The 57,671-nt window shown below is 43.3% G+C and carries 35 protein-coding genes, 2 pseudogenes and 1 CRISPR repeat array (2 of these 38 only partly in view); of the genes and pseudogenes, 31 read left to right on the plus strand and 6 right to left on the minus strand.

Going from position 1 to position 57,671, the window contains the following annotated elements; genetic code table 11:
- From CZ379_RS12765 to CZ379_RS12825, 13 genes and pseudogenes are all read left to right on the plus strand, one after another.
- Nucleotides 1–1,426 carry the 3' portion of a carbamoyltransferase N-terminal domain-containing protein gene (locus tag CZ379_RS12765; protein ID WP_110931967.1) on the plus strand. It extends 278 nt beyond the left edge of the window, so 1,426 of the gene's 1,704 nt are visible here — the last part of the coding sequence; its start codon lies beyond the left edge, outside the window; it ends in the stop codon at nt 1,424–1,426.
- Nucleotides 1,427–5,527 (plus strand): condensation domain-containing protein, encoded by a 4,101-nt coding sequence (locus CZ379_RS12770; RefSeq protein ID WP_110931968.1) that lies wholly within the window; start codon nt 1,427–1,429, stop codon nt 5,525–5,527.
- A gap of 54 nt (nt 5,528–5,581) precedes the next feature.
- Nucleotides 5,582–10,714: an aminotransferase class III-fold pyridoxal phosphate-dependent enzyme gene (locus CZ379_RS12775; protein WP_110931969.1), complete on the plus strand. Its 5,133-nt coding sequence runs from the start codon at nt 5,582–5,584 to the stop codon at nt 10,712–10,714.
- Between the two features lie 16 nt (nt 10,715–10,730).
- Nucleotides 10,731–10,985 carry a phosphopantetheine-binding protein gene (locus CZ379_RS12780; protein ID WP_199925594.1) on the plus strand — a complete coding sequence of 85 codons (255 nt, stop codon included), beginning with the start codon at nt 10,731–10,733 and terminating at the stop codon, nt 10,983–10,985.
- Nucleotides 10,986–10,996: 11 nt separating this feature from the next.
- Nucleotides 10,997–12,211, plus strand: coding sequence for an ACP S-malonyltransferase (locus CZ379_RS12785; protein ID WP_110931971.1), 1,215 nt, complete (start codon nt 10,997–10,999; stop codon nt 12,209–12,211).
- Between the two features lie 29 nt (nt 12,212–12,240).
- Complete coding sequence (locus CZ379_RS12790; protein ID WP_110931972.1) at nt 12,241–13,929, plus strand: glycosyltransferase family 4 protein; 1,689 nt, start codon at nt 12,241–12,243, stop codon at nt 13,927–13,929.
- A complete protein-coding gene (locus CZ379_RS12795; RefSeq protein WP_110931973.1) occupies nt 13,926–20,525 on the plus strand; it encodes a non-ribosomal peptide synthetase in 6,600 nt (2,199 codons plus the stop codon). Before CZ379_RS12790 ends, CZ379_RS12795 begins: the two co-directional genes overlap by 4 nt.
- A gap of 123 nt (nt 20,526–20,648) precedes the next feature.
- On the plus strand, nt 20,649–23,741 hold the full coding sequence (locus CZ379_RS12800; protein ID WP_199925595.1) for a cyclic peptide export ABC transporter: 3,093 nt from the start codon (nt 20,649–20,651) through the stop codon (nt 23,739–23,741).
- Nucleotides 23,742–23,790: 49 nt separating this feature from the next.
- Nucleotides 23,791–24,774 carry a hypothetical protein gene (locus CZ379_RS12805; RefSeq protein WP_110931975.1) on the plus strand — a complete coding sequence of 328 codons (984 nt, stop codon included), beginning with the start codon at nt 23,791–23,793 and terminating at the stop codon, nt 24,772–24,774.
- Between the two features lie 14 nt (nt 24,775–24,788).
- Nucleotides 24,789–25,817, plus strand: a complete 1,029-nt coding sequence (locus CZ379_RS12810; RefSeq protein WP_110931976.1) for a serine hydrolase domain-containing protein — start codon at nt 24,789–24,791, stop codon at nt 25,815–25,817.
- A gap of 47 nt (nt 25,818–25,864) precedes the next feature.
- Nucleotides 25,865–26,902, plus strand: coding sequence for a hypothetical protein (locus CZ379_RS12815; protein WP_199925596.1), 1,038 nt, complete (start codon nt 25,865–25,867; stop codon nt 26,900–26,902).
- 40 nt (nt 26,903–26,942) lie between these two features.
- Nucleotides 26,943–27,947, plus strand: coding sequence for a hypothetical protein (locus CZ379_RS12820; RefSeq protein WP_110931978.1), 1,005 nt, complete (start codon nt 26,943–26,945; stop codon nt 27,945–27,947).
- Between the two features lie 17 nt (nt 27,948–27,964).
- Nucleotides 27,965–28,149: pseudogene (locus CZ379_RS12825) on the plus strand (transposase); the annotation flags it as partial.
- Nucleotides 28,150–28,333: 184 nt separating this feature from the next.
- Here the strand turns inward: CZ379_RS12825 and CZ379_RS12830 are convergent.
- The gene (locus CZ379_RS12830) at nt 28,334–29,116 is read right to left on the minus strand and encodes a cobyric acid synthase (protein WP_110931979.1); all 783 of its coding nucleotides are present in this window, start codon (nt 29,114–29,116) and stop codon (nt 28,334–28,336) included.
- A 196-nt stretch (nt 29,117–29,312) separates the two neighbouring features.
- Here CZ379_RS12830 and CZ379_RS12835 point away from each other — a divergent pair, with 196 nt between their 5' ends.
- From CZ379_RS12835 to cas2, 8 genes are all read left to right on the plus strand, one after another.
- A complete protein-coding gene (locus CZ379_RS12835) occupies nt 29,313–30,794 on the plus strand; it encodes an N-acetylmuramoyl-L-alanine amidase family protein (protein ID WP_110931980.1) in 1,482 nt (493 codons plus the stop codon).
- 225 nt (nt 30,795–31,019) lie between these two features.
- Nucleotides 31,020–33,458, plus strand: coding sequence for a CRISPR-associated helicase Cas3' (cas3, locus tag CZ379_RS12840; protein WP_110931981.1), 2,439 nt, complete (start codon nt 31,020–31,022; stop codon nt 33,456–33,458).
- Between the two features lie 29 nt (nt 33,459–33,487).
- Nucleotides 33,488–34,207, plus strand: a complete 720-nt coding sequence (gene cas5c / locus CZ379_RS12845) for a type I-C CRISPR-associated protein Cas5c (protein ID WP_110931982.1) — start codon at nt 33,488–33,490, stop codon at nt 34,205–34,207.
- Complete coding sequence (gene cas8c, locus CZ379_RS12850; RefSeq protein ID WP_110931983.1) at nt 34,204–36,111, plus strand: type I-C CRISPR-associated protein Cas8c/Csd1; 1,908 nt, start codon at nt 34,204–34,206, stop codon at nt 36,109–36,111. Before cas5c ends, cas8c begins: the two co-directional genes overlap by 4 nt.
- Nucleotides 36,108–36,971 (plus strand): type I-C CRISPR-associated protein Cas7/Csd2, encoded by an 864-nt coding sequence (cas7c, locus tag CZ379_RS12855; RefSeq protein ID WP_110931984.1) that lies wholly within the window; start codon nt 36,108–36,110, stop codon nt 36,969–36,971. Before cas8c ends, cas7c begins: the two co-directional genes overlap by 4 nt.
- Nucleotides 36,961–37,620, plus strand: coding sequence for a CRISPR-associated protein Cas4 (cas4, locus tag CZ379_RS12860; RefSeq protein WP_110931985.1), 660 nt, complete (start codon nt 36,961–36,963; stop codon nt 37,618–37,620). The genes cas7c and cas4 overlap by 11 nt, the downstream gene beginning before the upstream one ends.
- The gene (gene cas1c, locus CZ379_RS12865; protein ID WP_110931986.1) at nt 37,617–38,648 is read left to right on the plus strand and encodes a type I-C CRISPR-associated endonuclease Cas1c; all 1,032 of its coding nucleotides are present in this window, start codon (nt 37,617–37,619) and stop codon (nt 38,646–38,648) included. Before cas4 ends, cas1c begins: the two co-directional genes overlap by 4 nt.
- Nucleotides 38,649–38,657: 9 nt before the next feature.
- Nucleotides 38,658–38,948 carry a CRISPR-associated endonuclease Cas2 gene (gene cas2, locus CZ379_RS12870; protein ID WP_110931987.1) on the plus strand — a complete coding sequence of 97 codons (291 nt, stop codon included), beginning with the start codon at nt 38,658–38,660 and terminating at the stop codon, nt 38,946–38,948.
- A 170-nt stretch (nt 38,949–39,118) separates the two neighbouring features.
- Nucleotides 39,119–40,083: direct repeats of the CRISPR family, unit length 32 nt; unit sequence GTCGCATCCCTCGCGGATGCGTGGATTGAAAT.
- 153 nt (nt 40,084–40,236) lie between these two features.
- On the opposite strand, the gene CZ379_RS26955 is transcribed toward cas2, so the two are convergent.
- Entirely contained in the window at nt 40,237–40,368 is a 132-nt protein-coding gene (locus CZ379_RS26955) for a hypothetical protein (RefSeq protein WP_267890490.1), read from the minus strand.
- A gap of 195 nt (nt 40,369–40,563) precedes the next feature.
- On the opposite strand from CZ379_RS26955, the gene CZ379_RS12875 reads away from it, so the two are divergent.
- Entirely contained in the window at nt 40,564–41,706 is a 1,143-nt protein-coding gene (locus tag CZ379_RS12875; RefSeq protein ID WP_199925597.1) for a hypothetical protein, read from the plus strand.
- Between the two features lie 76 nt (nt 41,707–41,782).
- Nucleotides 41,783–42,010: a hypothetical protein gene (locus CZ379_RS12880; RefSeq protein WP_110931989.1), complete on the plus strand. Its 228-nt coding sequence runs from the start codon at nt 41,783–41,785 to the stop codon at nt 42,008–42,010.
- Nucleotides 42,011–42,117: 107 nt separating this feature from the next.
- On the opposite strand, the gene CZ379_RS12885 is transcribed toward CZ379_RS12880, so the two are convergent.
- The 4 genes from CZ379_RS12885 to CZ379_RS12900 form a co-directional block, all read right to left on the minus strand.
- On the minus strand, nt 42,118–43,356 hold the full coding sequence (locus CZ379_RS12885) for a response regulator transcription factor (RefSeq protein WP_199925598.1): 1,239 nt from the start codon (nt 43,354–43,356) through the stop codon (nt 42,118–42,120).
- Nucleotides 43,353–45,266 (minus strand): cache domain-containing sensor histidine kinase, encoded by a 1,914-nt coding sequence (locus CZ379_RS12890; protein WP_110931990.1) that lies wholly within the window; start codon nt 45,264–45,266, stop codon nt 43,353–43,355. Before CZ379_RS12890 ends, CZ379_RS12885 begins: the two co-directional genes overlap by 4 nt.
- Nucleotides 45,256–46,260 carry a substrate-binding domain-containing protein gene (locus CZ379_RS12895; RefSeq protein WP_110931991.1) on the minus strand — a complete coding sequence of 335 codons (1,005 nt, stop codon included), beginning with the start codon at nt 46,258–46,260 and terminating at the stop codon, nt 45,256–45,258. Before CZ379_RS12895 ends, CZ379_RS12890 begins: the two co-directional genes overlap by 11 nt.
- A 206-nt stretch (nt 46,261–46,466) precedes the next feature.
- Nucleotides 46,467–47,456 (minus strand): ArsR/SmtB family transcription factor, encoded by a 990-nt coding sequence (locus CZ379_RS12900; protein WP_110931992.1) that lies wholly within the window; start codon nt 47,454–47,456, stop codon nt 46,467–46,469.
- Nucleotides 47,457–47,824: 368 nt separating this feature from the next.
- On the opposite strand from CZ379_RS12900, the gene CZ379_RS12905 reads away from it, so the two are divergent.
- The 8 genes and pseudogenes from CZ379_RS12905 to CZ379_RS12935 all read left to right on the plus strand — a co-directional run.
- The gene (locus CZ379_RS12905; protein WP_110931993.1) at nt 47,825–48,154 is read left to right on the plus strand and encodes a hypothetical protein; all 330 of its coding nucleotides are present in this window, start codon (nt 47,825–47,827) and stop codon (nt 48,152–48,154) included.
- A 148-nt stretch (nt 48,155–48,302) separates the two neighbouring features.
- The gene (locus CZ379_RS26200; protein WP_199925855.1) at nt 48,303–48,449 is read left to right on the plus strand and encodes a hypothetical protein; all 147 of its coding nucleotides are present in this window, start codon (nt 48,303–48,305) and stop codon (nt 48,447–48,449) included.
- 165 nt (nt 48,450–48,614) lie between these two features.
- A complete protein-coding gene (locus CZ379_RS12910) occupies nt 48,615–50,006 on the plus strand; it encodes an arabinan endo-1,5-alpha-L-arabinosidase AbnB (RefSeq protein ID WP_199925819.1) in 1,392 nt (463 codons plus the stop codon).
- A gap of 876 nt (nt 50,007–50,882) precedes the next feature.
- Nucleotides 50,883–52,066, plus strand: a pseudogene (locus CZ379_RS12915) (IS3 family transposase).
- Nucleotides 52,067–52,875: 809 nt separating this feature from the next.
- On the plus strand, nt 52,876–54,363 hold the full coding sequence (arfA, locus tag CZ379_RS12920; protein ID WP_110931994.1) for an arabinosylfuranosidase ArfA: 1,488 nt from the start codon (nt 52,876–52,878) through the stop codon (nt 54,361–54,363).
- A gap of 169 nt (nt 54,364–54,532) precedes the next feature.
- Nucleotides 54,533–55,864, plus strand: coding sequence for an ABC transporter substrate-binding protein (locus CZ379_RS12925; protein WP_110931995.1), 1,332 nt, complete (start codon nt 54,533–54,535; stop codon nt 55,862–55,864).
- 160 nt (nt 55,865–56,024) lie between these two features.
- Entirely contained in the window at nt 56,025–56,918 is an 894-nt protein-coding gene (locus tag CZ379_RS12930; RefSeq protein WP_110931996.1) for a carbohydrate ABC transporter permease, read from the plus strand.
- Between the two features lie 3 nt (nt 56,919–56,921).
- Nucleotides 56,922–57,671, plus strand: the 5' portion of a protein-coding gene (locus CZ379_RS12935; protein ID WP_110931997.1) for a carbohydrate ABC transporter permease. 84 nt of this gene lie beyond the right edge of the window; only the first 750 of its 834 coding nucleotides appear in the window; the start codon lies at nt 56,922–56,924; the stop codon falls past the right edge of the window.

Consider the following 57,671-nt stretch of genomic DNA (forward strand, 5'->3'; position numbering starts at 1 on the left):
AACTCATAAGGGGGAACAATATAAGCTTGGCGTCGGACAATATGAAGAACCCGATCTAAAGACGGATGTGCTGAGAATGTGGCAAATGGAGGGACTTCGTCTTGGCGGCCAAAGCAGGGAATATACGAGCTACCTGCATGTTGCCACACATATTCTAAGCACTTATTTTACCAGCCCGTTTGCCAAGGAAGGGCGAGACAGCTACGTACTGGTCTGGGACGGGGGGATGTATCCAAGACTATATTATGTTGATACTAGCGGAAAAATAGAAAATATGGGCCCTATTTTTTTACTTATCGGCAACATATATACGATTTTTGCACAGCATTTTGGACCTTACAAGGTTAATGGAAAATTTGCAAAAGACAATTTATCGGTTGCTGGAAAAGTGATGGCGTATATTGCGAAAGGGACAAACCGCGAAGAGCTGCATCCTATATTTGATAAGATATATCGCCAATGCTACAGCTATCCAATGGGGTTTGCTAATGTATTCGCTAATGAATTTAAGAAGAGCATTGAGGGTCGGGATATCTCGGATGAAGATATTTTATGCTCATTTCATTTCTACCTGGAAAATATGATTCTTCAGAAATTAAGGAAGAAAATTGAAAGATTTGACCGGGGCTGCCGCAATCTGTGCGTGGCTGGAGGCTGCGGATTAAACATTAAATGGAATTCAGCTTTACGCAATAGCGGCCTGTTTAATGCAGTATATGTCGCCCCGTTTCCAAATGATTCGGGTTCTGCCATCGGAGCAGCTTGTTGCGCACTATATCACCACTCCTCTCATCGCCATATTGAGTGGAATGTATATAGCGGGAATGAAGTTATCGAAAATATGCCACCCCATGGATGGGTTAAAAAGGAGTTCTCGGTCAAGCAGCTCGCTGACCTAATATATGAAACTAATGAACCGGTTGTTGTTTTAAAGGAACGGGCAGAATTGGGGCCTCGCGCGTTGGGCAACCGAAGTATTGTTGCTGCTCCTTTCCATCCTGATATGAAGGAGCTTTTGAATCAAATCAAGGATAGAGAGGATTACCGGCCGGTTTCACCCATTTGCATAGAAGAGAGAGCTCAGCAGTTTTTCTCGCCTGGTACTCCAACACCGTATATGTTATTTGATCATGTCATTAAGGAGGAATGGCGTGACAAGCTTCCGGCAGTTATGCATCTGGATGGTTCAGCAAGATTACAGACGATGAATGAAAGCGAGAATCCGGTATTTTACAAGTTGTTGGAGGAATTTGAGAAATTGAGCGGCTTTCCGATCTTATGCAATACTAGCGCAAATTACAATGGCAAAGGCTTTTTCCCGGATATATGCTCTGCGGCGGAGTGGGGGAAGGTGAATTACATTTGGAGCAATGGATACTTGTATGAAAAGGAATCAAAGATCAAATTTAGTGTGGTGAGCGGATAAATGGAGAAGGATATTGCAATTGTCGGTATGGCCCTGCGATGTGCTGATGCGGAGAACATATCCGAGCTTATGGAGAATATATACAACAAGGAAGATGCTGTACGGCCTCTATCCGAAGAGAGAATCAAAGATACTACGCTGGATGCTAGTAGACCACTGAGAAATTTAGGGGCGCTGAAAGACGTCGATAAATTTGACTATAAGTTTTTTAATATTTCCTACGCAGAAGCGGTCAATATGGATCCTAACCAGCGGTTGTTGCTGGAGGTTGTCTACGAAGCAATTGAAAATTCCGGTTATAGCGCAGATTATTTTGACGGAATGAATGCTGCTGTGTTTCTTTCCGATGTAAATCCTGAATATTATAAGCTGTCGGATTCCTTTGACGACACTATGATTGCAGGTAATTCTCCCGCCTTCGCTGCTGCAAGAATTGCGAGACAATTTAATCTTACCGGTAATGCTCTAGTTGTGGATACAGCATGTTCCTCTTCATTAGTGGCAGTACATTTAGCCTGCAATGAGTTAATTATGGGCGAATGCGATTATGCCTTTGTTGGAGGAAGCAACCTGAACTTTATGCCTTATGCAGATAAAGAAATGGAATACAGCATCTGGTCCTCGGATGGAAAATCCAGAGCTTTTTCAGAACAGGCGGACGGCATGTCTTGCGGAGAAATGGTTTGCTGCATCATTTTGAAGCCCCTTGGAAAGGCGCTAGAGGATGGGGATCATATTTCAGCGGTCATAAAAAGCACAGCAGTTAATAACAATGCGAACAGATCCTCTAGCCCCTCAGCGCCAGACAGTATTTCCCAGGCCAATGTGTTGAAACAAGCGTGGGAAAAAGCCAATATTGATCCAATAAATATGGGGTATATTGAGGCACACGGTTCCGGTACAAAATTGGGGGATTCACTTGAGGTTGAAGGTCTTACAGCAGCATTTCGAGAGTATACAGAGAAGAAAGGCTTTTGCTCTCTTTCAACGGTTAAATCCAATATTGGACATGGATATGGTGTTGCGGGGCTGGCAGGATTAGTAAAAGCAGCTCTCTCTTTACGGCATAAGTATCTCTATCCAACGATTCATGTGGATGAATTAAATTCAATGATCGATTTCTCCAATTCAGCCGTATATGTAGAGACGGAAGGCCGACCTTGGCAGGTTGGCTCATCTCAACCGAGAATTGCTGGAGTAACGTCGCTTGGAGCAAGCGGTACAAATTGTCATGTCGTTCTGGAAGAGGCGCCCGAATTGCCTTTCATAGAAAGTATCGATCTTGAACAGAGCCATATTATAACCATATCTTCAGCCACGCCCTCGGGTCTTGAGAACACTTTAAATAAATATTTGAAATTTCTCGACACAGCAGATGACAAGCAATTGGGCCATATCGCATTTACTCAAAATACAGGCCGGATGCATTACCAGTATCGAGTAGCTTTTATAATAAGCAGCCTCGAGGAATTTAGGAATTCATTGATAGAAAGACTGGAGGGCTCCTTTTCACCCTCAGACTTGAATAAAAACAAGAGGAAGCTCATTTATATTTTCTCGGATTATGCTTTTACAGAGAGCCAGGTTATGGCCGCTTGTAAACAGTCATATACCTTCCGTACTTATGTAGAAGCATGTACGGAAGCAGCAGAAGAACTAACAGGTTACGGATGGTGTTTCGCATTCGAGTATGCCATGTATCATCTCCTTCAGGAGCATGGTGTTCAGCCAGACCAATTTTTATGCGAAGGAATCGGTAAAATCGTAGCTCAAGTACTTCAACAGAAAATTTCCTTGCGGGAAGGATTGCTTCTTAGCCAGCAATATAAAAAGGAAGCATTCGCAAATATAGAGAGTCGGGTTAGCCAATTGTTGAATAGGTTCAGCCCGGAGGAGTATGCTTTTATATCTATGTCCTATCCGGAAGAAATTTCGGAGACCATCACAGCTCATAACGGGAAAGGTCTTACTCTCATACAACTGGAGCATGAGGAAAGTCGGGCATTCCAGCATTATCTAGCGAATATCTATTTGTTATTTGAAAGATTTGATTGGAACGCTTGGTATAAAGACAAAAAATATCATCGTGTGGAATTGCCGGGATATTCTTTTGAGAAGAATCGTCTATGGATCAGAGAAACTCCTTGGATTGAAAAAAGCGCAAAAGGAACGGAACTAACTGCCGATGATCAGGAATTTTTAAATAAACTGAATGTAATTGAGAAGAAAATTGTTGGAATTTGGGAGGAAATATTTGATAGGAAAATAACGAGCCTAGAGGATGACTTTTTTGATATTGGCGGAGATTCTTTAAAAGCTACGCAGGTTATTAATGAGCTTCAGCAGTTCGCTGGCGTAGATTTGGATTTTGAGGATATATTTGATTTTCCAACGATAGCGGAATTATCCAACTACGTAACTACTCAAATGAGCCTGGAGCGGCAAATTATGCTTATTTTTGCTGAGGTCTTGAAATCCGAGAACATTGACGTGACGGACAGCTTTTTCGATTTAGGGGGACACTCCCTGATGGCTAATCAACTTTTAGTGAGAATGAGAACACAGTTTGAGATAGCTCTAAATTTTGAAGACGTATACAATAATCCTTCGGCACATGAGTTAGCTGGATTTATACAAGCGAAGAAGGATAGTAGTGCCGCTAGGACTCCATGGGATGTTGTGCCTTTGCAGCCAGTGGCTCCCCAAGATCTGTACTATGCTTCAGACGCACAAAAGCAAATGTGGATTATGAGTCGTGTCGATAAGGCTAACACGGCATATAATTCTCCATTTAAGCTCACGCTTCAGGGAGAAGTAAAGCATGAAATCCTTATGAAGGCTATCCATGCATTGATGGAGCGACATGAGTCTCTTCGAACCGTTTTCATGCAAAGGGAAGGAGAACTCTATCAAATCATTCAAGATACATCACAACTCTCAGTGCCGATTCAACAGTACCAAGGAGTATCGGCTGATGACGCAGAGTCCATCATCGCACAAGACATTAACACTCCATTTGATTTGGAGAATGGATCGCTTTTCCGCGTGATTGTGTTCTACAACGGCGAACAGACACTATTGTATTTTAACATTCATCACATTATTCATGATGGCTGGTCCTCCAAGGTGTTTCTTAATGATTTTATTACGATATACAATGCGTTCTACCACAACAAAGAAAATCCACTAGTGCCTTTAGGCATTCAATATAAGGATTACGCTGAATGGCAAAGAAAAATACTGGCGGATTCTTCTATATCTGCGGTAGAGGAGTATTGGAAACGCCAGCTGCTCCCAGAAAATATACCTCTGGATTTAACGATTGCTATGCCGAGAAATGGAGCCAGGAAATTTTCCGGAGAACGAATTTCTGTCATTTATTCGCCAGAACAAATGCAGAAGATCGAATCCTTTTGTCAAGAAAAGAAGATAACAATGTATATGTTCTACCTCACTGCATTAAATATACTGCTTTATAAATACAGTGGAGCAACTGATCTATGTGTAGGTTCGCCGGTTGCAGGCCGAAACCTGGAGTTATTGGAAGATCAAATTGGTTACTATGCCAATACAGTTGTCCTGCGTACGAAGAATCTTCATAAAATGACGATTCATGAATGTATTCAAAATGTTACGGATACAACGCTGGGGGCATTTTCGAATCAAATGTATCCATTCGACAAACTGATTCAATTATTAAATATTGCTAGAAGTGTAGATCGAAATCCGTTGTTTGATGTCATGCTTGTTCTCCAAAATACTTCCATGATAAGCAACCATGAACTTCACTTGAGCGGTGCAAAGCTATGCGGAATAGACGATTTAGGTGTTACAAGCTTATTTGATTTACATTTCGAAATTGCGGATGCAGAGAATGGGACTCGCTTTTCGATCACCTACAATATTGAATTATTTGAACAACAGGATATCCGGGGAATGATGAAGGATTTTCAATGTGTAATGGAGCTGATCTGCGACAACCAATCGGTACCCATCCACGATATTCAATTGCAGCATGCGGATCAACATCTCAGCGGAATGTCGAAATGGGAAATGGATGATTTCCTGAATCAGCTTGAAAATCATGAAGGTAACAGCTAAAGAAAGAACACAACAGGGTTACCGATGTTAATTAACAAGGAAAGTTGGTAACGTATGGCTGGATTACAGAATGCTATTGATAGAATGCTGCAAAAGAATGGAACAACTGTTCATGAAGAGAATGTCGATATTGCCATTGTCGGCGTTGATTTTAAGCTGCCTGGTGCCAGTAATTTTGATGAATTGGATGACGTATTGAGATCGGGAAAAGATCAAATAAACGAGCCCTCAGAGGCGCGTAAAAAATTAATGAGCCCTTTTCTAGAAGAGGATAAATTCTATCAATATGTTCCGGGTGCCTATTTGGAAGATATTGATAAGTTTGATTTTCCTTTCTTTAAGATGACAAGAAAAGAAGCCCAGCTCATGGATCCATATCAAAGATTGTTTCTGGAAACTGCCTGGAGTGCATTTGAGGATGCAGGACTGACAGAACAGATGCTGCTGGGATCAAAAACAGGTGTTTTCGTGGGGTGTCCTCAACCCCATCCGTATTTTGAGTGTGTCAGGGAACAGTTTCCAGAGGATCAGTTGATGGCGGGGCCTGGCAACATACAATCCGTTATTGCCAGCAGAATTTCCTACTTAATGGATTTTCATGGCCCTGCAATGATGATTGATACAGCTTGCTCCTCTTCTTTGGTGGCATTAAATGAAGCTTGTCTTAGTATTCAGAGCAAGCAATGTGATATTGCCTTGGTCGGTGCGCTGAATTTGCTGCTCCCTTCCGTTATGGAAGAGGACGAAGTTCTTCCGGATATCATCTCATCCACATTCCGGGCGAGAACTTTCAGTGATGATACGGATGGTACGGGCATTGGAGAATGTGTGGCTGCCATCGTATTAAAACCGATGAAGGACGCTCTGAGAGACAAGGATTGCATTTATGCCGTGATCAAAGGAATTCATGTGAACAACGACGGCAAGTCCCTTGGTCTTACTGCACCGAACAGGAGTGCACAAACTGAAGTCATACGGGATACATGGAAGAAGGCGGGCATACATCCGGAAAGTATCGGCTATGTAGAGGCCCATGGCACAGGGACAGAATTGGGGGATCCGATTGAACTAAGCGCACTCCAGGATGCATTCCTTGGTTATACGCAAAAAAAGCAATTTTGTGCTATTGGGTCAACGAAGACCGTGTTTGGGCATACGGATTCGGCTGCAGGCATGGTAGGGGTATTAAAATGTCTGGCCAGCTTTAAAAATAAAAAATGGTATTCCAATACGAATTTTACAATTCCTACAACCAAATTCGACTTTATGGACTCACCGTTTTATGTCATTAATTCCACGGAGGAATGGCACGATTCGCCTTCTGATCCAAAGGTATGTGCGGTCAGTTCTTTTGGGTTGAGCGGGACAAATTGCCATTTGCTGCTGCAGGAGTACCCGGTAAACAGGGTTACCGCTTGGAAAGAAGAGGGCAAAGCCTATTTACTTCCGTTATCAGCAAAAACAAATTTCTCCTTATTGGTGCTTGTAAAACAATATATTGCTTTTTTGAAAAAGGACACAGACTTCTCATTAAACGATTTTTGTTACACAGCACAGATGCGGCGAAATCATTACCATGTTCGAGTTGCTATATTGTTCCAGTCTCGAAGTGAACTGCTGAATAGGCTGCAGCAGTGTTGTGAAGATTTGGAACATGGGAATGTGGGAGAAAAGCTCATTTACCCAGACCCGGTCAGAGGAGATCTTGAGCATAATCAAAAATTGGATCCTGAACTGCTGGAATTGGCCGAGAATTACGTCTCACAGCAGCTTGTCAAATGGTACAGCGACAAAGAGGGATCAGGAGTAATGTCTTTGCCCGTCTACGCATTCGAAAGAAAGAGCGTATGGTTGAATGATCGGGCAAATGGGAAGGAACTGCTGAAGCAGTCCAAGGATAACCATGTAAAGGAACGAAAAAAAATGGATTCAGCGCACATTCAAAATACAGTTCAGAGGATCGTGTCCGAGATCTTTGATTTACCGGTGGATTCAGTTCCTGTCGAAAAGGATTTTTTTGAGTTTGGTTTCGATTCTATCACAATAGTTCAACTAAAGAGAGAAATTCTAGATTTATATAAAGTGGACATCCCTCTTGATGATTTTTTTAAGGAATTGCACACGATCGAGAAGGTGTCTGAGTATATCGGTCATACAGGAAAGGACTTGTTCATAGAAGCAGAAGTGCCTGAAGAAATTCAATCCGCTGCCATCCATCCCCCTGCGGCTGCAGTTAACGATCAATCGGTGGTTAATCTGTTCAACAGACAGTTGGACATTATTCAGGAGCAGATCAGATCTTTATCCCGAATTGAGGGAACTGCTGTAGAGAAGGTTAAGGCTTTGCCGACGATCGAACCGCTACAGCATACAAGCTCGTTTAAGCCTAAACAGGGAGACGATTCATATTCAACCCGGTTTCTCGTCAAGAGAAATACAGAGCTGACGGAAGAACAGCAATCCTATCTTAATGAGCTGGTTGTTGTTTTTAATGAAAAATTCAAAGCCTCCAAACAATTTTTACGAGTGAATAAGGAATTATGGGCGAATGGAAGGTTTAGTCAAGGATACAGCAGGACATGGCAAGATATGGTGATTCCTGTGTTCGCCGAGAAGGCACAAGGAACCAGCATGACGGATATGGATGGCAATGTTTTCATTGATTTCTGCATGGGATTTGGCGTGAATTTGTTCGGCTACAATCATCCATTGATTCACGAAGTAATCAGCCGGGAAATAGACAGCAGTTTGATTCTAGGCTCAATGACCCGCGATGCTGCTGAGGTATCTGCACTGATCAGAAAGGCGACTGGAGTGGAGCGGCTGGCTTACTGCAACTCCGGTACTGAGGCGATTATGAATTTGCTCAGAATTGCACGGGCGGTTACCGAAAAAAATGAAGTTGTCATTTTCAAAAATTCATACCATGGCACATTTGATGGTGTTTATGTAGCCGGCTCCGGCATTGATGCTGCTCCACTTAGTTTGGGAACATTGGAGTCCATGGTACAGCATGTCAAAGTTTTTGAGTATGGGGCGGACGGTGTATTTGATTATATAGCGGGGAATGCCGACCGCATCGCGGCGGTTCTTATTGAACCCATACAAAGTAGAAATCCCGATCTTCAACCCCAGGAATTTCTCAGAAGGCTGCGGGCTGTTACCAGTGAGCATCAGATCCTGTTCGTGTTTGATGAAGTGATTACAGGCTTCCGTCTGGCGTTAGGGGGAGCCCAGGAGTATTACGGCGTCGAGGCCGATTTGGTTGCATACGGTAAAGTAATTGGAGGTGGCCTGCCAATTGGAATTTTCGGGGGAAAAGCGAAATATATGGCGGCCGTAGACGGCGGGGTATGGAACACCGATGAGGGGGCTGCTCCTTTCCGTTCAGTAATCCAGACCGGAGGAACTTTCTGTCATCATCCATTGAGCATGAAGGCTGCCAAGGCAGTATTGAATTATCTGCTAAGGGATAATGGACGGCTTCAGAAAAGATTGAATCATAAAACAAAGACGATGGCTGATTTTTTGAATAACATCTTCGATACGAATGGGATAGATTTGCATATCAGTGTAGGTGGCTCGCAATTTATTTTTCAATCCTCTGATCCTACGTTGATGAGATTTTTATATTACATGATGCTATACCGCAATATCTTTATTTGGGAGGGCGGTACCTGCTACATCTCTACCGTACATACGGATGAAGATATTGCGGAGCTGGCCTTGACCATCCTTGACAATTTACGAATTCTTGCGGAGAGACGATGTATTTCATGCGGAACCGAAATTTTCTCTTTAGATCATGCGCAACTGCGTGAGCGGCTTTTGGCTGCATTGATTTACCAGGATGAACGATCCTTTAATTTCCCGGTAAAAGATCGGGATAAGCTGGAGGAGTTATGGGATAGTAACGAGATTCAGTTTGTTACTCCGGTAACCCCGATGCAATATTTAATGAATGCACAAAATATTAATGGTCGGCGTAACGGGGACGACGTATCCTATGAGATTTTTTATTTTGAGGCAGATATCGATCCAGACTTATTAAATAGAGCTTGCACGGCAGTTGTAAAACGCAATCCGGTCTTGAGGAGCGAGTGCAGGTGGAGAAGGCTCTCACACCCCGTTCAAGTAACTTATTATATTGAAAGTTGCAATTTTCGATATTTGGATTTCTCTGCACTTTTGGAAGAGGAGCGAGCGGTCGCATTACAGAAGGTGAAAGAGGAAATAAAGAATCGTGGCTTTAATGATCAAATTTCAAAAATTGATTTTATTTTAATAAAGCACGGCAGCCAGCGGTACGATCTTTGTTTATTTTATTTAAATTCCTTGTTTGACGGCTGGAGCTCTAACAACTTGTTCAATCAGATCATAACAAACTATGAGAGAGGAATGCAGAGCTTGCCTATGCAGGATGCAACAGATGACAGCTATATCGAATATGCTCAAATGGTTTGGCGTGAAGACCAGCAGGCTCAGCAAAAATTCTGGCTTCAGGAGCTTGCCGATTACAGAGGAACAGAGGAAAGCAGTGAAGAGGGATCAATCAATTCGTATGAGGAACAGGTCTATACTGAGGAATTGGAGCCAGTGCAATTTACGCAACTGCAAAGGTACACGAGTTCATTAAGAGTTTCGATGTTTGCAGTACTTCAGGCGGCCTGGGCCTTACTGCATCAGTATCATGAGAATAGGGACGATGTCATTATCGGTGTGGTGACATCAGGAAGAAATAATACGATCCGGCATATTTCCGATTCCGTAGGCTTATACACGAATATACTGCCGCTTGCGGTTCAGAAGGATCAAACCGAAAAGGGTAGACAGTATGTTCAAAAAATCAGCTTGAAGCTGTTGCAGTTAATGGATCATGAAAACGTTACGGTATATGACATTGCTGAACTTGCTGAAGTACCTGTTCATGTGCTCCAGCAAGCGGTAGATAGAAAAACGCTGGTTTTTTTAAACTATCCAGAGAAGCAATTTGAACATGAAGTTAAAGTGCTTGGAAAAGATGAGAGCAGCAATCTGAATGTTTCTCACCGAATTTATGTTGAGGTACGGGATGGAACACTACATTTTACCAGCCGCTATAATCGGCATGTATATACGGATGAGCAGATTAAAAGTATGATGGATAAATTTCTTGAGCTGATCGTGAAGTTAATTAATGAATCATAGTAAGGAGGATATTCAAATGGATTCTATCAAAGAAAGATTAATAAAAGTTCTTCAGGAGAACAACATCGTAAAAGAGGGCAACGTAGGAGCGCTTCATGAATTCGGATTAGGCTCTCTGGAGATTAATTCCCTGACCTTTGTAAAAATAATTGTGCTGATTGAAGATGAGTTTGATGTAAGTTTTGACGACAGGGAACTTAATTTTCAATTGTTTCAGTCCATAGATGAAATTGTGGCCATGATAGAAAAAAAATTAAAAGAGTTGAAATGAGGTAAATACAGATGATTGCATTTGTGTTTCCAGGGCAAGGGTCACAAGTCTATCGAATGGGTGAATTTATTTTACAAGATATGCCTTCCTTGAAAAAATACTATGACGAAGCCAATGAAGTTCTGGGGAGAAATATCTATGAATCTATCTTTGGAGATAGAAGTAATTTTTTAACCAATCCACTCGATATACAGCCTGCTATTTATATTACAGGCTATGCCGCTTATAAGTATTTTGAAGCAAAATACAATTGTGCTCCATCTTATATGGCAGGGCATAGTTTAGGCGAAATAACTGCTCTTGCGGCTTCCGGGGTCTACACATACACCGACGGTTTGCGTATCTCTGATAAACGCGGGCAGCTGATGGAGGAAGGCTGCCGAAGGCACCCTGGTGTGATGACCTCTATCTATGAGTATAATTCGGAGCTAGTAAAAAGCTATTGCGAGCAAATCAACTCCAGGCTGCTTTCGGTCGCAGCTGTCAATTCCAGAACACAGCTCGTCCTTTCGGGAGGCCTACAGGAAATCGAATCAGCAGAAAAATATTTTGAGGGTAGAGGTGCTCGAATTAAGCGTTTGAATACCATAGGTGCATTTCATTCACCGGCGATGGAGGATGCTAGTAAGGCATTAAAGGAATTTCTGGATGAAATCCCATTGGGACAGCCACGAATACCTGTTATATCGAATGTGACAGCCAAAGAATATGCCAACCGGCAGGGAGTGACCGATCTCCTAAAGAGGCTGTTGACCCAAACCGTTCAATGGGAGAGCATTGTAAGCTATTTTGAAAGTCATTTTGTGGATACGATTGTGGATGCAGGTCCAGGAGTGGTTATGAAAAATATAATAAATAGCGATAAACGAAAAAGCAAGGCTTACAGCCTGGATATTGCCGAGGATCGTAGTGTTTTGTTCAAAATATTGGAAAAACAAGAAGCTTTTACCCATCATCATTATTCTGAGCTAATTCGGCTGTGTCTGTGTACGGCGGCAAGTACGCCAGCATTAGTTCAACCTGTAGACACGTCGAATGCAATGCAACTCTATCGGGAAATATCCGGCTTGCAAGAGATGGCAGCATCGGCGTTCTATGCAGACAGCCTAGTAAAGCAATTGACTGAGAAAATGGCCTTGTTGTTAAAGGGCAAGGGGTACAGTACAGACCAAGTTAATAAGGTTATGGATCATGTGCTGATGGAAGCGGGGGTACTTCATAATTAAGAAATTAAAGATGGAAGGACGGCTGGAATATGGTCAACAAAATTGCACTAATGGGCAATGCGTTTCGTGCCGTAATGGGGATGAATGCAGTATATGGTTTTGATATAGCCGTGGATGAAGCGTATAAGTCCATTTTAAGTTTCAGCAAAGCTGAAGAATTCCTATGTCTTTATGAACCGGGCCAATTCCAAGAGATGGCCATTCGGCGCAAACTGCGTGCTGTACCCAGAGAAGACAAAAAAATAAACATGGTATCGGAGTATGACGCTATTTGGAAAGGTGAAAAGACATCTGCAGACATTTTACATAGTATAAGCATGGATTTCTTGCCGCTATTCAATTACAGGGATCGTTGCATGCTTAATTCTCCTCCAATAACTTATACAATTCATGGCGCCAGTTATCCGGAGTACCTTCAGAGCTTTTATTTAATGCAGATGTTGGCGCCTGTGCAGCGCTATGATTCCTTGATTTGCACATCAACGAGCGTTAAAAAAGTGGTGCAAAACATTTTAGAGCGGATGAGTTTGGATTTGCTAGAAAAGAAGCAAGTCAAGCTGTCCTATAATGGCCGGCTTGATGTGATTCCTTTGGGTGTAGATACGAATCACTTCAAACCCATGGATCAAATAGAGGCCAGGCAGCAGTTGAATATTCCTCAGAATAAATTTGTGATTTTATGGCTTGGCCGTTTATCTGCCTTTGATAAGGCGGATCTGTATCCGCTTCTTATTGTGTTTCGGCGGCTTCTAGAGAAGAATGAGGATCTGCTTCTTATTTTGGCCGGTCATGATAGAGCTGCCAATCCTCATGTTCCTTCATTAAAGGAGTATGTACAGGAACTGGGAATAAGCGAGCATGTTCAATTTATGCAGGAATACAGCGTGATTAACCGGAATGTAATTTACAGTGCAGCAGATGTGTTCACATCTCCTGTAGACAATTTGCAGGAAACGTTTGGATTGACGCCAATCGAGGCGATGGCTTGTGGAATTCCTCAGGTTGTATCGGATTTTGATGGTTATAAAGATACTGTCCTTGAAAATGAAACAGGCTTCAAAGTCCCTACCCTCTGGATGCAATGCGATACTGACATACAAACAGCAGGACTTTTGCCCTGTGACCCTGAACATCGCCTTGCATTTCATCATTTGTTGGCTGCACAATCCGTCGCACTCGATCTAGACTATTATGAGAGCCGTATTCAGCTTTTGATTGACAATCCGGAGCTAAAGCAACGTATGGGCGAAAAGTCAAGGGAACGTGCGCTTTCTTTATACCAGTGGAAGCATATTGTCCAGCAGTATGATGCCCTTTGGGAGGAATTAAGCTCCATGCAAAAGGCTGAGGATGGTACTAAACAATCAGGCATGATGTCTTTTTTGGAGCCCCATTATTTTCAGGATTTTAAGGGCTATGTCAGTGAAATTATAGACGAGGATACCTATTTGAACATCACAGCTGAAGGTTTGGCAGTAGCTGAAGGAAGGCTGCGTTATGTGAATCACTATCAAGAGGAGGAAGCGCTCCTTGAAACGAATGCAGCATGGAACTTATTGCACTCGATCTCTACGGTGGGATCAGAGATTCAGATGGATGAACTGATCACACAGTATGGCCAGAAAAATGGTGATGTTGTAAAGAGAGCCATAATGAAATTGGTGAAACAAGGGTATATTTCCATAAAAGGTAGCCAACAGCGGGGAACAAAGCTATGAATGCAAAATTAGACAAGACACATATTAAAAGGATCCAATGGCTGACAGGAGCTCAAAAGCGGCTTCTGGCTGGTGAGGATCATCGAGGGAAATTTGGCAGAATACAAATAAACTGCTACTTCCCTGTTGACCTTCAACAAGTCTGTGCTGCACTGGAGAATACGGTGCAGGATTATGATGTATTGCAGTCGATGATTTATGATGAAAACCCGGATAAAATGGTTCAGGTGATTTTATTCTCTTCATCTGAATCGAAGGTTGAATCAATTCAATCTGCAAAGGAGATACCCGAAGAGTTAGATGGCATTACCTGGAGAATGATAGTTGATCCAAATGACAATGTTTTATATTTTGTTTGGCACCAGGCGTTGTTCGATTTAATAAGTGTACTGGATATTCTAAAAAGATTTCTTAACTATTATTTCTCCGCAAATTTGATAGAGAGAAGCAATAACGAAGAACTGTATCAGAAGTATTTTTTTGGATATTCATATCAAGTGGAGAGAGGGCGGAGAGCTTTTCAAGAAGTTTATGAAACCGTATTCCCTTCCTTGGTACAGCCGAGAATAGGCCGGCCATCTGAGGGAAATAAAACATCGGACTGGGAGTGTCTGAGCTTCTCGGGCTCTATGAATGAGCTGTCTCAAATCTTTCTTTGTGCTTGGGGTACGATTCAGCAAACATTAACTGAACAACAAACGGTTCTACTTGGGATGAGCCATAATTATAAAACTATAGATAATCAGCCCATCGGCAGCTTTACGAATGTTGTGCCTTTCTTCTTTTCTTGTGACGGGCAACATAAAATCTCAAATGCCATGGAGCAGACGATCGCGATTATACCCAGCCAGGAGAATCATCAAATTGATGTTGATGATGTACCCTTGTGCAGGGAGGAGGCTCTGCGGCTGCAAAGTGTAGTGACTGTTACCGACGAAACCATGTTTACAGACATAGAATCCCATTTTCCAGTGGCGCTGACTCGGCCGGATGACAACTATTATTTCTATCAGAGCCCGTCTGACCTAATTCTGCAGGTAGTACGGAGAAGCCATTCTGAAATAGCATATCGGCTGCTATGGCAATCTGCTAGCTATACCAATAAGGAAATATCGGCTCTACGGAAGATGGTTCCGTTAGTATTCCGTCAAATTATAGATCATCAAGAGCAGCGAATAAAGGATATTCTGTTAACTAGCGAAATTTCACAGAAACATATGGCCTACGAAAATTTATTAGATAAAACACTGCTTTATCTGGATACGGATCGATTCGATCGTGATGAGACGCATCTTGCAGTCGTAGACGCTGAAGGGAATTACAGTTACCGATGGTTCTCCCAAAAAGTTAATCAGATTGCAAATTATTTAAGAGCGAATGTCTATACGACGGATCATCCTCCTGTGATCGTTATGATGGAGCGATCGATGGAAATGCTGTTGGTGGTTCATGCCATACTTAAATCGGGGGCAGTGTATTTACCCGTTGATATCCATTTGCCGGAAGATAGAATTAGGATGATCATAGACGATTCGAATAGCAAGGTGATTATCACCAACACAGGCTATAGGAATTCAGCAATTGAGGTCATCACCGCGGAAAAGCTGATGCTGGAATCGGCAAGTTATCCTGATGTATCTGAGATTGCTGCCAAGGGTGAGGATACGGCTTATATTCTTTATACTTCCGGCTCGACAGGAAAGCCGAAGGGAGTAATGGTCAGCCATAAGTCTATCTATAACAGGCTGATATGGATCAAAGAGCATTGTAAGATTGGCGAATCTGACAGGCTTATTTTGAAAACTCCTTATACGTTTGATGTTTCGCTAATCGAATTGCTACTATGGCCTCTATGCGGGTGCAGTATTTATGTTTTGCCTGAGGGGGGCCATCGCGATCCTAAGCTGCTTCATCAGGCGATAACGGAAAATCAAGTGAGCATTATTCACTTTGTCCCTTCTATGCTTCAAGCCTTTACTTATTTTTTTAATAATCATCCACAGACGGATCTGAACCATCTCCGCTATGTGTTCTCATCTGGGGAAAGCTTGAATGAGCTGCAAATTCAAAATTTTTATCGTGTTTTCCAAAATGAACATATTAGAATTTTAAACTTGTATGGTCCTACGGAAGCGGCAGTAGATGTTTCCTATTTTGAATGCAATGCTTATGAGAAGGATCCGATTCCAATCGGGAAGGCTATTCCAAATGTAGGGCTATATGCAATTGACTTATTTGACAGAGTTTTGCCTTCAGGGTTAAAAGGGCAGTTAGTCATATCCGGGGTTGCTCTGGCGCAAGGCTACTTGAATCAACCCGAATTAACGGATCAGAAATTTATGATTCACCATGTACTTAAGGAACGGGTATATAGAACAGGTGATTACGTATATGATACGGATTCGGAAGGGTTTATTTTTTGCGGAAGAATGGATCGCCAGATAAAGCTGCGCGGATTTCGTATCGAACTGGATGAAATTAAACAGGCTTTCTTGCATTTGCCAGAGATCAATGATGCTGAAGTTGTAGTGAAAAATGATGGTCATGGTGAAGATGTGCTGGTTGCCTTTCTTGTTCCTAAATATGATGCCGTAAATTTCAACGCCATAAAAGAGCAACTTCGTTTGAAACTGGTGAATTATATGATCCCTGAACGTATGATTTGCCTGGAGAAATTACCTGTTAATGCAAATGGAAAAACAGACACAAAGGCTTTGCTTCAAATGGATATGGCAAGCGCTCATGAGGTAATTAAAACAACAGGGAAATCGGAGACTGAAATCTCTTTGCAAGCTTTATGGAAGCTTGTTTTAGGCGTTCAAACTATCCGGCTAGATGAAAGTTTTTTTACTGCTGGAGGAGATTCGCTGAAGGCTATTTATTTAATTGCAGAGATCAACGGGCTGTTTGGAACGGAATGGGATATTAATGACATTTTCACTTATCCCACTATAGAGCAGCAGGTTTATGCACTGGAAAGAGAACATTGCACCCCCGCTTTGCCTACGGAGGAAAATGCTGGGGTGAAAGGGGAAATTAAAAGATACGTTGTGAATTCCACACAGCGCAGGCTGTATTTTCTCTCCAGATTAAATAGCAATAAGGCATACAATATTACCGGTGTTTATAAAGTGGTAAGGAGTTTAGGGAAAAGTGATGTCGAGCACGTGTTCAATCTGATTATGAATCAGTACGACATTCTACGGACATCCTATCATGTTGAGGGTCACAATGTTGTTGCTGTCGTACATGATGATTCACACCTGCTGGTAGAAGAAAGAAGCATAGACCGGGATGCAGAACTGGAACAAACACTGGATGAGTTGGCAAACAGCTTTGATCTGGAGAAGGCGCCACTCATGCAAGTACATTTGATTTCCGTAAAGGATACCGGCTCACGGTATTTGGTCATTGAGGTAAGTCACGTTATTGCGGATGGAATATCACTTACCTTGCTTCTTCAGCGTTTTGTCGATTTATATCAAGGAGAGATCAAAGAGTTGCCGGACTCAAGCCAGTATTCAGTTGTGTCCGAGAAGAAAGAGTCGCGGTATGTGGAGCATCAAGAATACTGGCTGAATGAGCTGAAATCTCTTCCCGAAAGCAGCCTGCCTTTGAGGACGGATTATCCTCGGCCGTTGGAATTTACGTTCAGAGGCAGCTCTGTTGTTCAGGCATATGACAAATCGTTGGTAAAACAATGTGCAAGCTTGTATGGAACCACGCCTTCCGTAATTTTGCTAACTGCTCTTGTCATATTAATTTGTAAACAGAGCAATCAAAAAGATTTTATTATTGGTGTTGTTACGTCGGGTAGAACCAGTAAGGATGCACTTGGCGTTGTTGGCCCGATGATTAATACACTTCCATTATATATCCGATTCGAGGAGCAGATGACAGGCGGAGATATGATCCGTTATGTGCATTCCAAACTGATGGCGCTACTGCAGCATCAGAATTATCCCATGGATGATTTAATCGATCGATTACAGGTAGATCGAGCAGTTGATCAGAATCCTTTGTTTAATATTTTGTTCACATATCATAATTCAGATATGGATCTGGACATGGAATCGATTGGTCTCAAGCAGGTATTGTATAAGCCCAAAGCAGCAAAGGTGGATTTATCCCTATTTGCCTACGAAAATAAGCAAACCTTGGAGTTTGAGTACTGCATGGATTTATTTGCTTCGGAAAGTATTCAGAACTTTATGGGAAGGTATCAAATGATCCTGCAAAAGTTAAGCGGCGATGAAGTCTCTGTACCCGTTAATGAATGGGATTTATTCTTCGAAAACGAGAGAAGTGCGTTGTCTTATGTTGGCGAAGAGAGGAAAGTGATCAATCGAACAGTAACAATACAGCAGCAGTTTTTGGACATGGTCAAAAAGTACCCTGAACGAATGGCCATTCAGTTTGGTGAACAACAATTGAGTTACAAGGAGCTGAATTCTTACAGCAATAATGCAGCGGCTTTTTTACGTATGAAAGGTATTGGCCCAGGTCAAAAGGTAGGGATTATCCTTGGCAATTCACCGGAGCTTATCATTTCCATCATGGCAGTTCTAAAGTTGGGGGCATGCTATGTTCCTATAGATCTCAGGACACCGGAAGATAGAATCTCGTTTATAGTCCAGGATTCCAATATCCATCTGGTGATTACTGAGAATCCAGTTGAAGTTAACTGCTCTACAGTTATACAGGTGCAGGAAATGCTGAGCTTGAATATGGAGGGGGATATTCCTGAGATATGTGAGGGAGATATAGAGGATATTTGCTACATCATTTACACTTCAGGTTCAACAGGAACGCCTAAGGGCTGCATCATACAGCAAAAAAGTGTATCCAACTATATCAATTGGGCAATCAAACAGTACTTTCCAGATGGTGTTCATGAAGGCCCGATCCATTTTCCCATGTTTACATCTCCATCTGTCGATTTGACGGTTACTTCAATATTTGCTCCTTTACTTAGCGGCAATACGATGGATGTATACCCGAATGAACTGCAGAGTTTGAAAGCTATCTTCCTTGAGAGTCAAGCTTCAATTGTAAAATTGACACCAACACATTTGAAGTTTGTAGCCGCCATGGCTGTACAGAGCACAAAGGTTAAATCAATTATTGTAGGAGGCGAGCAACTGACTAAGCTCGTATGCGATTCTATTGCAAGCTCCGATATTCGCATCTATAACGAATACGGGCCTACTGAATCAACGGTAGGATGTATGATATATGAATATGCCCCTAACGATCCTTATCCCGTTGTTCCAATCGGTAAAGCGATAGATAACCTAGGAATATATATTCTTAATTCCCAGAATCAGATCTGTCTTCCAGGGGTTGAAGGGGAAATATATATTGCAGGGGTTGGCCTAGCTGCAGGTTATACAGATAAGCATATGACCTCTCAGAAGTTTGTAGATGTTTCTATTTCGGGACGAAAACAAAGGATGTACCGTACTGGTGATCATGGCTACTATTTGAACGATGGAAATATCATATATACCGGCCGGAAGGATACACAAAAGAAGGTTCGGGGCTACAGAATAGAACTGGCAGAAATTGAAGCATGCCTCATAGAAGGCTTGTCCTTAGAATCCGTGTATTCTTTTATACACAACGAACGTATTATTGCAGCTGTCGTACCCAAGGGTGATGATCCTAATATCGTCAAATTTGTCGTAGATTATGCTAAAAGAAAGCTTCCAATATATATGGTTCCCGATAGTGTCATTCCAATTAAACAGTTACCGATGCTGACGAGCGGGAAAATGGATGAAGTTGCTATTCTATCGTTGCTTAAACAAGACAGCCCTGCGGTTCATCCAGGAGATGCAGAAATAGGAGAAGCACTGAAGGAAATCAAGGCGAACATCCGAAGCATATGGGTCGACATTTTGAATACAGCTGACTTTGATGACACGGACAGTTTTTTTGATGTGGGTGGAAACTCGATTCTGTTGCTCCAGCTCCATAACCGAATTGAAGCCATTTATCCGGGGGTTCAGTTGATGGATTATTTCAAATATACCTCCATAAAACTAATTAGCGAATATTTGGATACAGACTTGAATCAAGCAGTAGGAAGGGATATCAATGCGCTTCCGCCTCATTATCTGACAGGAGCCAACAAACAGCCGGCAAGAATCAACATGGGGATATTTTTGTCTGACAAAACGACTCTTTCATTGGAACACTCATGCAGGAAATATAATATTTCCGAGGTTCGCTTCATCGGGGCGCTGCTAATGGCCATAATGAGCAGCTTTGTTCAATCCAACTATGTCTCTGTTGCGATTGCAGAAGAAGAGAACGTATGGAAACCTATTATTCCGAAAATGACCGATTTTGATCGAATCGTCCAGGCAATGGAAGAGAATAGAGAACGGTTGGGCAGTCAAAGCCTGGACATTAGTATCGCAGTTTCGGATAAAATGATCGAGCAACAACTACCTGGCTTCGATGCCGTGTTTATTTTTGAACGAGAAAACCGTGCCATAAATCTGTCCTATGATCATGTCTATCTAAATGGCGAACAGATGGAACGGATGCTGAACCTAGTAAAAGATATTCTTGAAAGTATCGATGATTGAGAGTCAGCGAACTTAGTAAAAGTATGAGAGGCAGGGGAAGCTATGTCCTATGCCGAACCAGGCCTCTCTATTGTTAGTATTCAAATTACAGCATATAAGATAAAGGTGAAGGAAAGGTGTGTAATGGCGACGGATAATAGAATCAGAAATGTCTTTCTTGCAATTATGCTTTGCAGCCTTCTGTTTACCAGTATCGAAGTTCACGCTTCACCTTCGGATGAGTTGAACGGACAGCTGGATCGGTATATTCAAGAGCAATGGATATCTAGTAATATTCCCGGACTGGCTGTTGTTGTGGTTGAAGATAGCAATGTATTATATCAGAAATTTTTGGGATATAGTGACCTTGATAAAAAAAATCCAGTAACAAATAAAACCATATTTGAGCTGGGCTCTAATTCAAAGGCGTTTACAGGCTTAGCTTTATTAAACCTCGAGCAGCAAGGTTATTTAAGTCTGGATGACCCTGTACATAAGTATTTACCGTGGTTTTATATGACTTACCAGGGTAAGCCTTATGAAATTAATTTACGACAACTCCTCTATCATACATCAGGTATTCATCCCGGTACGATTCACGATATTCCGATCTCAACCGACGACGATGCCTTAGAGGCCACAGTACGCATGCTTGTTGGAAAAGAGCTAATAGGATACAAAACGTACCGTCCGGGAGAGTATTTTTTGTATGCTACGATCAATTACGACATCCTAGGTCTTATCGTTCAGGAGATATCGGGAATGAGCTTTGAAGCTTATATGCAGAATCACCTTATTCGCGATCTAGACTTGGATCACACTTATATGACTTATGAGGATGCAGTCCAAAATGGGCTTGCTAGAGGCTATAAGCTTGGCTTTTTTAGTCCGCATGTATACAATGCGCCCAGATTTCGCGGAAATATACCGGCAGGTTATATTAATTCTGCCCCTGCAGATATTGCCAAGTGGATGCAAATCCAGCTTGGAGCAATAAAGCCTTCGGGAATTAACCCATCTTTGATTGAACTGTCTCATAATAAGGATAATAGCGTACCTCCAAGTGGGGATGGTTCTTCTTATGCGGCTGGCTGGTCCATTTATCAGTTGGGCTCAGGAGAAATCGCCCATGGCGGCAGCAATCCCAATTTCTCCTCATTTATTATCATGCGTAAGGATGGAAATATAGGTGTTGCTGTAATGGGCAATATGAATTCTGATTATCCAGAAGTGATTGCCCGAGGGATTATGTCCATTATTCAAGACAAGGTTCCAAGCAAGCCATTACCTGATACTTATAGCCGATTAGATAAGTTGGCTTCGATAATCATACTTGTTTTCTCCGGTTTTTTTCTCTGCATGTTGGGTTTGCTGGGCAAACTTTTCGTTGATATCAAAAAGAAAAAACGTCACTGGAGCGGATTTAGTCGAGCTCTGTGTACCCGGATCTTATTATCATTGAGCTTTTTGCTTATTTATTTGCTTGGACTCTATTATATACCGGAAGTATTGCTGGGCGACCTGTCATGGAACTCGCTTCAAATCTGGGCTCCTTTTACATTGATTCCTGCCATTTTTTTAGCAGGCGCCTTCGGCATCGTCTACTTCTTCTATTATGTAGTCAGCCAGTTGTTTGTTAAAACGATGGAGAAGCCTTATGTTACGATTCTTTTGCTTGGGATTGTCAGCGGCTTGGGGAATGCGTTTATCATTTACGTGATTAATCAATCATTTGGCAGAGAGGATAATTTGACTAACGGGCTATTTTTCTATTTCGGATTAGGCATCCTTATGTACGTTTGCGGTCAGCGATACATTAGCTCCCAATTAGTCGTTTTAACGAATAACCTGGTTTATGATAAACGCATGGAGCTCATCGGAAAAATTTTGAAGACACCTTATGAAAAATTAGAGCGAATGGAAGATGGCAGGCTGCATGCTGTGTTAAACAACGATACGGAAAGAGTAAGCAGTTCAGTCAATATGATAGTAACAGGGTTAATTTCCTGTGTAACTCTTCTGTGTTGTTTTATTTACCTTGGCATGCTGAATTGGTATGCCCTGTTGCTTTCTATTACGGTTATTTTTGTTATTGCGTTCGTATATTTTTTATTTGGGGACAGAGCGGAAAAGCGCTGGGAAGAAACAAGGGATATACAAACTCATTACTTTCACCTCATTAATGATATGCTCAGAGGCTTTAAGGAGCTCCGTTTGAATAAGAATAAAAATCGGGATTTCGAAGCTCATTTAGAGAGCTGTTCGAATGAGTATCGATTAAAAAGAACGGAAGGCGACGTCCGCTTCGCAAATGTAAATGTGGTAGGCGAACTGTTATTTACTCTCGTTATAGGTTCAGTAGCTTTTATATTCCCGTATATTTTCCCACATTTGCAAACCTCGACTGTACAAGCGTATGTATTCATCTTTTTATACATGACTGGGCCTGTGAATAGTATTTTAAATACTTATCCCGTATTTTTGCAAGTACGTATCTCATGGAGACGAATCGAGGAGCTCTCTGGCGAAATTACCGAGCTCCATTATGTTGAAGATCCTCTCTACAAGCCGCTTTCCGAGCTGGAAATGGCTGAGCTTGCAGTTCATGATGTTCAATATCAATACTGCAGGGATGGGCAAAAACTTTTTTCAGTTGGTCCATTCCGACTTACATTCCGCCGCGGCACAATTACATTCATTACTGGTGGAAATGGAAGTGGGAAGACAACGCTTGGCAAATTAATAACCGGCTTGTACACACCGGCAAGCGGAATTATAACAATAAACAATAAACCTGTCGATTCAGAGCAGCTTGGGGGCTATTTCTCGACAATTTTCAATGACTTCTACTTGTTTGAACGGTTATACGGCATCGATTGCTCGGATAAACAGGGGAAGATCAATGAATTATTAGGCCGATTGCAATTGAGCGATAAAGTAACTATTCAGGAGGGCCGACTTTCCACAACCACGGATTTATCTACCGGGCAAAAGAAAAGGCTGGCATTGCTGCTCACTTATCTGGAGGATAAACCAATTTGTTTGTTCGATGAATGGGCTGCCGATCAGGATCCGGAGTATCGCCACTACTTTTATCATGTCCTATTGCCTGAAATGAAGAAAGAAGGAAAATGTATTATCGCTATAACCCATGATGACCGTTTCTTCCATTTGGCAGATGAGTTGATTAAGCTTGAACAGGGTAAAATGCACGGGGCTAAACCACTTCTAACCTAAATATTTATTGCCAAGCGCTATTTTTTGCGAGAATGGAGTGATTGGATAGGTGATTCTTAAAATAAATCCTTATGTTGAAATGGGAACCGGGAGAAACTGTTTAGAAGATGTGATGGTATGCGCATTTAAATCAATGGATAAACATTATGAGCTTTTCTTTTCCGAGTCTTGGAGCTTTGGATATACGACTCATGATCCGCTGATTGGAAAGAGAATGAAGATCAAAAGACAAGTTTCCTATGATCTTTTGCAGAATGCACATGGCATTGAGGTCAAATATCATAAAACAAATAATTCCTCATCTGTATTAGATATAATTAGAACTCAAATTTTCACGTACCAGTCCCCCGTGGTTATATATTTAGATTTATTTTGGACAGCATGGGGAAGCCCGGATAATTACCAAAAAAATCATTTGGATCATTTTTGTCTTGTAATTGGAATTAATGAAACAGACCAGATGATATATTGTATTGATACGATTTTTTCTAGCCAGGTTCAAGCATTGCCCTACGAGCATTTCTTTAGTGGAAATGATGGGGATTGTGCAACATTTAATATTCATCCAGAGGATTGCGTTAAGGATTGGAGAAGTGTCTTCGAAAGGATTACAAAAAAAATATTTAAATTAAATGATGTGCAAGCCATTCAAAAGTTCGCAGTGGATTTTAAGAATCATTTTGATATAAGGAAAGAGATTGAAGGATATACCGAAATATGGAAGTCGCCGATTGGAGAAGAAATTAGAAATGTAATTTTTGGCCGCAAGGGCTATTATGAGGCGCTTTTATTTTTGAATACAAAGTTGGGTTATTTGAATGATCTGATTCATAAAGTGAATGAAATCATTATACAGTGGAATATAGTAAGTGGGTTGATAACCAAGCTGTACTATTTAGACCAGATGGGAAAAACGGCAGATTATAGGGTGAAGATTAGTGAAAAATTGATAGAAATCTGCCAGTTAGAGCAAGATTTCATGAATACATTATCTAATGACTTTTTAAATAATGAGAAAACATTTTACATTTAACAGGAGGGGTTAGTATGAATTTGACAGAATGTATTCTAAATGTGGCGAAAAGTAAAGAATTCTCTGGAACGGTACTTGTGAAAAATGAGAAAGAAGTTCTTGCGGAATTAAGTTTTGGCTATGCTAATCGATCCGATGAATTGAACAATAATAAGCATACTCGTTTCGGTATTGCATCGGGCTGTAAAATATTCACATCCATTGCTATTTGTCAACTGGTGGAGGAGGGGAAATTATCCTTCAATTCGAAATTAAAAGACTGTCTTGATGTGGATTTTCCTAACTTCGATGATGAAGTAACCATTCATCATCTGCTGACACATACATCTGGCATACCAGATTACTTTGATGAAGAAGTAATGGATGACTTTGAAGAACTATGGGTTGATAATCCCATGTATCGAATAAGAAGTTTACAAAGGTTTTTGCCTCTGTTCAAATTTCAAAATATGAAATTTAAGGTTGGTAAAAGATTTCATTATAACAATGCGGGATATATTGTGCTTGGTTTGATTGTTGAACAGGCAAGTCAACGGAAGTTTGACGAGTATGTTCAAGAATGTATTTTTCATCGGGCGGGAATGAAAGATAGCGGATATTTTGAATTTGATGCTTTTCCTCCCAACACGGCTCTTGGCTACATTGAACAAGATGATGGAACGTGGAAAACGAATATTTATTCCTTGCCTGTAAAAGGAGGAGCGGATGGAGGAGCTTTTGTAACGGTTAATGATATGGACAAACTATGGGAAGCGCTTATGAATAACCAGCTCCTTGGCAAGCCCTATACCGAGAAAATGCTCACTCCTCATGTTCATATTGAGCACGATGATTACTATGGCTACGGTGTATGGATTAAGAAAAATCAAAATTCTGAAGTATTGAAGTACCATGTATTGGGGTATGATCCAGGGGTTAATTTTCATTCTGGTTATTATCCAGAAAAAAAGATGAAAATTGTAGTATGTTCAAATAAATCGTCAGGAGCGCATGATCTGATGCAAGCCATTGAGGGAGAAATCATAGAAAAAAGATTTGAGTGAGTGCTTACAGTCCAGATATTTATTTTAATAGAAAGTGTGAAAAGTTAATGGAAAAAGAACTTCTTATGCATTCACCTGCAGTTTCCGGATACCCTATTCATGCAAATTTGAATTCGATCCTGCCTAATCATCCTTCCTACAAGGAATGGTTATTTACAAACCATATGCAGTTAAGGCTGGATTGGTATGAAACTAATATTTTTCACCTGGACTTTTATCAACCGTTAATGAGGGAATACCATCCATTATTAAGCATTCATAGTATCCAAAAGGAAATGCTCCGTTTACTCAAAATGGATATTTGTGACTTTTTTGTCGAATCAATCAATAACGGCAGTTACATTTATGTTCTTATTGATAAAAAATACATTCCTGCTTATAAAACGGATGAGAGTTCACCGCATGATTTATTCATTTACGGTTATGATGCCAAGACTAGGGAATTCAAAGTTGCGGATTTTTTTCCAGAGCCATTCGCCGTATATAAAAAAACGACGGCTACGTTTCATCAAATAAAGCAAGCCGTCCAGGAAAATATAAATTATAAGGAGGATACATGGGACAACATATTTGGTATACAGCTTATATCCATAAATAAATGGAAGTCCTATACCTTTAATTTAGTTTACTTTAAAAATTCGATAGAAGACTATAGGAATTCAACAAATAGTGCCAAAAGATATGAAATAATTGAGGGGATACCTGCTGAGGAACAATGCTTGCATGGTAGTCTCCATCCTGTGTTTGGCATAAGTATTTATAACAGATTGATTGAAATAGCAGGTTTAAACTTCCCGGATTTAAGTTTCCAATTTTTGAGGGCAATGCATATGTTGTATGAGCATAAGGTTTTAATGACAAAAAGAATTAGATATTTACGTGATCTTGGACTTTTAGAAGGGAAGTTATTTGAAGAATACTTCAAGGATGTTGAACAGAAGGCACATGTAATTAGAAACTATATCCTTAAACATATAATTACTCAGGGAACAGCATTCAATAAGACTAAGCTGGTTTCAATGATTGATGAGTTATCATATACGGAATACAATTACCTGGGGAAATTATCTGATATCCTTAATTAGTAGTCTAGCCGATTGATCTTGAAAGGCAGGGGATTCATAAATGTCCAAAAAAAATCTGTTTATGAGAACACCAGAAGTCAGCACGTATACTTCTTACGGCTGTTTATTCTCTATAATGGATGACAGGTTGTGGCCGTGGATCTACAATAATTTTATTCAGATAACATATGCCCACACATGGGGGATTTTTGCTTTCGAAAACCATGTTCGGCTGCTTAGTAACTGCCCAGGAATATCCTACTATGAAATTCCTCGAATTGTTGTTGACTATAAATGGGATAAAAAAATTAAAAACTTAATTATTGAAGCTTTGGAAATGGATTATTATGTATATATTTATGTGGATAGGTACTATATCAAGCAGAGTAGTTCATATCAAAAATATTGTTCTCCTCATGAAGTACTAATATGTGGGTATGATTTAAGTAAAAGGACATTTACCATTGCAGATAATCTAGAAAATGGAAAGTTTATTGTAACCGAATGTACTTTTGATGAAGTAGAGAAGGGCTATTGGGCAATAAAAAGTAAATATGATTTTATGACGAATATCCGTTATTTGAAACAGAATAAAGAATACACATGTCATATTAACTTGCCTCAAATTATATTAAATATCGATAATTATCTACTTTCCAAAAAAAATTATGATCTTATTCAGGATCAAGAATTTGACTATGGTTTTGATGCTTATCATAGACTATTTGCTGATATATTAAATGCAGAAAAATCATTTGAGCTTGATTGGCGTGGCTTCCATTTACTCTATGAACATAAAATTTTAATGGAAATGCGAATAAAATATCTGTTAGATATAGAAGTTATATCGTGTAGTTCTAATTTTTTAGAAGCGATTACAAAGCTGAAAAATGATTTTCTGGTATTGCGAAATTTAGTTATTAAATATAATCTAACCCTGGATCGTAATATATTAGAGAGAATTAAGGGAAATTTGGAGGACAGTTTGAATAGAGAACGCAGTTATTTATTTGATCTATTAAATGACTTAAAACAAAATTTAGAGAAAGAGCACTCAGTTTTATAACACAAAATTCATGCACGATGGATGCGATTCACTTCAAAGTGAAGCAGGACGGAGCCATTGTACACAGGGCTGCCTACATGGTCATCGGGATTGACCTGGATGGAACAAAAACCTGCTGGGTATCTGGGGTGGCAAGAATGAATTTAGCAAGCTCTGGCTTAGCGTACTAAATGGCCTCCGAAACCGTGGTGTTCTGGATATCCATAAAAAGAACGCCCTCCTTATTGCTGCACTAAAGGATCCGAGAATTCATAACCAAGCGCATAGCCCCACCAACTAATGGTGGGGTTATGTTTTACTTGGAAGCCCAGTAAAGAAACATATTTAAAATAAGAGTTTTATATTTAGACATTCTCTCCACGAACCCTACGAGAAGTTGTGGTTCATCACAACGAAACACCTAGCAACCTGCTGATCAGCCCGAGATCCATATTGGATTCAAGCAGATCAGCCATAAGATCGAAGCCCTGTTCGTCCGGCACCACAATGTCCTGCTGATAGGGCAAAACTCCGGCACACGGGACGCCGTGTTTTTTTTCCAAGACATCTATCCCTGACTGTAAAACATCCTTTATACCTTGATAGCGATTGATGAGGAAACCCTCCAATTGATCTTTAATGGACTCATCCAATAAATCAATGGTGCCGTGAATCGCAGCAAAAACTCCGCCATAGTGGATATCCGACACGAGCAGGAGCGGGGACTTCGTTATCTTCGCCGTAAAAATATTAGCAACGTCCTCATTGGCTAGGTTGATTTCCGCCGTTGAACCTGCGCCCTCTATAATGAGAATATCGTATTTGGCGGCAAGTCTTTGAAATGAATTTTCAATGCCAGCTCTGATCTCCGGCAGAAAATCTCCATATTTCGTATAGCATCCAGTATGAAATAACTTCCCATTCAGGAAAATTTGCGTCTCATCATAAGCGGGCTTAATTAGGATAGGATTCATATCCGCTTCAGGAACCACGCCAGCACTTAATGCTTGAATATAAGTTGAATATGCAATTTCACTATGATCTCCAGTTATATAGAATTTCGAGGAAATATTCTGTGCTTTGAAGGGAGCTGCAGCGTACCCTTTGTTCCGTAGCATACGCAGCAAAGCTGCTGTGATAAAGCTTTTGCCGCAGGAAGAGCTAGTTCCGACGATCATCAAGGATTTCATAAAGTCCACCCGTCCCGTTAAAGTATTCAATTAGGTTATTATACTAGATTATTAAAGTCTTTAAGCAGAAAACATTTTCCTAGATAAATATAAAGAAAAGTAGCAACTTTTAGGGGATTATGACGTTTATATGGATGATGCTGGAATTTAGGGATAATGGATTGTTTTTATTATTTTACTAAAAGGATGAGTGAAATTGAGAAGGTTCGCTGCCATTGTATTTTGCATGATCGGTTTGTTTTTGTTCGGTGTTAATTCGCAGGCTTACGCCAATAGTGCTTCCATATATCTTAATGGGTCGCAGCTTAGCGCAGCTAATTTATCTCAGGTTGAAATCGTAAACAATAAAGTGATGGTTCCTATACGAGTGGTAGAGGAACTCGGCTACGGTGTAAATTGGAATAAGACGGATCAAACCGTAAAAATTCAAAGCAAGCTGAAAACGATTACGATGACGGTCAATAAGTCCAGTGCTCAGGTCGACGATCGGGTCGTCATGCTGCAGTCCCCTCTTTTGTTGAAGAACAATACTTCATTTGTGCCGTTACGCTTCATGAGTGAAGAGTTCGGTCTTGAGGTGAATTGGGATAATCGTACAAAAACCGTGTATTTGACCTCGGATGAGGCTGTTGATTCCCAGGATTCCCCCGAATCTCAGGAGGAGCTCAAACCGGGAGTAGGCACGAATGCTGGGACTGCCACAGGTACAGCTACAGGTGCTGGCACAGGCACAGGTTCGGATACAGCATCAACGCAGGTAAATGGGAAAATAGAAGATATTCATTTTACGGATAACCGGCTTACGATAACTATGGATCAAACGGTGCAGCCAAAGGCTTTTGCTATGAGTCAACCGGATCGAATCGTTCTTGATTTGCCGGGAACTGCTCTATCGGATTCTTTTAGTGTAAAAAATAGGGTTGATACAGGCGTCAGTCAGATCGAATTCGAGGCGGAGGAGCATTCGCTTGTTAATAAAGTGCGATATTCCCTCTTCGATTCCAAGTCATCTACTATCCGAATTGTCCTAGATTTAAGTGGCCAAGCGGATTATCGATTGTCTACGGGAGAATCCATTATAGTCCTTGAGCTGTCAGAGAAGACGGCGGCGGGAGCAGCCAATTCGGATAATGCTAGAAAAGTCGTGGTGATTGATGCCGGACACGGAGACCAAGACAATGGGACAACCGGGGTATCCGGAAAAGTCGAGAAGGATTTTAACCTGACGATGGCTTTGAAGGTCGAAGAATTGCTCAAGCAAGAGCCGTTGATTGATGTCGTGCTTACGCGGCACGATGACACTTACGTCACTAGGCCGGATCGAGCTAAGCACGCCAACGATCTTAATGCGGACGCATTTATTTCCATTCACGCCAACTCCGTACTGAATATACCAACGGCAAATGGTACCGAAACCTATTATTTCAGCGAAGCCAGCAAACCCTTGGCGGATGTAATGCATAAACACCTAATTGAAGCGACCCAGCTTAAAGATCGCAAAGTCAAGTACAACAATTATGAGGTGCTGAGAAGAAGCAACATGCCAGCTGCGCTCCTGGAGGTGGGTTTCTTATCCAACGCGGAAGAGGAAGCCCTGCTCTTTACGGAGAATTTTCAGAACCGGGTCGCTCAAGGTATTGTAGATGGGATAAAAGAATATTTCGGGATTGTCTCATAGGGGGGCATTATGATCTAAATTTTCTACAACTCTCTACTCGAAGAAAGTTCGAGTGGAGAGTTTTTTTGTGGTTTACGCTCATTGTTAACCAAAATTGTAAATAATAAGGAGGGTAAATGAATAGGTCTGTCGAATCGTGTATATAAATCAATTGTTGATATAGGACAAAGGAATTAATTTAATGTCGTCATTTGGTAAATGATGTTATGTGGGGGTGGGGGAGCCATGCATTACATTGCTCATATTAGAGAAGCGGATCATCGACACCAGACCGTTGAAGAGCATTTATTAGGGGTAATGGTTTTAGCTGAAGCTTATGGTGAGAAGCTAGGAATTAAGCATATTACGGGATTGGCCGGTATGCTTCACGATTTAGGGAAATACACTGTTGAATTCAGGGAATATATTTTAGAAGCAGTAAATAACCCGGATTCTCCACCTGCTAGAGGAAGTGTTGATCATTCGACAGCAGGCGGGAAGCTATTATATCAACTCTTCCATACGAGCAAAGCGGTGAAGGAACATAGATACCGTGGAATTTTAGCGGAAGTCGTGGGAAACGCAATCATTTCTCATCATTCTTATTTACAGGATTTTTTGAGCCCAGAATTGGAATCCAAATATTTGTTTCGCGTAAGAGACCAGAAACTCGATAAGTTCGATGAGACAGTGGAGTTATTTTTTAAGTATGTAATGAAAGAGTCTGAATTCTATCATTATGTGGATCAAGCCGCGGATGAACTGGAGAAATTTCTATCGAAAGGTTCTTCAGCAAGTAACGAGAATAAGCTGATGTTTTTAAGCAAATTTGTATTTAGCGCACTAATTGATGCCGATCGAACAAACACCCGCCTGTTTGAAGAGAATATCACGGTGGACTCTGGCCCGAATACAAAAGGAATATTTGACGCTTATTACGACAGGCTTATGGCAAAGATGGATTCTTTTGCTGAGCAAACCGATGCTCCTTCCCGAATTAATCAGTTAAGAAGAGAAATGTCCGAGCAGTGCGAACAATTTGCAGAGAAGCCATCTGGCATATATACCTTATCCATCCCGACGGGGGGCGGCAAAACTTTAGCAAGTCTAAGATATGCTCTTAAGCATGCCAAGCTCTATCACAAAAAGCATATTATTTATGTTGTACCATATACAACGATCATTGAGCAGAATGCGGAGGAAGTACGCAAGCTCCTAAAGGATGACATGCACATCTTAGAGCACCATTCGAACGTGATCGATGATGCGGATGAGGACGATGAACTTTGGGATGGCATCATGAATGCTAAGCAGAAACTCAAACTGGCTAAAGATAACTGGGATGCCCCCATTATTTTCACAACGATGGTTCAATTTTTAAATGTTTTCTATGCCAAAGGAAGTAGGAATATACGTCGGCTTCATAACTTAAGTGAATCGGTCATTATTTTTGATGAAGTGCAAAAGGTTCCTATTCCGTGCGTTTCTTTATTTAATCAAGCGCTAAATTTTTTAGAGGTTTATTGCCATTCTAGTATTGTGCTGTGTACAGCAACTCAACCGGCTTTAGACTTTGTAGAACATAAGCTTGATCTCAAACCAGATTCTGAGATGATCTTGAACCTCCCACAGGTCATTGAGGCATTCAAGCGAGTTGAAATTATAGATCATGCTTCGGATGAGGAATTTAACAATGAGAAGCTCGCGGACTTTATTGGCGAAAAATTAAACAAGCTTCAAAGTGTGCTGGTCATTTTGAATACGAAAACAGTTGTTAAGAGTTTATACCTTCAATTGAAAGAAAGGTATAGTGATATTCCTTTATATCACCTAAGTACATCTATGTGCGCTGCTCATCGAAATCAGATTTTGGGAGAAGTCCGGCAGCATCTTGAGAATAGAACTGAGGTTATATGTATAAGCACACAGTTAATAGAAGCGGGAGTAGATGTTAGCTTCGAATGCGTCATTCGTTCTCTTGCGGGTCTGGATTCGATTGCTCAAGCAGCGGGGAGATGCAACCGGCATGGAGAACGAGCCTTACGGCAAGTATATGTCATTGACCATGTAGAAGAGAATTTGAAGCATCTGAAGGAAATCAGAATGGGTAAACAAATATCCAAAAAAATGCTCATCGATCTTAAGCGGGATCAGACGGCGCATGGCGGGGATATTTTATCGGATGTAGCGATGGATTGGTACTTTAAACAGCTTTATAGAGAATTTGACAATGATGTGGATTATTATATACCACAACTACGGAAGAAAATGACGGAGCTGCTTTCGGCGGCTAAAGCGGATAACACATATACTCAGGCTTTTTATAGCAAGCGAAACGAAGCTCTGCCCTTATTTCTAGCTAACAGCTATAGAACAGCGGCTGAGCATTTCCGGGTCATTGACAATCTTACCACGTCTGTGATCGTTCCTTATCGCCATGAAGGGAAGGAGATTATTGCAGAGTTAAATGGCGAGAGAAGTATCGCGGACTTAACCCAGTTATTACGGAGAGCGCAGCAATATACGATTCATTTGTTTGATCATGAATTACAGTTATTATCCAAAAATAGCGGATTGGAGAGCTGCCTGGATGGGAAGGTGCTGGTCTTAAAAGAAGGGGCTTATAGCGAGGAATTTGGATTGGATATCGAGAACGATAGTGGGTTTGATTTGAGTATGTTTTAATCAGTCCAACGAGAAAGGAGGTGAGTTCTATGCGAAATTCAATCGAGTTTGAGGTATACGGTGACTATGCGCTTTTTACGGACCCGTTAACCAAGATGGGTGGAGAGAAGCTGAGCTACCAGATTCCCACATACCAGTCGCTCAAAGGAATCGTTGAAAGCATTTATTGGAAGCCGACTTTAATCATGATCGTCGACGAAGTTCGAGTGATGAATGCGATACGCATGGAATCCAAAGGCATTCGTCCCATAGATTATAGCGGCGGGAATACGTTGGCCAATTACACTTATATTAGGCAACCAAGGTATCAGGTTAGAGCGCATTTCGAATTTAACATGAACCGTCCAGACATGGCCTATGATCGCAACGAGCACAAGCATCATAATATGCTGAAGCGAGCGGTTAAGGCCGGAGGACGCAGAGATATTTTCCTTGGTGCCCGGGAATGTCAGGGCTATGTTGAACCTTGCGTGTTTGGAGAAGGCAAAGGGGCTTATGACGATGTAGAAGAATTGTATTTCGGTCATATGGTACACGGCATCAATTACCCGGATGAGACGGGCCGGGATCAGATGGAAGTCCGTTTGTGGAACCCTGTGATGAGAAACGGCATAATTCAATTTAAACGGCCAGAGGAATGTACAAAGGTTCGCAAAGTTTCCGATATGAAGCCGAAGGTTTTTGATCCATCTAACGTTGAGTCCGTAGAGGAATTATTTTCACAAATTGGAGAGGAGGGCAAGGGATGAGCTGGTTATTGCATTTGTATAAGACCTATGAATCGAATCTGGATCGTGTCGGTGAAATTGAGAAGAAATACAATGATCGCGAGTATACCCTTCTGCCCGTCTCTCATACAACGCAAAATGCGCATATTGAAGTAGAAGTTACTGAAGATGGAGAGTTTCACTCCGCGTTCGTTATTGATAAAAATGATGCGAGTACTCTTATACCATGCACAGAGGAATCAGCAAGCCGGGCTGGAGCAAAAATAGCGCCTTACCCGCTGCACGATAAATTAAGCTATGTTGCTGGAGACTTTGTTGCTTATGGCGGGCAAATCAAGAAAGAAGAGCCATTTACATATTACATCAAACAACTGGAAGATTGGGCTCAATCACCTTACGCTACAGCCAAGGTTTGCAGCATTTATAACTATTTAAAAAAAGGCCAATTAATACAAGACCTAGTCCATGCGAAGATTTTATGCGTTGATGCGGATAACAAGCTAATTGAGAAATGGGATAAAAAATACGAGTCGCTGTATCCGGAGAAACCTCTTATTTTCTCAACGGTAGCCGGGGGGCAAGACAGTGCTTTTATCCGCTTCAATGTGCACTCTCCCAAAGAGATTTTGACAAAAGTGTGGAAAGATCGGGAGATGTACGATTCCTTCATTAGATATTATCAGAATTTATTGGGCGGCGAAGACATTTGTTACGTAACTGGCCAAAAGCTGCCGAGCACGGACAAGCATGCGAATAAAATCAGAAATGCAGCGGATAAGGCGAAGCTCATATCTGCTAACGATACTAGCGGATTTACGTTCAGGGGGCGTTTTAGTCAAAGTAACGAAGTCGCCAGTATCAGCTACGAAGTATCTCAAAAAGCCCATAATGCCTTGAAGTGGCTGATTAACCGCCAAGCCAAAATTATAGATCAACGCGTATTTCTGGTATGGGGCAACGACATGCCGGATATCGCGGATCCGACAGAAGACACTTACTCCATTGATCCTACGCCTGTTACGGTGGTGCAAAGAAAATCATTTACAAACCAAGAATTTGCGAATGAGGTTTCTAAGGCTTTGGAAGGGTATAGAAACGATATTTCATCGAAATCCCAAGTCAACATCATGATCCTTGACTCGGCCACCACTGGGCGAATGGCTGTATTGTACTATCGACACATGGATAAAGAGCTGTATTTGGACAGACTGGTGAAGTGGCACTCGACCTGTGTATGGCTGCATCGTTATCGGAAGAATGAACAAGGTGAATTTGTTCAATTCTATGGGGCTCCGGCTACCAAGGATATTGCTTTCGCAGCGTATGGGCCAAGAGCTAACGAGAAAGTCGTAAAAGGATTAATGGAGCGCATGCTGCCATGCATTGTGGATGATCTAAAAATTCCCCAAGACATTGTGACCAGCGTATATCAGCGTGCCTCCAATCCAGTTTCTATGGAAAAATGGGAGTGGGAGAAGACTTTGAGTATTGCCTGCGCCCTAATTAACAGACAGGAGGGATTCAAGTTGGCATTAGACATGGAAAGTAATGATCGCGACTATCTATTCGGACGATTGTTGGCAGTTGCAGATGTTTTGGAAAGATCAGCTTTAGGACGGGAGGAGACGCGAGCGAGCAATGCCATTCGTTATATGAATGCTTTTTCGCGGCACCCCGCAAGAACCTGGATGACGATTCAACAGAGCCTGCAGCCGTATCAGGCCCGAATGGGAACGAAAGCTTCATACTTATCTAAAATCATTGATGAAGTGGCTTCCAGAATAAAGATCGAAGATTTCAACAACAGGCCGTTATCTGGAAAATATTTATTGGGCTTCTATAGCCAACGCCACGAGCTCTATCAGAAGAGGGAAAATAATAAAGATGCTGTAGAAGCATCTAATGAAGAGGAGAAATCAATATGACCATTTTAGATCATAAAATAGACTTTGCCGTAGTTCTATCCGTGACGAATGCCAATCCCAATGGTGATCCGTTAAATGGAAACCGTCCAAGACAAAATTATGATGGTCACGGTGAAATTTCGGATGTTGCGATTAAGCGTAAAATCAGGAACCGTCTACAAGACATGGGAGAATCCATATTTGTTCAGTCCAATGACCGTAAGTCAGATTCGTTTAACAGTTTGAGAGAGCGAGCGGATGCCAACGCAGAATTGGAGAAAATTCTAAAGTCCAAGACCAGCTCGAGTGATGATTTTGCTAGAATAGCCTGCCAGGAATGGCTGGATGTTCGCAGCTTTGGACAAGTATTTGCATTTAAAAGCTCCGACAAAAGCGGGAGCGTCTCTGTCGGTGTTAGAGGGCCGGTATCCATTCACACGGCTGTGAGTGTTGATCCTATTAATATTACAAGTATGCAAATTACGAAGAGCGTCAACTCCGAGCCGGGCAAGGAGCGCGGTTCAGATACGATGGGAATGAAGCATCGCGTAGACTTCGGGCTATATGTTTTTTACGGAAGTATTAATACGCAATTGGCTGAGAAAACGGAATTTACGCAAGAGGATGCAAAAAAGATTAAGCAGGCGCTGGTCACTCTGTTTGAAAATGACGCATCGGCGGCAAGACCGGATGGAAGCATGGAAATTCATAAGGTCTATTGGTGGGAGCATAGTTCCAAGCTTGGCCAGTATTCTTCTGCCAAAGTCCATCGTTCGCTAAAGGTGACGTCTCGGTCGGAAGAGCCTAAATCTTTTGAGGATTATTCGCTTGAACTTATTGAATTAGAAGGATTAAAGGTTGACGTGATAGATGGCCTTTAAGGAAGATGACGATTACCTCATGTTATCGGGGATACAGCATTTTCAATTTTGCAAACGACAATGGGCGCTTATTCATATTGAGCAGCAATGGGAAGAGAACGTGAGAACGATTGAAGGACAATATCTCCATCAGAAGGCCGATCAGCCATGGATCAGAGAGAAGCGTGGGAACAAACTCATTGTAAGAGCAATGCCCGTCAAGTCTGCTGAACTTAAGATCACAGGTGTATGCGATGTAGTAGAGTTCGTTAGGGACGATGAGGGTGTAGAGATTCAAGGTGCTGAAGGGAAATATCATGCTTACCCGATTGAATACAAACGGGGAAAGCCAAAATTGAATGATGCGGACTTATTGCAACTAACTGCTCAGGCCATATGTCTGGAAGAAATGCTGTTATGCAATATAGACAAAGGTTTTATGTTTTACAATGAAATAAAGCATAGAGTCGAGGTTGGATTAACTGCGGAAATGAAAGGTAAAGTGAGAACGCTCGTCTCCGAAATGCAGGATTACTACATTCGCAGACTAACACCGAAAGTCAAGACGGGTTCTTTTTGCAAAAGCTGTTCCCTTCATTTTATTTGTTTACCGGAATTAATGAATAAAAGGTCTGTAAAGAGTTATATTGAAGGGAAAATCAAGGAATGAAGAAGCTGCTGAATACGCTATTTATTACGCAACCAGATGTTTATTTATCCTTAGATGGAGATAATGTTGTTCTTCTCAAAGAGCAGGAGAAGCTCGGAAGGCTGCCGCTTCACAATCTGGAATCCATCGTAGCATTTGGTTATACGGGGGCAAGTCCAGCATTTATGGGGTATTGTGCAGACAGGAACATTTCATTGGTGTTTCTAACCATGAGCGGAAGATTTCTCGCTAGAGTCATTGGCGCAAGCAAAGGCAATGTTGTTCTGCGGAAGAAACAATACCTGCTTTCGGAAAATGAGCTTCTCTCCGCTAAAATAGCTCGGAATTTTATTGTAGGCAAAATTTTTAATCATAAATGGATGATTGAGAGAATGACCCGGGACTATCCGCTTCGTGTGAATGTAGATCAATTTAAAGAAATGTCCCAGCACCTATCGTCTATTATGATGGATGTAAGAGTATGCGAGGATCTGGAGCGATTAAGGGGCTTAGAGGGTCAAGCCGCTGTCAGCTACAATGCATTGCTGGATCAAATGATCCTGCAACAGAAAGAACATTTTTATTTCCGTACCCGTTCAAGAAGACCGCCAATGGATAACGTAAATGCTATGCTGTCGCTAGCTTATACTTTGTTAGCTAACGATACGGCATCGGCCTTAGAAGCGGTAGGGCTTGATGCATATGTTGGTTTCTTACATCGGGATCGCCCCGGACGAGCTTCATTAGCCTTAGATGTTATGGAAGAGCTGCGAGGAATCTACGCTGACAAGTTCGTTCTAACTTTAATTAACAAGAAAATCGTCAACCATGAGGACTTCCTTCATAAAGAGAATGGTGCTGTGATCATGACGGATGAAGCAAGAAAAAAATTCTTGGCAGCTTGGCAGAACAAGAAGCAAGAGAAGATTACACACCCGTATCTCGGCGAGAAAATTTCATGGGGACTTGTGCCCTATGCACAGGCATTGCTGCTGGCGCGTCATTTACGTAATGACTTGGATGAATATCCTCCAATTCTATGGAAGTAGGTGTGAGATATGCTAGTATTAATTACGTATGATGTAAGTACGGTGAGCAGTGCCGGGCAACGGAGATTACGGAGGGTATCCAAAGTGTGCCAAAACTATGGACAGCGTGTGCAAAATTCAGTATTTGAATGTGTTGTTGATGCAGCTCAATTTACAACCCTAAAGCTAAAGCTTATGGATATTATTGATCCTGACCAGGACAGTCTGCGTTTCTATCAGCTCGGGAATAACTATAAGAATAAGGTTGAGCACATCGGTGTCAAAGAGTCACTAGATTTGGAAGGGCCCTTAATTCTGTAAGGTGCGAATGTGAAGCGAACATGATTTTCCAGGGACATTCGCACCAGGAAATAAACTTAAATTATATATAATGGAAAAATATACATGAGAAATATTTTAAAAAATAACTATTATTAGTAATTTTATTCTTGTATTTGCGATTATGGGGCCATTATACCCTAAAAATCGCTGTCGCATCCCTCGCGGATGCGTGGATTGAAATCAAAAAATTCCCGGCTATATGTGATCTCAAAATTAGTCGCATCCCTCGCGGATGCGTGGATTGAAATCTCCTGTACCGATTCAAATCAGCGGCGTAATTGAGTCGCATCCCTCGCGGATGCGTGGATTGAAATATTAAATAAGCCATGGGTTATTCCATGGCTATGTCGCATCCCTCGCGGATGCGTGGATTGAAATATTCCGCAATGACCATCGACCCAATACCATTGCGTTGAGTCGCATCCCTCGCGGATGCGTGGATTGAAATTCTAAGCTGCTCCTCGTCTTGCATTTCTATATAAGTCGCATCCCTCGCGGATGCGTGGATTGAAATCGCTATGCGTGTGGGTAACCATTGGAATATCACCGTCGCATCCCTCGCGGATGCGTGGATTGAAATTAGACCTAATACTAGAGAGCGTGGCGAATTCCCTAGGGTCGCATCCCTCGCGGATGCGTGGATTGAAATTTTTTAGCAGGGAACAGAATTGATCCCAAGTAATGTCGCATCCCTCGCGGATGCGTGGATTGAAATAAACCGTGGATAGTGTTGAGAAAATCTATATCGTCGCATCCCTCGCGGATGCGTGGATTGAAATTACGTGGCGAAGAATTAAATGCAGTATTTGAAGCTGTCGCATCCCTCGCGGATGCGTGGATTGAAATCTGTACCAAGCGACCCCGTCGGTAGAACTCAATTAAAGTCGCATCCCTCGCGGATGCGTGGATTGAAATCTTCTCTGGATAAAGGGATGCCAAGGATTCTTGTAGTCGCATCCCTCGCGGATGCGTGGATTGAAATAGATCTAAGATCGAAAAGGATCCATCATACGAAAGTCGCATCCCTCGCGGATGCGTGGATTGAAATGCTGATCGAGCAGGAATATAGCTTGTAGCTCTTGGTCGCATCCCTCGCGGATGCGTGGATTGAAATACATCACGATATGCGCTGGCGCTGGTAGGTGGTCGCGTCGCATCCTCGTGGATGCGTGGATTGAAATTTCGCGGATTGTGTAGTCTAGTTCGTTGTAATCGGTCGCATCCCTCGCGGATGCGTGGATTGAAATTTATTCTATAGTAGATTTTATTACCCATTTTCAAGCGCTTCGTTTGCGATTTCCTTCATGACAAAATAGTCATCTTCAAATGAATCAGAATCATATTCTTGAATCTGTCTTAGTACTTCAATAGTGATTTCAAACATTTTTTGTTCAATCATGAGTCCCCTACTTCTTAAAATATGTACTTAACCCTAAAAATGATATTTTGTTAAAAGGTGCAATTTATCGTTGTGAAATTAGATAAATATGGTATTATGATTGCGTCGGCCGACATAGTATGATAAATGGAGGGAAGTCAATGAAGTCTATTTAAGTGGATACTCAGTTTATCGTTATTAGTACTGATAGCGCCTTTGCATCCACAAATAACTTCTGCTGCTGATAGCGACCAAGACACTTTAGTCTATAATTTAGATGACTCATTTGCCTCTGTTATTGACTCTGTTTATACTATTGAATCCCACTTAAGCACTCCAGGTAACATGGTTATTTTTGAAGGCGGTGAAATTAATAAGCTTCCACTTTATAAGAGTATTTTTCAACCAATGAACATACCACTTTTTTTGGAAGATGATGAATTTAAGGAAATTAACTCTGATGCCGTTTCAAATGAGCAGGATGCAACTATTAATGGCGAAAAAAACATTATTGTGCCAACAAAGACTACCTTGATAGTGCTTTACAATGCCAATGGAAAGATAACAGTCTTACAAAATGACGAATCAATTGATGAGTCTGCCAGCAAGATCAAGTCCTTTAAATCTTTTGTAAATACTAATGGTCAACAAAAACTTATTAATGATTTTAAAGATGATATGAATAGTCTCTTCTCTAAAAATTCTATTTCTCCTGCTAGTTATAGTATTGCTGCTACACAAGGTGACATATTGACAAGCATTCGAAAAACCCTGTCTGTTAATGGAAGTTATACAGTAGTTGGCGGTTCTACGGTCAGCTATGTGGCAGGCAAAGCTGTCACTGACTATATACTTTATGCTAACAGTAAGGGGACTCACTTTTATGTTTTAGCTGATTCACAAATTTATCCTGCGGGTGTGGCTGATAATAACAATGCTACTTGGACGACAGGTTATAAATCCAATATTAGAACGAATTCCAGTACAAACTCATTGATAAACTGGTCTCCAAATACAACTGGGCTTAGCCTAGACAGCAATGATCAGTTTCAAGTAGGAATCTCAGCAAGTACAACAGGTATTGAGTTGAGTTTCAGCTATACATGGAATGGTACTTCTAATGTAAAATTAGAGTCTACTGGAAGTAAAACTTCAGGACTAACAACTGAATATATTTATAAAAACAACGGAAATGCTATCGCCTCCAGCACTTTTACAACGGGGCATGGTGCCTTAATCCAAGCAACAAACAAAGTTCTATCATTCTCTGCAAGCCATCAGTTTAGAAATGAGAATGTTTATTCTAATGGAAGCACTTGGTACTCGACAAACACAACAAACCTTTCATATAGTTTCTAATCATTAAAATTACTCTCTCTCCTATCTATTTATTCATGGTAGGAGAGTTGTACTTTTCTTTTGGGAGGATTTACAAATGAGAAAATTGTTTCTTGGATGTACATCTATCGTATCTTCGGTAATTTTTTTATGCACGGGATTCTTAATCTCTGCACTTAAGTCAGTTGACCGTTCTGCCGATATCAACAGCGGAGCCTTTAGATATAGTATCTTTAATATCCATATCAGTTGGTTTATAATTCCTGTTATTCTTTTCATATTTGGCTTATGGCTTGTATATTTGAGTCAAGATGCAGAGAAATAATTATTAGAAGCGTAATTTGCCCATCTTTATTGCAATATTCTATTTTTGTAGGGTGCCATAGACCTGCGCTGCATCCCTTGCTATTTAAGCATGTAGAACAAAGGGCGCTACTCATCCTGAGCAGCGCCTCCTTTGCGATATTGCAGGGGGGAAGCTCCGGTGGTGCGTTTAAACGCTGTGCTGAAATAATGCTGGGTTTCGTAGCCGACCTGTCTGGCGATTTCGGCAATGGTTAGGTCGGTGCCGTTAAGCAACTGGGAGGCCCGGCGAATGCGGATTTGTGTCAGGTAGCTGTTGAAGGAAGTGTCCAGCTCCTGCTTGATCATCCGGCTTAAATACACTGAAGAGGTTTGAAGCTGCTGGGCCATGGACTCCAGGGTTAGCGTGCAATCGCCGTAGTGCTCCAGCAAGTACTGCTTGGCTCTACGCACCAATGGGGAAATGGCAGTTTCCTTCAGCACAGAGGATTTGCATTTGCGATAGACGGCGGGCATGGAACTGACATCGGCTTCACCTTCAGTGAGATGGATATCGACGGCCACCTTCAAGTAAGTTCGCACGGACGACTCGATTTGATGGAAGTCGGCATCGGCCGTGAGGCTCCATAGCAGCACCACAATGACACCGAACGGATCGCGAAAAATAACTTTCGGATAGGAAGTGAGCAGCTCGGCAGCAATGTTCTCGATAGCGAATAAATAGAGCTGGCGCTCACTTTCTTTCATCAATGGCTGCGGGGCAGCCGACTCACGCAGGCGAATCATGCCGAGCAGGTTGGGGGCTGTCACAGGCAATCGAAGAAAAGACAGCTGCTCCACAATTTCCTCCTCTGTCATGCTGCCTTCCATCCATTCCTGGCAGAAGCGCTCCCGCAGCAGGGGATAGCTCTTCGTAATTTGCCGGGAAGCGGTTTGCAAATGCTGCTGCTGAATGGCCTCTTCCTCCAGTTCATCTCTGACCTGGCGCAGTACCTTCTCCAGCTGCGCCGGATTAGCGGGCTTCAGAATATAGTCCTTTACTTGGAGGCGAATGGCCGTCTGGGCATAGCTGAACTCGTCATGACCGGTAATAATAACGATTTTGCAGTCAGGCAGCTCCTCGCGGACATGCTTCATCAGTTCAATCCCATCCATGATCGGCATATTGAGATCGACGAGCAGAATGTCGATCTGATGCTTAAGCGCGAGCTCCAGCGCTTCTTCTCCGTCTTCCGCCTCCGCGACGACATCCAGCCGAAGCCTCTCCCACTCAACGCTCTCTCTAATGCCTTCCCGAATGATGAATTCATCGTCGGCAATGAGCACCTTCCAAGGATACTTTATGGAAAGAGACGGTTCATTTATCATTTTCGATCAACTCCGTTTTGATTGTAATTGTCCCGGATGAGCGGATGGATTACCGTTACTGTCGTACCCTCGCCCAGTGTACTATCCAGGCTAATCCCATACTTGTCGCCAAAAGTAAGGCGAAGTCGGGCCTGTACGTTCAAGATGCCATATCCTTTCTTTTCTTCGTCCTGCCCCACGGCTCCAGCGGTTAGGTTAGCCCGATCCCCCTCGGGGGATTTGGCGGCACCAGGCTGATCTTCGGAGCTAGCCACCTGCTCCAGAGCGCGGCGAAGAGTGGCGAGCTGTTCTTCCGTCATGCCTTTGCCGTTATCGCGAATCGTCATCACTAAATCGCCGTCTTGCTCATTCGCTTTAACTTCGATGACACCCGACCCGCGGCGTTCTTTGATCCCGTGATAAATCGCATTTTCCACAATCGGCTGAAGAATCAGCTTGAGGACGCTAAGCTCCTGAACCTCCGGATCAACCATAAGCACATAATCTAATTTATTCTGATATCGGACATGCTGAATTTGCAAGTAGCTGCGAATATGTTCGATTTCATCGGATAATGGAATGATGACGTTGCCTTTGCTGAGTCCGATCCGGAACAGCTTTGAGAGCGACTCTGCCATTTCGGCGATATCTAGGGCACTTTTGCGGCGAGCCATCCAGTGGATCGTGTCCAGTGTATTGTACAGAAAATGCGGTTTAATATGCGCTTGAAGACTGCTTAACTCGGCCTCCCGCTTTTGTCGCTCCTGCCTTTCAGTCAAGGAAATGAGCCGATTGATCTGCAGCAGCATTTCATTGAAGCGACGGCCCAGCAGGCCAATCTCGTCCGAGCGATCGCCCCAGTAACGAATCGTTAAATCCCCGGACTGAGCCTTTTGCATGAAGGACATCAACTGTCCAATCGGCCTGGAGATCGAGTGGGCTAAGTAGAAGGATGCTGTCATCCCAAGAAGGCAAACGACAAAGACGAAGCTGACGACATAGAAGCGAATTTCCCGAATTTCTAGAATGGAATCCTCGGTAGCGAACACGCCGACCGTCGTCCAGTCCGTAAACGGGGATACCCGGTAAATAAATTGCAGCTTCCGCCCGTCGACCTGATGGGAATATGTGCCCGAGCCGTCCTTATTCAGCCATTCCAGCGGAATATGCTCAATGTACGGATCGGGAGGAGCATAGATGAGCTCGCCACTGCTGTCGATCACCGTGAGGTAGCCGGTTTTGCCGAGCCTGACGTCCTGCGCCGTTTCCGCAATGACTCTCAGCTTCAGATCGATTAAGACAACGCCTTTTACCTGTTGTGTATCAGGATCGAGGATTGCTCTCACCGCTGAGACCACTTCGCTGTTCTTGTAATTGACATGATTCGTGACATTGCGTTCGTTTGGATGACCGACGATTTTGAATATCCCTTTATTGCGGACAGCTTCCTGATACCACGACTCGCGGGTCAAATCGCTGCTTGTCCGTGCGTACATTTCGTTGCTGATATATTCTCCGCCGCTGTTGACGACCATGATGCCGGCGACTTCGGAATGAAGCGTCGTGAAGCCCTGCAAAAACTTCCGTATGTCATAATGATCGTCCTCCTGGACATTCCCTTGCACGGAGTTCAGCTCAGCTTCAGGCTCAAGAAAACGCTGGACATCGGGATTAAAGGCAATGAGGAACGTCATGTTCTGCAAATTCTCTACATACGTTTCAAGGGAATCGTTGACCTTGCCGATAAGCTGCAGCGTGTTATTCGTAACCTGGCGATCCAGAACACGATCCACCGTCCAGTGAATGAGGAACCCAAGGCCGATGGACGGAAGAATGCTGATGAGCAGAAAATGAACAATCAATTTATAGCGGATCGGCAAGTTATTGAACGATAATTGGCGCGCCCCGGCCGATTTAAATTTATTTCGCATAGTAATCATCCACATTATGCCGCGTTACAACGGTTATTCCGGTATCTACCTGTTCGGGAACGGGCGGGGTGCCCGGAATTTGCGCCGTGTTCAGATCGTGTCCCAAGGAGAAGAGAAAGTGCAGCGACCAGTAGCCCATATTCCAGGTGCCCTGGGCCATCGTAGCGGAAATGTCGCCGCTCTTCACGAGATCCAGCGTGCCTTTATCGGTGTCGAAGCTAATAATTTTCGGCCGCTGACCCTCGCCAATGTTCAGCTCGCGCACCGCTTCGGCAACCCCGATGCCGCCGTTCGCTTCCGTAGCGAATATGCCGGTGATCTCCGGATAATCCCGCAAAATTTCCTCTGTCGATTGCCTCGAATAAATTTGATCCCCTTTGCCATTCTTTACAGCAACGACTTTCATTTCCGGGTAATCCTTCTGAATCGTAGCTAGAAAACCATCGGTTCTGTCCTGGTGATTTTGCTGGTTCGGCGTAGTGACGACGGCGACTTGGCCGCGTCCGTTTGTCAGCTCCGCCATTTTTTGCGCAGCTCGAACCCCCGAGGAATAATTATTCGTGCCTAGAAACGAATAAGCTTTGCTTCCAGGGGCGTCGGAATCGAAGAGGACGACGGGAATACCAGCATCGACCGCTTTATTGATCGTTTCCGTCAAGTCGGCGGGATGAATAGCTGAAATCGCGATGCCCGCTGGTTTCTTAGCGATAATTTGCTCCAGTACCGTAATTTGCTCATGAACATCGCGCTGCGTCGAGCCGCGATATTCCACGGATACATTGAGCGCCTGTGCCGCGTCCTCAAAGCCCTTCAAGCTGCTCTTCCAATAGTCGATCCCCATTTGGAAGGTGACCATCACATATTTCTCATCTATTTCGCCGCGCAAGCCAGCGGTTCTCCACTGCTCATTCAGCTGACTTTGAGACCTATAATCCAGCACATACAGCAGAAAAAAAACGATCAGCAGCAAATATACGATCCAAATCTTCTTCACGCTGAAACCCCTTTCAAATCACAAGCTTGGACAACATCATACTACGAAATGCCGCCGAAATATATCCCTTTCTCACAAAGAAGGCATGTTTGGTAATGCACCGCAACGAGAAAAAGACTGTCTCTAGCGCAGAATTTCATCTGCGGTTAAAGACAGCCTAGGGCTGAATTGCGTCTTGCGTTGTATAGGTGACGCCGAAACTCCATTTACTCCTTCGTCGCAACCTTTACCGCTTCATTCGCTTGTTTGCTCTCTCTGCTGGCTCTCGATTCTTTGTTCTCGATTTCATGAACATCGTACAGTACCCGGGCGAGCAAATCCTGACTATAGTTGCCAAAATGCTTGCCATAGATCGTTAGACCCCTCTTGTTGACTGGCTTGTCAGTAACAGCGATTCTGAAAGTCAGCTCGCTTTTGTAATCAAGCTCGATCTGATCGATCGTGACATCTGAAATGCGGCACCCGTCAATAAAGCTGCCCTCATGATTTATGCGGATCAGCTTCAGCATGCCGTACTGATTCAAGTGGGGCGGCCACCAGTCAGGGTTGAAGGTTCCCCGTGCATCGCCGAAATCGCCTGGACTCGTCCAGGAGCCGATTTCGATTCCGTTGACGTAGAAATAGATGTCGGACGGATAATTATCATTGAAGCCAGGCGCCTCCGAACTGAGCTCCATTGAGAATTGGATTTCACGGAATGTCTGATTTGGCTTCAAATAGTTAGGAATCCGATATTCTAGAAATCCGTCGGCGAGCCAAATGATTTCCGAGTCGATACGCTGTGGATCAGCGAAATAGCGAGGGTCATCAAAGTCGCCGATAATGCTGTCTTTCGTAGCTAATCCGCAGGTAGGTACCGCTTGATAATCGCTGTAGTGTCCGACCTGAATTTCGACTTCGTATAAGTTCTCGACATCCTTACTGCGCAAGTCGACCATTAACTTGTCTTTGTTCAAGTAACAAATCTTCTGAATCCCGTGCTTGCCTACCGTCGTGTTGATTTCGATAAGACCGCTCTCCTCGAGCTTGCGGATGTGCATCGTAATAGCCCCGTTGCTTAAATTGAGCTTATTAGCCAAATCATTCAGATTCAAGGATTGATTGTTAGCCAACAGCTCGAGAATCTGAATTCGAATTTCCGAGCCTAACGCTTTGAATATATCGATCCCACTCATTAGATCTTTAATATAGATCATCTACCGTACCAGCCTCCGAAAAAAAGATTTCATTTCCGTTTGTTTCAAACAATTATAAACCAACAATTCTGAAAATGAAAGCAATTAATTAAATAATGTAATATTAATGCATTATCATACATATATTACCACATTAATCCAAGACTATTTTAGATTAATGTGAAGTTACTTTGGGGTGCGGCAAGTTAAAAGCGACGAATTATGATTATTATTTGCTAATATCAGCAACGTAGCGAAGTGATTTCATATAAATATAAAAAGATTCATAAAGATATGTTTACATTGAGTTTTCTATATGCTATTTTATAGCTGTAAACGGATTCATTGGGGAGAAATGTAACCAGTTTACAATTGAGTGAAACAAGGGAATGGTTCGAAGGAATGGTTCGAAAATTTATGTAGGGAAATACGCGGTCACCAAAAATACCGGTATAGGGAACATAGAGGCAGCGCTTGTAATGATCCTTATCCATCGAGATCGTGGTTCCGCTATATTTTTTTGCAGTGATTGGGGCTGGATCAACACGCATTTCCTTTTTATTGTCCCGTCTTTATTCGGGCACGGGCTGAAGGGCGCGCTATTTGTGCTGATTTTTATCCAGTTTTATAGGAGGATGCCGAGCGTGCTGGAGGAAGCGGTGAGAATCGACGGAGCTGGCGTTCCGGACGTATTGGAACATCATGTTTCCTTTGGCTAACCGTCCATGCTGATCGTGTTTTTGTTCTCGGTCGTCTGGCATTGGAATGACAGCTTAGCCGAATACGTATTTGATGGTTCCGAGCTTCTATAATTTGACGCAGTGGATGGCTGTATTCTACGGTACAAACAATTAGACGGCGGAGACGATGTCGCAGATGTCGTCCTCTTCCATCGGCATGGCGCCGACGGGGCTCAATCAAGTGATGGCCGCGGTCATTTTGACGATACTTCCGATTCTGATCCTGTATTTGTTCGTTCAGCGTCATTTTGTGGAGAGTGTCGAGCGTTCGTGAATCGTTAGCGAATAATTCATGCTACAATGAACTGGAGGGTTACCATTGAAAATAAAACTAGCCATTGGATTGACAGCCATGCTGCTATTAACATCTTGCAGTGAACAGGCTTTAACCGGTTTGCCTGAAGGGGCTGCCCCAGGAACTGTTGAAGGAGGCGGAAAAATGCTGGCAGAGACGGGGGAACGGGCTGCCGAAGAAGCTCCAAAGTTTAAAAACGCATCGGTTCATGATCCGTCCGTCATTAAGGTGGAAGATACTTATTATGTCTTCGGTTCCCATTTGGCGGCCGCGAAGACGACCGATTTCATGAATTGGACGCAGATCGCTTCGGGTGTGCACGACGGAAATCCCTTGATTCCTAATGTAACTACCGAACTGGCGGAGACGCTGGAATGGGCGCAGAGCAATACACTCTGGGCGCCAGACGTCATTCAACTGCCGGATGGGCGCTTCTATATGTACTATAACGCCTGCAAGGGGGATTCCCCGCTGTCGGCGATGGGCGTCGCGGTTGCAGATGATGTCGAAGGGCCGTATAAAGACTTGGGGATTATGCTCAAGTCGGGTATGTGGGGGCAGCCGAGCGAGGACGGTACAGTGTACGATGCCACCGTTCATCCGAACGTCGTGGATCCTCACGTTTTTTTTGATAAAGAAGATAAGCTGTGGATGGTGTACGGCTCTTATTCCGGGGGCATTTATATTTTGGAGATGGATCCCGAGACCGGGTTCCCTTACCCAGATCAGGGCTACGGCAAAAAGCTGCTTGGTGCGAACCATAGCCGAATCGAGGGGCCTTATATGCTGTATAGCCCGGAGACCGATTATTACTATATGTTCCTGTCGTACGGCGGCCTTGATGCTATTGGGGGCTACAATATTCGCGTCGTGCGCTCGAAAGCGCCGGACGGCCCGTTTGAGGATGCCGAGGGGCATGACATGACCGGTGTAGGCGGCCCGGCGGGAACGTTCTTTGACGATGAGGCGATTGCGCCCTATGGTGTGAAGCTGATGGGCAATGTGGAATTCGGTTATGTGGAAGGAGAGACGCCTGGGGTGGGGACGGCCTATGTATCTCCTGGGCATAATTCCGCGTATTATGATGAAGCGACTGGAAAGTATTATTTGATCTTTCATACCCGGTTCCCGAACCGGGGGGAGAGCCACGAGGTGCGCGTCCATCAGATGTTCATGAACGAGGAGGGCTGGCCGGTTGTCGCGCCCCACCGCTATAGCGGGGAGACGATCGGAACGTATGATGCGGCGGAGCTCGTCGGCGATTACAAGTTCGTCCGCCACGGCAAGAACATTACGGCGGAGGTTAAGGCATCCTCGCTCATTCATCTTGCGGCTGACGGCAAGGTCACCGGGAGCGAAACGGGCACATGGCGCTTCATCGGCGACCATCGCCTGGAATTGAGGCTGGACGGCAGCGTATTTCGCGGTGTGTTCCTGCGTCAGTGGGATGGGGGAACGCTGCAGAACGTTGTGATTTTCTCCGCGCTCTCCGAAGCCGGAGAAGCCGTCTGGGGGAGCCGCGTGGCGTTGAAGTAGCAGCGGTTCGCAGTTCGCAGCGCTGAGAGAGCAACCTTGCCAGCTTGCTTGGCATTAAAGTAGTTTGAGCGGCGTTGCAGGATAGCGGGCTGTGTGGCTTGGGGAGTAGGCTGTATGGTGTTGACACAGTAGCTGTGTGGCTTTGGAGGAGTAATCTAAATGATGTTGAAGGGCTAGCCCAGGTAGCATTGAAGTAGTAAACTGCATGGTCGATGAGGAGTAGGCTGTATGACCGTTGGGGGAATAACGATGCTTGATCTTGTGGAGGCTTGGGTGCTTGTCGGCTCAAGAGAAGCACTTAAAGCACTCCGGTAAATAGCTCAGCTGATCGAAAGCTTTGTATGACTTAGATAGCTGCCGACCATACGGCCGACAATCCTCTTTAATATTCTATTCAATAAGCCTTTGACCAATTTGGTCAGGGGCTTATTGCTGTCACAAGGCTTATTGATCGTGCAAGTGCTTAATAGAACCTATAAAGAAAAGTTGGAGAAAAGCGCGAAATAGTATCTCCGTTGTTGAAGTCACTGGCTAATTTTAAACAGGGTTAACTCGAATAAATAGGGCTCTCGATTCCAATTTATACTAATTGTATTTCATACATCTAGAATGACGATTTTTACGCTGAATGTACAACTAACTGTATTGTCTGTATTTAGAATGGGAGTTTAGGAGGAGTAAGACATTTAAGGCACAATCTAGATGTGGGAAATGCAGTTAGTTTGTAAAAATGACCTTATTAACACCCAAATAGATGCACTAAATACAGCTAGTTTCTGAATATGTCAGTTAGTCCGAGTTCATCTGCAACTAGAATAAAAAGTGGACAGTCCTTAAGTGAACCTAGATAATAATCCTTAAGGGAGAGATGTCCGGATGGAACGTAATAGTTACAGTGAAGAGTTTAAGAAGCAGACAGTGAAGTATATTTTAGAGCAAAGTAAGTCCATGCCGCAGTTGGCCGAAGAACTCGGTATATCTGCGGGTGTGTTGCACAACTGGAAAGCACTTTACCGCGATGAAATCCAGCTGGAATCTTTAGTCACACCGGAGAGAGTGCGTCAACTCGAACAACAACTGCGTAAAAAGGAACTGGAGAATCAAGAGAAGGAGCGAGAAAATCAAGATCTCCAGGAAGAACTCGCTATATTAAAAAAGGCGCTGCACATCTTCAGCAAAGAAAGGAATTGAGATTCCAATTCATTGAAGAACATCGCTCCGAGTTTTCGGTGGAGAAGATGTGCAAGGTTTTACAAGTGTCTCGGAGTGGCTTCTACAAGTGGCAAAAGGCATTGCCTAGCGAGCAGAAACTTCGAAAGGCGAAGGTTCTGGAGAGAGTCAAGTATCATTTTCATGACTCCGGGGAACGCTACGGCAGTCCTAAGATTACCCGAATGCTGTGGAAAGAGCGTATCCAGATCGCGGAGCGCACAGTTAGCATCTACATGAAAGAACTGGGGTTGCGTTCTTGTGTCTCCCGTAAATTTAAGGTGCAGACGACCGATTCCAATCATGACTCACCCATTGCTCCCAATGAGTTGAACCAGAACTTTGCCGTATCTGAACCGAACAAAGTGTGGGTGGCAGATATTACCTACATCCCCTGCCGAGAAGGACGGCTGTACTTGGCTAGTCTGATGGATCTGTGCACACGCGAGATCGTGGGTTGGCGGCTTTACGGCCGGATGACAACAGAACTTGTCTTAGATGCTCTAGAGGCCGCATATGATGCGAAAAAACCAGGTAAGGGATTGCTTCACCATTCCGATCGCGGTTCACAGTACGCATCGAAGGAGTACCGTGACAAGCTGGAATCGTATTCCATGAAGGTTAGCATGAGTCGTAAAGGGAATTGCTATGATAACGCTTGTATCGAGTCATTTCACAGCATCTTGAAAAAAGAACTCATCTACAGAACGAAGTTCAAGACCAAACAACAGGCTTACGAGACCATTTACAGGTACATTGAATTTTTCTACAACCGCAAACGAATCCACAGTTCAATCGGCTATGTGTCGCCGGTTCAATTTGCTGCGCAATTCAAGAAGGAGACGGCGTAAACTTTCACTTAATAGGTGTCCACTTTCTTGACAGAAGTCCAATCCCGCCCGAAGCGGTTCAACCACAAAGTAACAATCCCGCCACGAAGCTACCTTCGATTACAAAGTAACAATCCCGCCACGAAGCTACCTTCGATCACAAAGTAACAATTCCGCCACGAAGCTATGTCTCGCCATCTAACTTCATTCCACACCGAGTATGGCCTACTATGTCCAACGATCGATCGTATCCAATGTCCAATCTCATAACTATATACGGCCTTATGCGAGGAAGTGTCAGCCACCAGCCATCCGCCACCAATCACCAGCCATCCGCCATCCGCCACCAGTAACCAATCGCCAATCACTAATCACCAGTCACCATCCGCCAATCGCCGGCCGCTAGTCGCCAGCCGCCTGTTGGTGGTGTTGTACTGTATGATATCGGTCAATCAACCAATCGAATAATAGACAGGGGATTCTGCATGGATATTCACCACAACATCGCATCGCGCCACCATCGCGGCTGTCCTCTCATTGCTAAAAAATACGAATATCTTAGCGTATATATTATATATTTATATAAAATTAATAGGGAGATTTAAAGGGTTGTTATACTAATCTACGTCATATTCTGCTAAATCCAAAATTAGTTTCATATAATTATAAAAAGATTTAGGTTAAATGATTTACATTCCAAATTCTATATGTTATTTTATATTTGCAAGCGGATTCATTACAGTATTATAAAAACATTTTATGTTTAATTGAAACGGAAGGTGAATAACTTGTCCACAACGTCAAGGTCAGCATCAAACCAACGGGCACGTATGGTCGTAGACAAAGCATTCAAAATCTCAGAAGTAGACAAACGTATTTACGGTTCCTTCATTGAGCATTTAGGACGAGCGGTGTATGGAGGGATTTATGAACCGTCCCACTCCGCCGCAGATCATTTAGGGTTTCGCCAAGATGTGAAAGAGCTTGTACGGCAACTGGATGTGCCTATCATCCGCTACCCGGGAGGAAACTTCGTTTCCGGTTATAACTGGGAAGACGGGGTAGGGCCGGTGGATCAGCGGCCGAAGAGACTTGATCTCGCCTGGCGAGCGCTTGAACCGAACGAGGTAGGCACGAATGAATTCATGAGCTGGGCGAAGGATGTAGGCTCCGAAGTGATGATGGCTGTTAACCTTGGTACTCGGGGTGTCGACGCGGCCAGGAACCTTCTGGAATACTGCAACCATCCCGAAGGCAGCTACTGGAGCGATTTGCGCCGCAGTCATGGATATGAGCAGCCGCATAAGGTCAAGACCTGGTGTCTTGGCAACGAGATGGACGGCCCCTGGCAAATCGGACAGAAGACACCTGTCGAATATGGCCGCTTAGCTTATGAAACGGCTAAAGCGATGCGCCTTGTCGATCCCGATATTGAGCTCGTATCCTGCGGCAGCTCGGCTACATCCATGCCGACCTTTCCGGAGTGGGAAGCGATTACGCTGGATCATACTTACGATGTGGCTGATTTTGTCTCCCTGCACCAATACTACGGCAACAGAGACAATGACACGGCCAACTATCTTGCGCGTTCGATGGATATGGAGCATTTCATCCGCACTGTCGTCGCCACCTGCGATTACATCAAGGCCAAGAAACGCAGCAAGAAAACGATGTATTTAAGCTTCGACGAATGGAATGTCTGGTATCACTCCAATCAAGCGGATCGGGAAATTGAGCCGTGGACTGTAGGGCCGCCGCAGTTGGAGGACATTTATAACTTCGAGGACGCTCTGCTCGTCGGCAGTATGCTGATAACACTTTTGCGGCATGCCGACCGGGTGAAGATGGCTTGTATGGCGCAGCTGGTCAATGTCATCGCGCCGATTATGACCGAGAATGGCGGAAGAGCTTGGAAGCAGACGATTTTCTATCCTTACATGCATGCATCGATTTATGGCCGAGGCACTTCACTGCAGCCTGTCGTCGACTCTCCGGTTTATGATGCGCAGGATTATACAGATGTCCCTTATTTGGACAGCGCCATCGTATATAACGAGGCGGAAGAAGAGCTGACGATCTTCGCTGTGAACCGTCATTTGGAGGAAGCGCTAGAGTTGGAGTGCGATGTGCGCGGATTTGAGGGCTTCCGAGTCATCGAGCATATTGTACTTGAGCATGATGATCTTAAGGCTGTGAATACTGCTAATGAGGAAAAAGTGAAGCCGCATTCGCGGGGCGATGCCGCAAGCCAGGACGGCTACGTGAACACCCGTCTGTCCAAGGCTTCCTGGAACGTCATACGACTAAAGAAGGCTTAACCAAGCCCACAGATTGCCATGCAAAAACCATGCCGAAATAAAGCGTAGCCACTGGATCATGGCATAAGCAACCGTAACCGCCGGATTTAGTTGGATGTATAAATGTATTTATGCTTGCCTAACTTCTATGATCTGCACTTAAAAACTTAATTTTTTAAGGAGGTCAGCTATGAAGCAAAGATGGTTTATTGTGCTTGTCGTAATGTCAATGACGCTGATGTTATTCGGATGCGGACAATCGTCCAAGAGCGCGGGAGGAGAAACGACGGTTCTTGACGGCGGGGCAGGCGAAGGGGCAACGGAATTGTCCTATTGGACATTCGTGGAGCTACACGGTCAACATTTTGAGAAGATGCTTGGAAAATGGAACGAGGCCAACCAGGATCGACAAATCAAGTTGAATGTGACAGTAATGCCTTATGATGACATGCATAATAAACTATCGATTGCGGTACAGACGGGGGTTGGGGCCCCGGATATCGCAGACATTGAGCTAGGCAAGTTTCCGGATTTCCTGGCAGGGACTCCCCAGTTGGAACCTTTGAATGATGTGATCGATCCGTATCGTGACACCATCGTGAAGTCCAGGATCGATCTGTACAGCAAGGACGGCCAGAATTACGGTGTGCCTACCCATGTGGGCGCCTCGGTCGCGTTCTACAATACGGAAATTTTAGAGCAGGCCGACGTTGACTACAAGACGATCGAGACCTGGGAGGATTTCAAGCAAGCGGGCATTAAAGTGTATGAAGCGACTGGAAAATATATGGGCACCGCAGATACAAGCGCAACCTGGCAAGCCTCTATGCTGCTTGCGCAGCAAGGCAGCGATTTCACGGATGATGCCGGCAAGCCTGTCGTTAATTCAGAAGCCATGGTCAAGGGGCTGGAGATTCTAAAGGATTTGCAGGACAACAATGTCACTGCCACGATTGCTGGAGGACAGCCGGATACGGAAGAAGCCTATGGCGAATTTAATGCAGGCAACTATGCAGCCGCCTTTATGCCGTTATGGCAAATGTCGAGGTATACGAACTATATGAAGGACTTGTCCGGCAAAATCGCAATCGCACCGATTCCCGTCATTGAGAAAGGAATGCCGCGTTCTGTGGGAGGCGGAGGTACGGGAACGGTAGTGACGAAGAAGGCCAAGGATGTCCAATTGGCCAAGGATTTTCTGGCGTTCGCGAAATTGTCGCTGGACGCCAACCAGGAAATTTGGAATACACTTGGCTTCGATCCGGTCAATATGGACGTCTGGGACATGCAGGACGTCACGCATAATCCAGAGAATCAGTTCGTGCAATATTTTCAGAATAATCCCTTTGATGTCCTGAACGAAATCAAGAGCGAAATCCAGCTGATCAAGTCGACTTCCGCGACGCCAACGATCAACAATGTTCTATGTACAATCACATTTAACGAAATATTTGAAGACGGCAGAGATATAAAGGAAGCCCTAAATGCAGCTCAAGCGCAAATTGAACAAGAATTGAAATAGCAATCGCCAAAGCTATTGTAAACGTGATCGCAATTGCACTTGCACCTCATACGCAACTATGCAACGCAAGCATTCGCATTTACATTGGCTTATTCATCAATTCGTGCGGGCTGCTCTTTACAGGGGCAGCTTCCGCTCAATTTCATAAAGGAGTAGTGCGATGATTAAAAAAATTCTCTACTCGCAAAAAGTCGCTCCCTACGTTTTTGTGCTGCCTTTTATCGCTGTATTCTTATTCTTTTGGGTTTATCCGCTGGCCAGCTCCTTCGGCATGAGCTTTCAGAAAATACAGCTCGGACAAGAAGCCAGCTGGGTCGGCTTCAGCAATTACGAGAAGCTGATGGGCGACGGCGTATTTCTCAAGGCTGTAATGAACAGCGCCACATATATGGTGCTTACCTTAGCCGTGCTAATACCTTTTCCTATGCTGTTTGCAGTACTCATCAACAATAAATTCATGTGGGGGAGAGATTTCTTCAAATCCTCCTTCTTCTTCCCCGCATTGACCTCAGTCGTCGTGGCGGGAACGATCTTCAGGCTGATGTTTGGAGAAATGGAAGGCTCTTTAATCAACAGCGTGCTAGGATGGTTCGGGATCGGCCCCGTCAAATTCCTAAAGGGGCAGGTTACCGGATTCGTCGCCCTGGTATCGCTAGCAACCTGGAGATGGACAGGGGTTAATATGCTCTATTTCCTGGCAGGCCTCAAAAATATTCCCGACGAATACTATGAAGCCGCCTCGATTGACGGAGCATCGCCCTTTCAGAAATTTACGAGGATTACGATGCCTCTATTAAAGCCTACCACAATCTATGTGCTGACGATCAGCATATATGCGGGCCTCGCGATGTTTATCGAGAGCATGATGCTGTGGAATGGCAATAACTCGCCAAAGAACATCGGACTGACGATCGTCGGCTATTTGTACCGGCAAGGAATCGAGAAGAACAATCTGGGGTACGCAGCGGCCGTTGGCATTGTGCTCCTGGCGATCACGATGATCATCAACCTGACGCAGCTGGCCTTTTCTGGAATGTTCAAGAAGGAGGACTGACGAATGAGCAGGGATATTTCGATCAAAATCATCCTCTTCGCATTTTTTGCAGGTTTGTGTGCCTTGATTCTCATTCCTTTCTATGCGGTTACGATAGCTTCCTTCAAGCCTGGCGAGGATTTGATTCGCTACGGGCTTAACTTGAGCTTCGACCTGTCGGTCATGAATTTTGATAATTTTATATATTTATTTACCGGCAACCATGCGTATTTCACCTGGTTCTTTAACTCGCTGCTGCTGACGATCGTTCAGGTCGTACTGACTCTACTGGTTAGCGCAACTGTGGCTTACGGGTTCTCGGCCTATGAATTCAGAGGGAAGAACCTGCTGTTTCTATGCGTGTTATTAATTATGATGGTGCCGTTTGAAATATTGCTCCTTCCTTTATATACATTGACGAACAAAATCGGCCTTATGAACTCTTATTCGGCAATTGTGCTTCCCGGCGTGGCCAGCGCTGCGACGATCTTCTTCTTCCGGCAGTATTTAAGAGGGGTTCCCAAGGAGATCATTGCAGCAGGCAGGGTAGACGGCGCCTCGGAGTATGGGATCTACATGAGATTGATCTTGCCTGTCATGAAACCGTCCTTTGCTGCTATGGCGATCTTAAATGGCATGAATAGCTGGAACAATTTCCTTTGGCCGTTTATGGTGCTCAGCGATGCTGGGAAGTACACGCTTCCGATTGGCCTTAAGACGCTGTTAACGCCTTATGGGAATAATTACGATTTATTAATCGTCGGCTCGTTTTTC

It is taken from the genome of Paenibacillus bouchesdurhonensis, assembly GCF_900155685.1.
Taxonomy (GTDB): Bacteria; Bacillota; Bacilli; order Paenibacillales; family Paenibacillaceae; genus Fontibacillus; species Fontibacillus bouchesdurhonensis.

Excerpts from the sequence above, each read along its gene's own strand:
- CZ379_RS12770 (WP_110931968.1), top strand. The coding sequence starts at position 1,427 with ATGGAGAAGGATATTGCAATTGTCGGTATGGCCCTGCGATGTGCTGAT.
- CZ379_RS12775 (WP_110931969.1), top strand. The coding sequence starts at position 5,582 with ATGGCTGGATTACAGAATGCTATTGATAGAATGCTGCAAAAGAATGGA.
- CZ379_RS12780 (WP_199925594.1), top strand. The coding sequence starts at position 10,731 with ATGGATTCTATCAAAGAAAGATTAATAAAAGTTCTTCAGGAGAACAAC.
- CZ379_RS12785 (WP_110931971.1), top strand. The coding sequence starts at position 10,997 with ATGATTGCATTTGTGTTTCCAGGGCAAGGGTCACAAGTCTATCGAATG.
- CZ379_RS12790 (WP_110931972.1), top strand. The coding sequence starts at position 12,241 with ATGGTCAACAAAATTGCACTAATGGGCAATGCGTTTCGTGCCGTAATG.
- CZ379_RS12795 (WP_110931973.1), top strand. The coding sequence starts at position 13,926 with ATGAATGCAAAATTAGACAAGACACATATTAAAAGGATCCAATGGCTG.
- CZ379_RS12800 (WP_199925595.1), top strand. The coding sequence starts at position 20,649 with ATGGCGACGGATAATAGAATCAGAAATGTCTTTCTTGCAATTATGCTT.
- CZ379_RS12810 (WP_110931976.1), top strand. The coding sequence starts at position 24,789 with ATGAATTTGACAGAATGTATTCTAAATGTGGCGAAAAGTAAAGAATTC.
- CZ379_RS12815 (WP_199925596.1), top strand. The coding sequence starts at position 25,865 with ATGGAAAAAGAACTTCTTATGCATTCACCTGCAGTTTCCGGATACCCT.
- CZ379_RS12820 (WP_110931978.1), top strand. The coding sequence starts at position 26,943 with ATGTCCAAAAAAAATCTGTTTATGAGAACACCAGAAGTCAGCACGTAT.
- CZ379_RS12830 (WP_110931979.1), bottom strand. The coding sequence starts at position 29,116 with ATGAAATCCTTGATGATCGTCGGAACTAGCTCTTCCTGCGGCAAAAGC.
- cas3 (WP_110931981.1), top strand. The coding sequence starts at position 31,020 with ATGCATTACATTGCTCATATTAGAGAAGCGGATCATCGACACCAGACC.
- cas5c (WP_110931982.1), top strand. The coding sequence starts at position 33,488 with ATGCGAAATTCAATCGAGTTTGAGGTATACGGTGACTATGCGCTTTTT.
- cas8c (WP_110931983.1), top strand. The coding sequence starts at position 34,204 with ATGAGCTGGTTATTGCATTTGTATAAGACCTATGAATCGAATCTGGAT.
- cas7c (WP_110931984.1), top strand. The coding sequence starts at position 36,108 with ATGACCATTTTAGATCATAAAATAGACTTTGCCGTAGTTCTATCCGTG.
- cas4 (WP_110931985.1), top strand. The coding sequence starts at position 36,961 with ATGGCCTTTAAGGAAGATGACGATTACCTCATGTTATCGGGGATACAG.
- cas1c (WP_110931986.1), top strand. The coding sequence starts at position 37,617 with ATGAAGAAGCTGCTGAATACGCTATTTATTACGCAACCAGATGTTTAT.
- cas2 (WP_110931987.1), top strand. The coding sequence starts at position 38,658 with ATGCTAGTATTAATTACGTATGATGTAAGTACGGTGAGCAGTGCCGGG.
- CZ379_RS26955 (WP_267890490.1), bottom strand. The coding sequence starts at position 40,368 with ATGATTGAACAAAAAATGTTTGAAATCACTATTGAAGTACTAAGACAG.
- CZ379_RS12880 (WP_110931989.1), top strand. The coding sequence starts at position 41,783 with ATGAGAAAATTGTTTCTTGGATGTACATCTATCGTATCTTCGGTAATT.
- CZ379_RS12885 (WP_199925598.1), bottom strand. The coding sequence starts at position 43,356 with ATGATAAATGAACCGTCTCTTTCCATAAAGTATCCTTGGAAGGTGCTC.
- CZ379_RS12890 (WP_110931990.1), bottom strand. The coding sequence starts at position 45,266 with ATGCGAAATAAATTTAAATCGGCCGGGGCGCGCCAATTATCGTTCAAT.
- CZ379_RS12900 (WP_110931992.1), bottom strand. The coding sequence starts at position 47,456 with ATGATCTATATTAAAGATCTAATGAGTGGGATCGATATATTCAAAGCG.
- CZ379_RS12905 (WP_110931993.1), top strand. The coding sequence starts at position 47,825 with ATGGTTCGAAGGAATGGTTCGAAAATTTATGTAGGGAAATACGCGGTC.
- CZ379_RS26200 (WP_199925855.1), top strand. The coding sequence starts at position 48,303 with ATGTCGCAGATGTCGTCCTCTTCCATCGGCATGGCGCCGACGGGGCTC.
- CZ379_RS12910 (WP_199925819.1), top strand. The coding sequence starts at position 48,615 with ATGCTGGCAGAGACGGGGGAACGGGCTGCCGAAGAAGCTCCAAAGTTT.
- arfA (WP_110931994.1), top strand. The coding sequence starts at position 52,876 with ATGGTCGTAGACAAAGCATTCAAAATCTCAGAAGTAGACAAACGTATT.
- CZ379_RS12925 (WP_110931995.1), top strand. The coding sequence starts at position 54,533 with ATGAAGCAAAGATGGTTTATTGTGCTTGTCGTAATGTCAATGACGCTG.
- CZ379_RS12930 (WP_110931996.1), top strand. The coding sequence starts at position 56,025 with ATGATTAAAAAAATTCTCTACTCGCAAAAAGTCGCTCCCTACGTTTTT.